Origin of the sequence: Pseudomonas caspiana, assembly GCF_040224095.2 — a bacterium.
Classification (GTDB): Bacteria; Pseudomonadota; Gammaproteobacteria; order Pseudomonadales; family Pseudomonadaceae; genus Aquipseudomonas; species Aquipseudomonas caspiana.
This window is the reverse complement of sequence record NZ_CP167995.1, coordinates 4,136,516-4,193,841: the sequence shown is the minus strand read 5'-3', so window position 1 is coordinate 4,193,841 and position 57,326 is coordinate 4,136,516. Positions and strand designations below refer to the sequence as shown.

Below are 57,326 nucleotides of genomic sequence, written 5' to 3'. Positions count from 1 at the left end.
TTTCGATCTGGATCTGGCGGAAGACGAGCCCGCGCTGACCACGGAAGATGATTTCCTGCTCAGCCTCGACGAGCAGCCACTGGATCTGGGTGAGCCGGCACCTGTAGTGGAGCCTGAGCCTGAACATGATCTGGACTTGCCGGATGACTTCGATTTGTCGCTGTCGGATGAAATCGAATCTGATCCCGCTGCCAAGGCGTTTGCTTCGGAGATTGATGACGTAAACGCCGAGCTGGAGCGTTTGTCGCAGAATCTTGAGCATCCACCAATGGCTGAGCCATTTGAAGCGCCAAGCTTCACCGCTGATGACATGGCGTTGATGGATGACGAGCCGGAATTTGATTTCCTGTCCGGTACCGACGAAGCCGCCACCAAGCTCGATCTGGCTCGTGCCTACATCGAAATGGGTGACAGCGATGGTGCTCGCGATATCCTCGATGAAGTGGTATCCGAAGGTGATGACGGTCAAAAGACCGAAGCGCGGGACATGCTCTCTCGTCTGGTCTGATTCGTTACCGCTGTATTGCAACGGCCGCTTATGCGGCCGTTTGCATTTATAGCGTCGGGCACATGGCGTCTTTTTTCGACGGCCCTATAATGGCCGCCATTTTGCAATCCGACAGGCTTTTACCTCTTGGCGAACATAGATAACCCGGCAGCCGAAATGGCTGCTGAAGGCTTTTCCCGAATTGCGCTCGGGGTCGAGTACAAAGGCTCGCGTTATTCCGGTTGGCAGCGTCAGGCATCCGGGGTGCTGACGGTTCAGGAGACTCTCGAAGATGCTTTGTCGAAAGTTGCTGATTCGCCGGTGTCGCTGATGTGCGCCGGACGAACCGATGCCGGTGTGCATGCCTGCGGGCAGGTTGTGCACTTTGATACTCAGGCCCAGCGTTCGATGAAAGCCTGGGTGATGGGCGCCAACATCAATCTGCCCCATGACATCAGCGTCAGTTGGGCCAAGGTCATGCCCGCTGATTTTCATGCGCGTTTCAAGGCCATTGCCCGACGTTATCGCTACGTCATCTATAACGACCAGATTCGTCCGGCGCATCTGAATCAGGAAATTACCTGGAACCATCGTCCCCTGGACGTCGAGCGCATGGCTCAGGCAGCGCAATATCTGGTGGGCACTCATGATTTCAGTGCCTTCCGCGCCGGGCAGTGCCAAGCCAAGTCACCCATCAAGCAATTGCATCATCTGCGGGTCACGCAGCACGGCAAGATGATCGTGATTGATGTGCGCGCCAACGCGTTTCTGCACCACATGGTGCGCAACATAGCTGGCGTGCTGATGACCATTGGCGCCGGTGAGCGTCCAGTCGAGTGGGCGCGGGATGTGCTGGAAAGCAAGGTTCGTCGCACGGGTGGGGTCACCGCGCACCCATTCGGGCTATATCTGGTGCAGGTCGAGTACCGCGACGAGTTCCCGTTGCCAGAGCGCTATATAGGGCCGCACTTTCTCACAGGCTTCTCGGAACTTGACGGCTGACGCCTGTAACAGCATTTGTTAACATCCGGGCCTTCCCCGAAAGGCTTGAGGTTTCTTTACATGTCAGCCGTTCGCAGCAAGATCTGCGGGATTACCCGCATAGAAGATGCATTGGCGGCCGTCGAGGCGGGTGCCGATGCTATCGGCTTTGTGTTCTACGCTAAAAGCCCGAGAGCGGTAAGCGTTCAGCAGGCGCGGGCGATTATTGCCGCATTGCCGCCGTTTATCAGCACGGTCGGTTTGTTCGTCAACGCCAGTCGTTGTGAACTCAACGAAACCCTGGATGCGGTACCGCTGGATATGTTGCAGTTTCACGGTGATGAGACGCCTGAGCAGTGTGACGGTTATCATCGCCCGTTCATCAAGGCATTGCGGGTGCAGGCCGGTGACGATATCGCTGCCAGTTGCCGTTTGTACTCCAGAGCCAGCGGTATCCTGCTCGACGCCTATGTCGCGGGCGTACCGGGTGGTACGGGTGAAACCTTTGACTGGGCGCTGATCCCGAGCGATCTGGAAAAACCGATTATTCTGGCTGGTGGCTTGACCTCTGCCAATGTAGCGCAGGCCATTTCCCAGGTTCGGCCCTACGCAGTGGACGTCAGCGGCGGGGTAGAGAAGAGCAAAGGCGTCAAGGATCATGACAAGATTCGCGCGTTCATGAGCGCGGTGCATGGTTGTTGATGGCGGTTCGATGTGACGGGTTTTCATCGGCAACCGTCCACAAACCTGTCTGTGCAACAGGCAGGCGTACCCGGATTTTTACGGGCAGATTTTTACGGGCGAGGTCCTTGTAACCTCGCTACGGTTATTTGAATCACGATTGAAACTGTATGTGAGGCTGGTCCCGCCATCTGGCGGCCACGCACAGGCAGTTTCAAGTCATTTACGAATTAGCTAAAGGGCATGCGCAGGGTGCTGAGTCGCCAGGCGTTCGAGCCACCGGTACTGGAGAAAAAAAGCATGAGCAACTGGTTGGTAGACAAACTGATCCCTTCGATCATGCGTTCCGAGGTCAAGAAGAGCTCGGTTCCTGAAGGCCTATGGCATAAATGCCCTTCCTGTGAAGCGGTGCTCTACCGTCCCGAGCTGGAAAAGACCCTGGATGTTTGCCCCAAGTGCAATCACCACATGCGCATTGGCGCTCGTGCTCGTCTGGATATCTTCCTGGATGAAGAAGGCCGTTCCGAGATCGGCGCCGATCTGGAGCCGGTAGACCGTCTCAAGTTCCGCGACAGCAAGAAGTACAAGGATCGCCTGACCGGTGCGCAGAAGCAGACCGGTGAAAAAGACGCGCTTATCTCCATGAGCGGCTCCCTGTTGGGGATGCCTGTTGTGGTCTCGGCTTTCGAATTCTCCTTCATGGGCGGTTCGATGGGCGCGATCGTAGGCGAGCGTTTCGTTCAGGCTGCCAACTATGCGCTGGAAAAACGCTGCCCGATGATTTGCTTCGCTGCTTCCGGCGGCGCACGCATGCAGGAAGCACTGATCTCGCTGATGCAGATGGCCAAGACTTCGGCTGTGCTGGCTCGTCTTCGTGAAGAAGGTCTGCCGTTCATTTCCGTATTGACTGACCCTGTTTACGGCGGCGTTTCGGCGAGTCTGGCGATGCTGGGTGACGTTATCGTCGCTGAGCCAAAAGCACTGATCGGCTTCGCTGGTCCTCGTGTTATCGAGCAGACTGTTCGCGAAAAACTGCCCGAAGGCTTCCAGCGCAGTGAGTTCCTGCTGGAGCACGGCGCTATCGACATGATCATTCACCGTCAGGAGCTGCGTCAGCGTCTGGGTAACCTGCTGGCCCAAATGATGAACCTGCCGACGCCTAAATTCGTCGCACCGGTCATCGAGCCAGTGGTCGTTCCTCCGGCGCCCGCCAACGTATGACGCCAGGATCCCTGGGCGACTGGCTCGCCTATCTTGAGCAGTTGCATCCATCTGCCATTGATATGGGGCTGGACAGGTCGCGGCAAGTTGCGCAGCAATTGGGTCTGACCCGGCCAGCTCCCAGGGTGATTACGGTAACCGGGACCAACGGCAAAGGCTCGACCTGCGCCTTTCTGGCCTCGTTACTCCGTGCCCAGGGTCTTAAAGTCGGGGTCTACAGTTCTCCGCATTTGCTGCGCTACAACGAGCGTGTGCAGGTGCAGGGTGTTGAAGCTACTGACCTGGAGCTCTGTGATGCTTTCGCGGCTGTGGAAGCTGCTCGCGGTGGCGTGTCGCTGACCTATTTTGAAATGGGGACGCTGGCGGCTTTCTGGCTGTTCGAGCAGGCGGCGCTTGATGTAGCGGTGCTTGAGGTCGGCCTGGGTGGTCGTCTCGATGCCGTGAACCTGGTTGATGCCGACCTGGCTGTAGTGACCAGCATCGGGATCGACCATGCGGACTGGCTGGGTGATACCCGCGAGTCCGTAGCGTTCGAGAAGGCCGGGATTTTCCGCGAAGGTTGCCCCGTGCTGTGTGGTGATCTCGATCCGCCTCTGCCGCTGCTTGATAAAGCCGAACAACTCAATTGCCCGCTGATGCTGCGCGGGCGTGAGTTCGACTTGTCGATCACTGATCGTAACTGGAGCTGGGTTGGTCAGGACGGGCAGGGGCAGCGGGTTGAATTGCTCGATTTGCCATTGCTCGATCTGCCGATGGAAAACGCTGCCCTGGCGTTGCAGGCTTATCTATTGCTGGATGTTGCCTGGCAGCCGGAGCGGATTCTCGCAGCGTTGCTCGATACGCGGATCATCGGTCGCCTGGATCGACGCTCCTTCAACTGGCACGGCAAGGACCTGAATTTGTTGATGGACGTGGGGCACAACCCCCACGCTGCGCAGTTTCTGGCGCAACGCATGGCTCAGCGCCCAGTGGCTGGCAGGCGTCTGGCGGTCTTTGGTCTGTTGGCTGACAAGGAGCTGGAAGGCGTCGTTGCCGAGCTGGCTTCCAGTATCGATGACTGGGCCGTTGCACCGCTGCCGACTTCCCGCAGCCGACCTGCGGCTGATTTGCAGGCGGCACTTCAGAACCTTGGCGCACACGTGACGTCCTATCAGAGTGTTGCGTCGGCACTGGAATTCCAGTGCTCGCACGCTACAGCCGATGACGAGATTTTGCTGTTCGGGTCTTTTTACTGTGTTGCCGAGGCCCTGGAATGGTTGACCCGGCACGCCATAGAGGAAGCTGCAAATGGCTCTGCTGGATAACGTATTCAAACAGCGAATGGTCGGTGCCCTGGTGCTTATCGCCGTGGCGGTGATCTTCCTGCCGATGCTGTTCACGCGTCAGGATGAGACGCGCCATGTTCAGGTCGATGCGCCTGCTGCTCCGCAAGCGCCTGTAGCTCCTCAAGTGCAGGTTCAGCCGGTGCCGGTGCCTGAACCTCAGGTGCCAATTCAGGAGCCTGTCCCTGGCGATGATGAAATAGCCGCGCAAAACCAGGCACCGTCCATGCCGATCGCCCCGGCTCCGCCCGAAGTGAAGCCTGCGACGCCGTCTGCAGCCAAACCGGCTACCAAGCCAGTGACCCCGCCAACTCCGACTCCAGCTCCGACGCCGGCGGCACCGCCAGCGCAAGCGGCTGCCAAACCTGCCGCGCCGTCAGGTGTTGACGCAAACGGTCTTTCTGTCAGTTGGTCGGTGCAGCTGGCGAGCATGTCCAATCGCGCCAACGCCGACAACCTGCAGAAAACCCTGCGCACCCAAGGCTACAACGCCTACATTCGCACTGCGAACGGGGTAAACCGGGTGTTCGTAGGGCCTTTGATCGAGCGCGCAGAGGCTGATCGCCTGCGTGACCAGCTCGATAAACAGCAGAAGCTCAAGGGCATTGTGGTGCGTTTTCAGCCTGAGCAGGGTTGATGCTTTTCAGATGATTGCGCGTCTGCCGGAAATGCTGCTTACCGGCGGGCGGGCGCTCTGCTAAAATGCGCCGCCTTATCTGTTTGCAGGCTCAAACGTGCCCTTTACCCCGGTCGACTGGGCGATCCTCGCGATCGTCGCTATCTCCGCTCTGATCAGTCTCAAGCGCGGCTTCGTCAAGGAAGCCCTGTCGCTGGTGACCTGGATCATTGCAGGTGTCGTCGCCTGGATGTTTGGTGCAGGATTATCGGGTTATCTGGTCAATTACATCGAAACGCCGTCGTTTCGTGTTATTGCGGCCTGTACTATTCTATTCGTCGCCACCTTGCTGGTCGGCGCAATGATCAACTTTCTTATTGGGGAACTGATACGTGTCACCGGGCTTTCCGGGACCGATCGCTTTCTCGGCATGGTCTTTGGCGCAGCGCGCGGAGGCTTGCTTGTAGTAGTGGCCGTCGGGCTGTTGAGCCTGGGGCCGGTACAACAGGATCAATGGTGGCAGCAATCGAGGTTGGTGCCGCAATTTCTCATGGTCGCTGACTGGTCGAAAAACCTGATTCTCGGGATGTCCAGCAAGTGGCTAGCCAGCGGAGTCAGCGTACCTGCTGAACTGCCGTTCAAGGAACACCTCCTGCCGCCTACAATGCCGCAGGAAGTGCTCGGTAAATCCAGTTCCACTAAGTAGGGGTTGTGTCGCATGTGTGGCATCGTCGGTATCGTCGGTAAGTCGAACGTCAATCAGGCGCTGTATGACGCGCTCACCGTCCTCCAGCACCGCGGCCAGGACGCTGCCGGTATCGTAACCAGCCACGACGGCCGGTTATTCCTGCGCAAGGACAATGGGTTAGTACGTGATGTGTTCCATCAGCGCCATATGCAGCGTCTGGTCGGGCACATGGGTATTGGCCATGTGCGCTATCCAACGGCAGGCAGCTCGACTTCGGCCGAGGCTCAGCCGTTTTATGTCAACTCGCCGTATGGCATCACGTTGGCCCACAACGGCAACCTGACCAACGTCGAGCAACTGGCCAAGGAGATTTACGAATCTGACCTGCGCCACGTCAACACCAATTCCGACTCGGAAGTGCTGCTCAACGTTTTCGCCCATGAACTGGCCGTGCGCGGCAAGTTGCAGCCGACCGAAGAAGATATCTTCGCCGCTGTGACCGACGTGCATAAGCGCTGCCGTGGCGGTTACGCCGTGGTCGCCATGATCACCGGTTACGGTATCGTCGGTTTCCGCGATCCGGACGCCATCCGCCCGATCGTCTTCGGTCAGCGTCATACCGACGAAGGCGTCGAGTATATGATCGCCTCCGAAAGCGTCTCGCTGGATGTGCTCGGCTTCACCCTGATTCGCGACCTGGCGCCGGGCGAAGCGGTTTACATCACTGAAGATGGCAAGCTGCACACTCGTCAGTGCGCAACCAATCCCAAGTACGCCCCGTGCATTTTCGAACACGTCTACCTGGCGCGTCCGGATTCGATCATTGACGGCATCTCGGTCTACAAGGCGCGTCTGCGCATGGGCGAGAAGCTGGCCGACAAGATCATGCGCGAGCGTCCGGATCACGACATCGATGTGGTTATTCCGATTCCGGATACCAGCCGTACGGCGGCACTGGAACTGGCTAACCACCTGGGCGTCAAGTTCCGCGAAGGTTTTGTCAAGAACCGCTACATCGGCCGTACGTTCATCATGCCCGGCCAGGCGGCGCGCAAGAAATCCGTACGTCAGAAGCTCAACGCTATCGAACTGGAATTCCGCGGCAAGAACGTCATGCTGGTGGATGATTCCATCGTGCGTGGCACCACTTGCAAGCAGATCATTCAGATGGCCCGTGAAGCCGGTGCCAAGAACGTTTATTTCTGCTCCGCTGCTCCTGCCGTGCGTTACCCGAACGTTTACGGCATCGACATGCCAAGTGCTCATGAGCTGATCGCTCATAACCGTAGCACTCAGGATGTTGCCGATCTGATCGGTGCCGATTGGTTGATCTATCAGGACCTGAATGACCTGATCGAAGCGGTCAGCGGCAGCAAGAAGATCAAAATCGATAACTTCGACTGCTCTGTCTTTGACGGCAAGTACGTGACCGGTGATATCGACGAGCATTACCTGAACAAGATCGAGCAGGCGCGCAACGACGCCTCCAAGGTCAAGACTCAGGCGGTGAGCGCGATCATCGATCTGTACAACAACTAACTATCAGGGAGAGGGCGCATGACTCAGGAATGGGATGCCGGTCGGCTGGACAGCGATCTTGAAGGCGTAGGTTTTGACACACTTGCGGTGCGTGCAGGTCAGCACCGCACGCCGGAAGGCGAGCATAGCGATCCGCTGTTTTTCACCTCAAGTTATGTGTTCCGTTCAGCCGCCGATGCGGCTGCGCGTTTCGCAGGCGAAGTGCCGGGCAACGTTTACTCGCGCTACACCAATCCGACGGTGCGCTCTTTTGAAGAACGTATCGCAGCGCTGGAAGGCGCCGAGCAGGCCGTTGCCGCGTCAAGTGGCATGGCCGCGATCATGGCGGTGGTCATGAGCTTTTGCAGCGCTGGCGATCACGTGCTGGTTTCCCGGAGCGTATTCGGCTCGACCATCAGTCTGTTCGAGAAGTACTTCAAGCGTTTTGGCGTTGAAGTGGATTACGTGCCGCTGGCCGAACTGGCGGGCTGGGATGCCGCGATCAAACCCAACACTAAAATGCTGTTTGTTGAATCGCCGTCCAATCCGCTGGCGGAACTGGTCGATATCGCCGCTCTGGCAGAAATCGCTCACGCCAAAGGCACTCTGCTGGTAGTCGATAACTGCTTCTGCACACCAGCACTTCAGCAGCCGCTGGCGCTGGGTGCTGACATGGTGGTGCATTCCGCCACCAAGTTCATTGACGGCCAAGGCCGTTCCATGGGCGGTGTGGTTGCCGGTCGCAGTGAGCAGATGAAAGAAGTCGTTGGCTTCCTGCGTACTGCCGGGCCGACCCTGAGCCCTTTTAATGCGTGGATCTTCCTCAAGGGCCTCGAAACCCTGAACCTGCGTATGCGCGCTCACTGTGCCAGTGCTCTTGAGCTGGCCGAATGGCTGGAGCAGCAGGACGGCATCGAGAAAGTGCACTACGCCGGTCTCAAGAGTCATCCGCAACACGCGTTGGCGCAGCGTCAGCAGAAGGCCTTCGGTGCGGTTGTCAGCTTCGAGGTCAAGGGTGGCAAAGATGGCGCCTGGCGTTTCATCGATGCGACACGCTTGATTTCGATCACCGCTAACCTGGGTGACAGCAAAACCACCATCACGCACCCGAGCACTACGTCCCATGGTCGTCTGGCGCCCCAGGAGCGTGAAGCTGCGGGTATCCGCGATAGCCTGATCCGGGTTGCTGTAGGCCTGGAAGACGTCGCTGACCTGAAAGCGGACCTGGCGCGTGGCCTGGCGGCATTGTGAGTGATTGGGTAATGGAGGCCGCCAGCGCCAGTAATGGGCGGGTGGCCTTGGTAACGGGCGCGGCACGAGGGATCGGTCTGGGCATTGCTGCCTGGCTGATCACCGAGGGCTGGCAGGTGGTGCTGGTTGATGTGGATCACACGCGAGGCGCTCTGGTTGCTCAGGCGCTGGGTGATAACGCAATCTTCATCGCCATGGACGTCTCCAGCGAAGAGCAGGTTGCGGCTGGCGTCGCTGAGGTCATCGGCCAGTTTGGTCGTCTCGACGCGCTGGTGTGCAACGCCGCGATTGCCGATCCGCATAACACTACGCTTGAAAGCCTGAGCCTGGCGCACTGGAATCGGGTGCTGGGGATCAACCTCAGTGGGCCGATGCTATTGGCCAAGCACTGCGCTCCCTACTTGCGCGCCCACGCGGGCAGCATCATCAACCTGACCTCAACCCGCGCTCGTCAGTCAGAACCCGATACCGAAGCTTATGCAGCGAGTAAAGGGGGCCTGTTGGCGCTGACCCACTCGTTGGCCATCAGTCTTGGGCCTGAGATTCGTGTCAATGCGGTCAGCCCTGGCTGGATCGACGCACGGGATCCTTCTCTACGCCGCGCTGAGCCGCTTTCAGAGGCCGATCATGCGCAACATCCGGCGGGCAGGGTAGGGACGGTGGATGATGTCGCGGCGATGGTCGCATGGCTGCTGTCGCGCAATGCCGGTTTCGTCACGGGGCAGGAGTTCGTGGTTGACGGTGGCATGAGCAAGAAGATGATTTATCTGTAGGAGCTGCCCGGTGTCTATGGCACCGTGCTGTGTTGCTTAAAACGGCAGATCTGTAGGAGCGCACGAGCACCGCGAGGCCGCGATGGCGTTCTGTCTGATACACCGCGATCGCAGCCTCGCTGTGCTCGTGCGCTCCAACAAAGTCAATGTTGATGTGAATTCAGGAAGGCGCAGCTTTTTGCGCCTTTTCTGTTTTTGGCGTTCCACTCGATGCCTGCCGCTTGAATCTGTTTTTCAGCTTATTTTAAAAAAACTTCAAGCAGGGTATTGACTTAGGTTCGTTAGGTGCGTAAATTTCGCGGCCTCAACGAAGCAAAGGGTGATTAGCTCAGCTGGGAGAGCAGCTGCCTTACAAGCAGCGGGTCGGCGGTTCGATCCCGTCATCACCCACCACTTCGTGAGTTTCAAAGTTGCAAACATAGCGATACCGGACGTAAGTCCACCGACAAGCAGCGGTAGTTCAGTCGGTTAGAATACCGGCCTGTCACGCCGGGGGTCGCGGGTTCGAGTCCCGTCCGCTGCGCCATATTTGACGGATCAGATTAGTCTGGTCTGCGATTGAAAAGCCTCAAGGCTTCTCGGTCAGGGTTACAACGAAGCAGGTTCTCGAAAGCTTGCTTCAACGATTCAAACGGACGCAAGTCCGAGCGATACGCAGCGGTAGTTCAGTCGGTTAGAATACCGGCCTGTCACGCCGGGGGTCGCGGGTTCGAGTCCCGTCCGCTGCGCCATACATAGCTTCGAGGCCCTTGAACTCCTTGAAGCGAAAAAAAGCGACCTTAACCGGTCGCTTTTTTTTTGCCTGATTTTTTATGTTCAGGTGTGGCGCCCTCGCGGTTAAAGTCTGCGGGGAATGCGGTCCGTTGAATTGAAATGCATTTCATGTGGGCGGTTGGGGTATCCATGGCATCACGATCTTTGGCCGCATCGGACGTGTAGGAGCTCACCGAGGTTACGAGGCCAGCGATAGCGGTTTGTCTGACACTCCGCCATCGCTGGCCTCGTAACCTCGGTGAGCTCCTACAGGAATGGGTTCAACCTGCAGAATGCATTGTGTTTGATAGGTCTTTGTTTACTGCGAGACAGTGCCGCTCCTACGGCCTATTGTTGGCACGCAAATCCTCAATCAACCCCTCCCAATTGCCAAACAGCGCATTCGAGCTGATCAGGCGTCTCGCCTTGCCAGCCCCGAGCACAAGCGCAGGAACACCACCTGTTCCGACTTGGGTCATGATCGCCTGAGCAAAGTTGACCCGCTCACGAGAGTGACTCAGTAACCCATCATCCTGCGCAAGCAAAAGCCTCGCGGCCTCATTCAGCCCTATACCTGTGAGAATTCGGGCAAGAACCTCAAGGTCGGTGATGTCCAGCCCTTCAACATAACGGCCGCGTTGTATGGCTGCCAACGCCGCCAGTTCCCGAGACGGCTCAGTCATCACAACCGCGCTGAGCGCCCTGGTTGCAGGCCCTGAGTCGAAGCGGCGGGTGTGATCCTCGAGCACCTGACGCCGGTATTGCTCGCTGAATGGCTGGCCGGTCAACGTGCCGATTCGCAGGTCATTGGACCAGGCAAAATCAGCAAAACCGGCGTCCATCGGGCGAGAGTTGTTATCCGCGAACAAGCCGGTAGGGAGAAGCGTGACGCTGAACTCGTCCAAAGCATCAAGGCGCTTTAGCACCGATGAAGCGCCGTAGCACCAGCCACACAGTGGATCGAATAGGTAGGTGATACTGATTGGCGCACTCACCATTTCATTTCACCTTTGGCCACTTTTGCGCTCAGCACCAGTGACGAGTCATCTGCCAGTTTCGGGTAATGCGCTTTCATCGCGGCAATCAGCGCCGCAGAGTCTTTGGCCTTGGCCGTTTCGGCATCAAAAGTCTTGATGTAGTCCGATGTGAAGCTCGGTGATTGCAGAGCGGTCAGCTCGCCCGGCAGAAAGTGGCCCGGAACAATGGTCACTGGCTTGAGTTTTTCGATGGTCGCCAGTGTTGCCAGCCAATCCTGATGGGATTTGGCGCTCTGGGTATCCGCCATCCATACGTGAATGTTGCTGGAAAGCACCACGCCACCGATTACGGCTTTGATCGACGGAATCCAGACGAAACTGCGATCGGGTTGCGGGCCGTCCAGGCCAATGACCTGCAGTTTCTGATCTTCCAGCTTCAGTTCATTGCCTTGCAGTACCTCAGGCACGACCACCTTGCCTGGTGCGGCCGCGCCCAGCTTGGGTCCCCAATAAGCCAGCTTGGCATCCTTGGTTTCGTTGATATGTGCAACGGTCTGGGCGCTGGCCACAACCTTGGCTTTTGGGTAGGCGGTGGTGATTGTTTGCAGGCCGAAGTAGTAGTCCGGGTCGCCGTGGCTGATGTAAATCGTGGTCAGGTTTTTCCCGCTCTTGCGGATCTTCTCGACGATTTGTTCGGCCTGCGTGTTGGAAAACTGCGCATCAACCAGAACCGCGTCTTTCTCGCCGGTCACCAAAACCGACGAGACCGGGAAGATGGCTTCCTCGCCTGGGTTAAAGACGTCCAGCTTTAGTGGCTGCGCAGCCTGGCTGGCACCTGCAAAACCGAGCAGGGCGAAAGCAGCTAATAAGCGTCGTGCGGACAGCGAAATCATGTCGAGCTCCATCGTGCAGTGATAAGAGCGGGCAGGTTAGTTGAGATTTATCGACCGAAAAACGCTAGATTGGACGCAAGTTTGTTTCTGAAATCGAGCGAATCATGGATAAGTTGGCGGCAATGCAGGCCTTTGTCACCGTCGTGGATGGCGGAAGCCAGACCGCTGCGGCGGACAAACTCGGGCTATCAAGGCCTGTGATCTCCAGATTGCTTGCCGAGCTGGAGGACTGGACGGGGGCGCGGTTGATGCACCGGACCACTCGACGTTTGAACGTTACTGCTGCTGGAGCTGAAGTCTTGCCTTTGTGTCGGCGAATGCTCGATCTGGCCGAAGACATGCGTGCCGTGGTTGCAGCGCCGGAGGATGAACCCAAAGGGCTGCTGCGCGTGACGGCCAGTACCTCGTTCGGTCAGGCGCAACTGATGCTTGCGGTGACTGAGTTTGTAGGGCGTTACTCGCAAGTCAGCGTGGACATGGTGCTGCTCGACCGCACCGTCAATCTGGTGGATGAGCGCATGGATCTGGCGATTCGCATCACCAATGAACTGGACCCCAATCTGATCGCACGACGCCTCACCACCTGCCGTTCAGTGGTGTGCGCTTCACCGGATTATCTGAAAAGGCATTCAGCGCCCAGAGTTGTCGAAGACCTGACACTGCACAACTGCCTGACGCATACCTATCACAGCAGCAGCCTCTGGCACTTCACCCATAAAGATCTGCCGAAAAGCGTTGCAGTGAAGGGCAATCTCACCAGCAATGATTCGATCACCACAATGCAGGCAGCGTTGTGTGGTGCCGGAGTGGCGTTATTGCCGACTTACCTGGCGGCGCCGCTGATTCAACAAGGTCAACTGGTCGCACTGCTGACGCCTTACCAGCCCATGGAGTTGGGCATCTTTGCGGTGTATGCCTCACGCAAGCACATGTCGTCGGCGTTGCGCGCCATGCTCGATTTTCTCGCGCAACGCTTCGGGCCTGAGCCTGTCTGGGATCGTGTCTAGTGGAGAAGGGAATGCTGTTTTCGACGGGCCGCGGGAGCAGTGCACAATCGGGTGTTACTCCCGCGGATACATCTCGTGAATCAAATGATTCGTTTGTCTGTGGGCGGCTTACAACTGAAATTTACCAACTTCACGTTGCAGGCTGCTGGCGAGAGTCTGCAAGCCGCCGCTGGTCTTGAGCAATTCCTGAACAGACATATTGTTCTGCTCGGCCATTTGCGCCGAACGCTCGACATTGCGTGCCACATCCTGGCTTGCGGCGGTTTGCTCGCGCAAGGCAAAGGAAATCTGGTCGACTACGTGCAACACTTTGGTCGAGCTGTCGCGGATCTCGACAATCGCCTGTCCGGCAGTGCCGGCCATTTCCACGCCGTCGTTAACCTCCTGTACGCCGCCGCGCATGCTTTCGACCGTTTCGCGCACACCCGCCTGGATCTTCTCGATCATGCCTGCGATTTCCTTGGTCGACTTGCCGGTGTTCTGGGCCAGCAGGCGAACCTCATCCGCTACCACGGCGAACCCGCGACCTTGTTCGCCTGCGCGCGCGGCTTCAATGGCTGCGTTAAGTGCCAGCAGGTTGGTCTGGTCGGCGATACCTTGAATGACGCTGATGATCGATGAAATATGTTCCGAGTGCTGACCCAGATCGGCCACTTGTGCCGATGAGTGCTGCACGGTCCTGGCGATACCGTTCATGCTCGAAAGGGTGTTCTCGATAACCTGAGCACCGTCTTTGGATTGCTGGCCCGAGCGGCTGGCAATCTGGTGAGCTTCGTCGGCGTTTTCGGAAACGTGATGAATGCTCACCGTCAGCTCTTCGATAGTGGCGGCCATCATCGAGGCAGACGTGGATTGTTCCTGGATCGCGCCGGACAACTGTTCGGATGCACCGGAGATCTGTTGGACTGCGACGACCAGTTGGTTCGCCGCCTGGCTGATCTGCTGAATCATTTCGCGCAGGCGGTTTTGCATGCGGTCAAAGGCTTTCGGCAGTTCATCGTGGCTGCTGGTATCGATCACGGTATCCAGTTTGCCGTTAGCAATGGCTGTAGCTGCATCAATGGCCAGTTGCAGGCGTTTAGTCGTGCTGCGCCCCAGTACGGACGCCAAAATCAAGGCAAGCACTGCCGTACCGATGCCACCGTAAATCAGAATCATGAGCGCGAAGTGTTTGGCATCAACCATATTCTGGCTTCTTATCACCAGCAGTTTGTTTTCTGCGGCGCTGATTTCAGCCAGCGTAGCGCGCATGCTGTCCATCTTGGCTTTGTCACCACCGGCGGTGATACGCTTGTCGAGTTCATCATCGGGCTGATTGCGGGCTGTCAGATCACGGCGCAACGCAACGATCGGCTTGATGTCTTCTTCGACCCAGCGCTTCTGGATATCCCCCAGAGAGGTCAAGCGCCGTTGTTGTTCAGGATTATCTGCGGTCAGTCGTTTAAGTGATTCAAGCTGTTCGGTGAATTTCTTTTCGCCCGCCAGCAACGGCTCGAGAAAGGCATCTTTGGACGCGATAACGAACCCGCGCATACCGGTTTCGATATTGATCAGTTGTTCAAGGGCGAGTTGCGCCTCGCTCAGCACCTGGTAAGTGTGAACGTTACTGTTGGTGGCGTCCTCAACCTCTTCAAATCCTCGATAGGCACTTGCTACCAGCACGGCAATCAGTACCACAATGACCAAGAAGCTGAAGTAGAGCTTTTGCGAAATACTGAGTTTGTCGAGCATGCTGGCATCCTTAATAGGGCCGCTCCGTGGCCTTGAGACGTTTATGGCTGGGATCAAATGCTCATCGTGATTGCGCAATGGGATGAGTGATGGCATATCGATATCTATTTATTCGTCTTCTCTTTAATCAACTTGAAGATAATTATTCGCCGTTCGTCGGCCGCTCAAGCGCGGGCCTTTTGGATCAAATGAGCAAAAAAATGGCGTCGAGAAACCGACTGTTTCGCGCCATGTAAATTGAATTATCTATGAGGGAATTTATGCGAAATAGAACTGCTATTGAGAACAGTGAATATGCTGAGTCTGACAGTTAGAGAGGGAGGCTTTTTATAGCGCGTTGTAGCTGAGTACTTGCTTATTGCGGTATTGATGGAAGATACACGCGCACTTCAAGTCAGGTAAGCGTTACCCGACATGTACGCTCCGTATTTCATGATCAAAGCCTTGCAAGCTCTACCGTGACTGACCGCCGCGACTGGAATGGCGTCAGCAGCGATGAATCATCCAGTTCATGAGTGATCAGCGTCCAGGGCCCGCGCAGCGGCGTCCAGTGCTGCTGGCGTGCGCGTCCGAGTTTGGTGGCGTCGGCCAGTACGTAGATGTGGGCGGCGCGGGCGATCATGGTTTCCTTGAGGTATGCCTGCTCGGCGCTGGCTTCGCACAAGCCCAGCTCTGCAACCACGCCATCGGCACTCAGGAATACTTTGTCGGCGCTCAGGTGCTCAAGGGCAGCCTGCGCAGTCACGCCATAGGTCGACATGCTCGCGCTGCGCAAATCTCCGCCGAGCACTGTGATGCGTCCTTCAGGGATCAGCGCCAGGTCAGCCAGGGCCATGAGGTTGTTGGTGATGACATGCAGGCCTCGTCGCTGCTTGAGTAGCTGAGCCAGCGCGCTGGTGGTGGTGCCGCCTTCAAGGAACAGCGTGTCGTGATCCTGAATATGCGCCAGTGCTGCGCGGGCGATGACGATCTTTTCCTGGCTGTGTTGCTGGCTGCGTTCTTCCACCGAGGTTTCCGGTTCGCGCATGCCTACATGAGCCGCACCGCCGTAGGTGCGAATCACCAGACCTTCTTCGGCCAGTGCGGTGAGATCCCTGCGTACTGTGGCTTCCGATACGCCCAGTTGGGCGCACAGTTCATCGACGTTCGACTTTCCTGAAAGGACCAGTTCCAGTATCGATTGACGGCGATTTGCGACTTTCATGAACTGCCTTGGTAATGAACGAGAAGAAAGGGGTTATCACATTAAACAGCGGTGCAATGCAACCGCAGAACCGGCGAGTCTACAGCGAGGCTCCACCGCAGATCACCAGACTCTGCCCGGTTATTGCACCTGCGTCCGGCCCGAGCAAGAACGCCGCCATGCCTGCCACCTCAGACGGCTGTACAAAGCGGCCAATGGGCGGTTTGTTGGGCGGAGTGCCGCTGCGGGCAGGGTCCAGCAACATAGGGGTTTCAGTCGCGCCGGGGGCGATCAGGTTGGCGGTGATGCTGTTGGGCGCCAGCTCCATGGCCCAGGAACGAACCATGCCTTGCAAGGCCGCTTTGGTTGCCGCGTATTGACTGCGTCCTTGAGCGCCTTGCATGGTGCGGCTGCCAATCATCACGATTCTCGCGCCGGAACGCAGCCTGCCATGCAAGGTGTTGACCAGATGGCTGGCCGCCGCGACGTGAACCTGCCACATCGCCTGTCCGTCGTCCGGATCCAACTGGCCCAACGGCGCGGTACGCATGAAGCCTGCCGCGTGAACAATGGCGTCCAGTGTGTCGATGGGTTGCAAGGCCTGTTCAAGTGCGTGCAAATCGCTCAGGTCGCATTCAGTCCAGTGAAAGAGCGGGTGATCGATATCCGCAGGACGGCGACTCAGGCCATGCACGCGCCAGCCTTCGGCCAGCAATCGCTGAGCGATGGCCATGCCGATACCGGAACTGACGCCGGTGAGTACGGCGGTTTTTGTCGGGGTCATAAAAGGTGCCGCTCCGTCATACACGCGGGTCCTGTAGGAGTGAGCTTGCTCGCGATTCGATTTTTCTATCGATAAATTATCGCCTGATCTGACGCTATCGCGAGCAAGCTCACTCCTACAGGAAATGCATTTAAAATCAGAATGTTGGCTTTGTTTTGTCGGCGATTAACACCATTCAACGCACTGCCGCCAGCGGCAAATGCACATGTTTGATCTTCTGCCGGAAGTACGTGAACGCCACATGCAGGCTGCCGTCCCGCGCCTGGATAATGCTTGGGTAGGAGAACTCGCGATTGAGCTTTTCCTGAGAGTTGTTGGTCAGGCAGAAACCATCCCCCAATTCCAGGTCCAGGCGTACCGGCCAGCTTTGTCCGTCATCATGGGACAGCGCCAGGCTCATGGGCGCGCGGGGGATGCCCCACACGGCGCTCTTGCCATCCGCGCTTTGACCCGGCGTAACGCGGTCGTCGCCTTCATCTTCGATTTCGTCGTACAGCGACGCGCGGCGCTGGCTATGGCCCTCAGCGCTCACCGGGTTGTAGACCAGCGCCAGTTCGCCAGTGTTGAGCCGCACAAACTGAATTGAGGAATTGTTGTTGGGCAGCTCGGTGGCGACCGGCGCGCTCCAGCTTCGGCCGTGATCAGTCGAGCGGCTGCTGTAGATCGAGTCGGCCCAGCGGCTACGAAACAGGCCGAGCAAGCTGCCGTCGGCCAACTGATGAACATTCATGTGCACAGCGCCAGTGCTGTTCGGGACGTCATGGCGCGACCAGCTTAGCCCTTGATCGCTGGAAATCATTACCGCGCTGACGTCGTGATTGCCGATCCATTTTTCGCCGGGCAGGGTGATGCAATACCAGACCGGTAACAGCCAGTCGCCATTATCCAGTACCACCGGGGGCTGACGCACAAAGGTGCCTGGCTCATCGAACAGGGTTTGCACCGGGCCCCAGGTCTTGCCCTGATCCTGCGATAGACGACGGCGAATGATCGCCGTCTCCTGATTGCCGGAAATCTGCGCAGTCCAGATCAGCCACAAAGGGCCTTGCGGAGCCTGGAACAGGATCGGATTCTGCTCGGAGCGAGTGTCATCCTGAGACAGTTTCTCCGGTTCGCTCCAGACGCCAGTCTGCGGATCGCGGCGCGAAAGCAGCACGAAAATGTCGGCCATGCCTTCCTGTGTCCCGGCGAACCAGGTGCACAGTACCGTGCCGTCGGCCAGCTCATGCAGGTTTGCGGCATGGTTCTGCGCATAAGGCGTTGGCAGGAAGGCATCCTGACGTTGTTCACTGATTGGCATGGGAGACCTCTTGTTTGTCGTTGCCGGATTTGCCTTGATTGCGGCTGACCGCCTTTGGAAACAGACGCTCCAGGGCAATCACGATGGCCGGGGTGACCAGGGCGATGTACATGTTATCGATGCCGTACGGGTTATCCAGCAGGTACCAGACGCTGGTAGTGATGGATGACGCGATCAGGCCCAGTGTTGCGCCACGACCCGAGCCGAAGAACGGCAGATAGATGGCGATCATGGCCACGACGGCGATGGACAGGCGCAGCGCACGGGTGAAGAACGACAGGTTGAGTATTTCAGGCACGAAGAACACAAAGAACAGCGGCACGAAGCCGATGATCAGCGCGATAAAGCGCGTGGCCTTGAGTTCGCGATCCACCGATGGCTTACGCATCGGCACGTAGAAGTCCCGCACCACCAGCGAAGCAATGGCCAAGGCGACGGTGCTGACACTGACGAAGATCGAGGCGACCAGAGAAATGGTCACTACACCCGCCAGAATCGGGTTCATGGACTGCAGGAAAACCGGCAGGGCATACAAGCTGCTCATGTCCGGATGCAGGTACTTGGAGGCGACACCGATAAAGCCCAGAGCCAGCGCAATCGGAATGCACAGCAGCGACGCGTAGAAGGTCGAGCGTTGTGCGGCCTTGGAGTCAGGCGTCGAAGAAATCGCCTGAATGATGAACTGGGTCGAAAAGATCGCACCGACCGTGCCAATGATCCACGCCATGATTTTTGAACCGCCGATAGCACCGTCCCAGGTGAAATAGTGTTCGGGCATGTTCTGGATCACCGGGGTGAAACCACCGGTCAAACTCAGGGCCACATACAGCACGATCATCACGCCGACGTATTTCACGGCGGTGTGCAGGATGCTCATATAGGCGACGCTTTTCAGGCCACCGAACACGTAATACAGGGTGCTGATGACCGCCGTGATAAACGCGGCAGTGGGCAGGTTGATCTTCATTACTGTGGCAATCGCTGCTGCGCCACTGACGTAGTTACCTACATTCACTAGCAATAGGGCGTAGATCATGATGATCGAGACAGCGAGCTTGGTGGAATTGCCGTACTTCTTGGCAATGAACCCGGAAATGGTGAACTCGCCCGAGTTGTAGAGCTTGCGGGCCATGAGCAGGCCGAACAGCGGAAAGCCAATGGCAGCGGCGATCACTGACCACGAGGCGGCGAAGCCACTTTCGAATGCGGCCTGAGCCGTACCTACGGTGGATTTGGCACCGATGAATTCCGACATCATCAGAATGCCAACGACGAAGGCGGGCATGGTTCGCGCGGCGACCATGTATTGCTCACTGGTTTTGCTGCGCAGTCGCAGACTCATCCAGGTGGTGACGACGATGTAAACGACGACCATACCGATAATGATCGCGGTGTCCTGCGAGTTGAAGGTTTCCATCATTTCGCTCCATTGTTGTTTTTGTGGCGCGTTGTTGCTGGGTTTTTACCGGGATTACTACTGATATGAATGGATTCTCGGCGGCTTAAACAGCGACCGACTGACGCGTCTCCCGCTTGCGGGTTGCCAGTTCAACGGCCTGACGCAGAGCTTCGATCAGGCTGCGTTCGTCCGCGATGCCCTTACCGGCGATGTCAAACGCCGTGCCGTGGTCAACCGAGGTGCGGATCACTGGCAGGCCAACGGTGACGTTGACGCCCGCTTCCAGGCCCATGACTTTCACCGGGCCGTGGCCCTGGTCGTGATACATGGCAACCACTGCATCGAAGTCGCCGCGTCCGGCGCGGAAGAACAGCGTGTCGGCAGGCAGCGGACCTTCCACACGCCAGCCTCTGGCGCGCAATTCGTCAATGGCCGGCTGGATTTTGGTTTCTTCTTCGCCATAGCCGAACAAGCCGTTTTCACCGGCGTGCGGGTTGATGCCGCAGATCGCGATCAGCGGATTTTCGATACCGGCGCGGGTCAGGGTTTCCCGGCAGCGCTCGATGGTGCGCTTGACCAGCCCCGGCTCGATTTTGGCGATGGCGTCGATGATGCCCATGTGGGTAGTGACGTGAATGACGCGCAGGGTCGGCGTCATCAGCATCATCGAGACTTCTTCAATGCCCAGCAGGTGCGCGAGCATTTCCGTATGACCGGGAAAAATATGCCCGCCTGCATGCAACGCTTCCTTGTTCAGCGGCGCGGTGCAGATCGCATCCAGCTCGCCGCTTTCAGTCAATTGCACAGTCCGCTCTATAAAGCGAAACGCGGCGTTGCCCGCCACGGCCGACAGCTTGCCGTAAGGCATGTCCACCGGGATCAGGCCCAGATCGATGCAATCCACAGTGCCGAGCTCAAAGCGGGCGTTGGCCGGGGAGGCGATACTGTTGACGCGCAAGCTGCCACCGACAATCCGGTTGGCGTCTTCAAGGCGTTTGGCATCCCCGATCACCAGCGGCCGACAGCTGTCGTACACCGACTGATGAGCCAGGGTTTTCATGATGATTTCCGGACCCACACCGGCGGCATCGCCCATGGTGATCCCGATCACGGGACGTTCAGACATGATGGATTTCCTTTTTGTTGTGGGGCGCGGCCGTACTGCAAGTGTCACGGCCATGAAGCTGTTGCCAGGCAATTGACAGGGTGTCCGATTGGCCGAAGGCGCCGGCTTTGGTGACCACGTTCAAGCCGGTTTCGGTTCGAGAAAGCACCACGCCGGGGGCCAGTTCGCCTTGAACCGCAAGGCGATTGATGCCCGCAGCCGTGAGAATGGCCCGGGCGGTTTCGCCGCCGGTGGCGATCAGCGAACCCGTTACGGCGATGGCAGGTTTCACCCATTCGGCCAGGGCGCTGCTGAGTTGCGCGGCGATTGATGGATCGCGCTCCTCCTGACTCACGGTCAGCAGGCTGTCTTCACCCTTGGCCAGCCGCAGATAGAGCAGGGTGATCAGTTGTTCACGCTGTTCATGGCGAGCCGGATCGAGCAGCGTGGCGGCGTCTATTTCCAGGCAGAAACAGTCACTGTGCTCGGCCAGGGTTCTGGCCTGCTGCTGTGAATGCTGAGACATGCTGCCGACTACAGTCAGTACGGGCGAGCGGCCTTGTACGTTCAGGTCCTCAGGCGTCGGTAACCCCAAAGCCTCTGGCAGATGATGGGCCAGACCTGCCGAGCCGACCCAGAACAACTGGCGATACAGCGGCGCGGTTGCGCGGGCCAGGCGTTGCAGGTCCGCGTCAGTCAAGGCGTCACAAATCAGCGCCTGCACCTTGCCGTGCAATGCTTGATCCAGCGCGTTGCTCAGTGCCGTTTCGTCGCGCAGGGTGGCGAGATTGATCGCCGCACAACGCAAGCCTTCGGCGCTGAGGCTTTCCAGCAGGTTGCCGGTGCCGAGCAGATTTTCATTGCGCCATACATCGCTCAAGGCCACCGAGATGCCGTTGACCAACTGCACCGAGTCTTGCGTAGTGCGGCCCATGGCAGGGAAGGCCGGGGCGACGATGGCCAGGCCCCGATGTGCCTGTAGCGCAGCGATTTCGCTGGCGACATTACCGCGCAACGTCGAGTCGATTTTCTTGTACAGCGCTCTGTTGGCGTACTGACGCTGTTGCAATACCGCGCTATTGGCTTTCGCCGCTGCGCCCGGATCGAGTCGTCGCGAATCCGCGTCCACAGCAACCACCGCAGCGTTGGATGGGAGGGTTTGGGCGTCGAACACGATTTCCGTCGACAGTCGCCGGGCGAAACCCGCTGCGCAATCAGCTGCGCCGGACAAGTCATCGGCAATGATCAACAAGCCCGACAGGTTAGCGGCGCTCATGGCAGCAGGCACCGATAAAGGCTTTCGATGTCCGTCAAGCTCAGGGCCTTGGGGTTGTTGGCCATCAATCGGGTGACTTTTGAGGCGGCTACCGCCATGTCAGCGAGGTGCTCTTCGCCGACGCCAAACTCGCGCAGGTCCTGAGGGATGTTGAGGGTGGCGGTCCATTCACGGATCTGCTGAATCAATTTTTGCGCGGCGACTTCATCGCTGTCCTGCGCTTCTGCAACCCCGCAAACGCAAGCCGCGCGTTTCAAACGATCTGCGCAACTGTCCAGATTGAAGGCCATCACGTGTGGCAACAACATGGCGTTGGCCACGCCGTGGGTGACATGAAACTTGCCGCCCAGCGGATAGGCCATGGCATGCACGGCCGCAGTGCCCGCTGCCGTCAGGGCCAGACCGCCATACATCGAACCGAGCAACATGTCGCCCCGTGCGCGGACCGAATCCGGTTGTTGGTAGGCCTCAACGATGCTGCCTGCAATCAACCGCATGGATTCAAGGGCGAAGGCATCGCTGACTGGATTGGCCTTGGTGGAGATGAACGACTCCAGCGAATGCACGAAGGCGTCCATACCCGTTGCAGCAGTGATGCTGCGCGGCAGGCTGATCGTCAGCAGGGGATCGAGAATCACCAGGGTGGGCAGCAAGTGACGGCTGACCACGCCGATTTTCAGTTCCTCGTCGGGCAGGGTGACGATGGCGTTGGGCGTCACTTCCGAGCCCGTGCCTGAAGTGGTCGGCACCAGCACCATGGGTTTGCCGGGATGGCTGACTTTATCGACACCGAGCAAATCGCGCAGCGGCGTGTCATTGATCAGCATCACCGAAAACAGTTTGGCGGCATCCAGCACGCTACCGCCGCCAATGGCGATCAATGCGTCGGGGGCGTGAGGTGCAACGTCTTCACGAAAGACCCGCTCGATGTTTTCCAGTGTGGGTTCGATTTCGACATTGTCGATCATGTGCACGGCGATACCGGCAGCTTTCAGTTGGGCGCTGACCTTTTCGGTCACGCCCAGGTTGTGCATGGCGTGTTGCGTGACCAGCATCACGTTGCGCAGTGGTGTATCGAGCAACGGCAGTTTTTCACTCAGTTGCTCAAGACTGCCAGGGCCGTGAATGACGTGTTTGACGGTTTGGAAGTGATAGGTCGACATCAGCGCATCTCCTGGCGAATCAACGGTAAACCGCGAGCAGGTTTTCCAGTTTTTGCACGGCGCCAGCGTCCAGCGGCTGCACCGGTGCGCGACATGGTCCGACCGGGAGGTTGAGCAGTTCGGTGGCTTTTTTCAGCACGACGGGCATGGTGCCCATGGCGAAAGCGTCGCGCAGTGGGCGCAAGGCTTCCTGAGCGACCCGCGCAGCGTCGTGGTTGCCGGCCTGAAAATGGTTCCAGATCGACATGACCAGATCAGGCACCGCGTTGGCGGTCGCGGCAATCGCGCCATCGCCACCGGCCAGCAGGTTCCAGTAGATCAGCGAGTCAGTACCGGCAAAGACCGCGAAGTCGTCGCTGCGGTATTTCATCATCTGCACCAGTGCATCGAAGTTACCGGCGCTGTCCTTGATGCCTTTGATCATCGGGTGTTGATGCAGGGCCGCGACGGCGCCAATGCCGATGGACATGCCGGTCTTGGCCGGAATGTTGTACATCATCAAAGGCAGGCTCGACGCATCGGCGATGGTTTCGTAATGCTTGATCAGCTCGGTCTGGCTGATCGCATTGAAGTAGGGCGTGATGACGGAAAGGGCGTTTGCGCCGATGTCCGTCACTTTTTTGTTCATTTCAATCACTTCACGGGTGGCAAAGGCTCCGGTGCCAATCACAACCGGCACTCGACCCGCAGTTGCCTCGACCGTTACACGAGCGATTTCCAGCTTTTCAGCTTCAGAAAGAGTGAAGAACTCGCCATTGGTGCCGAGCACGAAAAGGCCGTGCACGCCTGCTTGAATGAGGTTTTCGACGAGAGCGCGGAGGGCGTGATGGTCAACCTGCTGATCAGCGGTAAAAGGCGTAACCAGGGCTGGAATAATGCCGCGAAATTGCATGATGAGATTCTCGTTTTATTCTTAGTGAGAACCAAGATGATTAAATCGATCATAAAATGCAAGCGATTTTGATCGTTTCATTCATGTTTGATTGAAATGATCATTTTTCTGGCCCTGTGCCACTGGCAGGAAGATCCTGGCGTGGCTGTTTGTAACAAGATCCTTTCCATCTGCGCGTTGATCCTGCGCGTGCCTTGTTGCAGACTTACCGACGTTTTCCAGTCCGCAGTCTTGCGGACCGTTTCTACCCAGGATCCTTGATGCCTAACTTAGTTAACTTTCGTACCGCATGCTGCGCCGTTGCCTTGTTGGCAATTGCGGGCTGTTCCTCGAAAAAAACCGCAGTCTACGAGCACGAGAATTTTGACGACGCGGGGACGTTTTCGAGGACTTACCCGGTCAGTGATTCCGCCTCTTGCGAAGCGGCACGTCGCGCCTTGCTGAGCCAGGGCTACATCATCACCAGTAGTGACCCGAAGATGATCAGCGGCAACAAGAGCTTCCAGCAAACTGGCGAGACTCACATGCAGATCAGCTTCAACGTGGTCTGCGCTGCTGATGACACCACGGACAAAAGCTCGACCGTATTTGCCAACGCCTTGCAGGATCGCTACGCGCTGAAGAAAACCAATAACTCTGCCAGCCTGGGTGTTGGCGTATTGGGTTCGGTATCGATGCCGATCGGCTCCACCGATGATTCGATGGTCAAGGTCGCCAGCGAAACCGTGGCATCGGACAAGTTCTATGATCGCTTCTTCATGCTGGTGGACAACTTCATGCCGCCTGAAGCGAAAAAAGCCGCCAACATCAAGGAAACGCCAAAAGCAGCGCTGGGCGTGCCTGAGCAAACGGTGCCTGCGCCAAAACCGGCGGCATTGGTTGAACCGGCACCTGCGGCCGTTCCTGCACCGGTGGCGGAGCCGACACCTGCGCCTGCGGTTGAATCCAGCCAGCCAGTGCCTGCACCGGCCGCGCCAGCAGAGTCGATCCAGGCTGAACCCGCTCCTGTGGAAGAGGCTCCAGCTGAAGCTGCTCCGCAAGCCGAGCCGGAAGCTGCTCCAGCACAATAACCCAGAGGCCAACGGCCTTCACGGTAGGAGCGAACTTGTTCGCGAGGCATGTACCTGATAAACCGGGTCGTCTGTCTCGCGAACGAGTTCGCTCCTACCGGGATCGTTTTATTACCCCAAAAACAGCTTATAAGCCGGATTCTCGCTCTCATCCCAATACGGGTAGCCAATTTCGGCCAGCGCTGCCGGGATCAGGTGCCGTTCGTCCTCAGGCACTACTAATCCTGCAACCACCCGACCGTCCGCTGCGCCATGGTTGCGGTAATGGAACATCGAAATCGTCCACTGGCCGCCCAGTTTGTTGAGGAAGTTGAACAGCGCGCCCGGACGCTCCGGGAACTCAAAACGGAACACCACTTCATCACTGACACGCTCGGCATGCCCGCCGACCATGTGCCGGATGTGCAGCTTGGCCAGTTCGTTGTCGGTCAGGTCGATTACCGGAAAACCTTGCTCGGAGAGACTGGCGATCAATGCCTTTCGTGGATCGTTGTCGGGGTGGGTCTGCACACCGACGAAAATGTGCGCTTCGCGGTCGGTGTGGTAACGGTAGTTGAATTCGGTGATCTGCCGCTTGCCGATGGCTTCGCAGAAGGCCTTGAAGCTACCCGGTTGCTCGGGAATGGTCACGGCGATAATGGCTTCCCGACCTTCACCCAGCTCCGCACGCTCAGCGACATGGCGCAGGCGGTCGAAGTTGACGTTGGCGCCTGAGTCGATTGCCACCAGCGTCTGGCCGCTGATGCCGTGCTGCTCGACGTACTTCTTGATCCCGGCAACGCCCATCGCGCCCGCAGGTTCGGTGATTGAGCGGGTGTCATCGTAAATGTCTTTGATCGCGGCACAGATTTCGTCGGTGCTGACAGTGATCACTTCATCGACATAATCCTTACAGACTTCAAACGTGTGCTGACCAATCTGCGCCACGGCCACGCCGTCAGCAAAGAGACCGACCTGTTGCAGCACTACGCGTTCGCCATAGGCCATGGCCTGTTGCAGGCAGTTGGAATCGTCCGGCTCGACGCCGATCACTTTGATGTCCGGACGCAGGTATTTCACATAGGCCGCAATACCGGCAATCAAGCTGCCGCCGCCGACCGGGACGAAAATCGCGTCGAGCTGACCCGGCTGCTGACGAAGGATTTCCATCGCCACCGTACCTTGCCCGGCAATCGTGTCTGGATCGTCGTAGGGGTGGATGTAGACGTAACCCATCTCATCCACCAGTTTCAGCGAGTATGCCAGTGCTTCTGGAAAGGAATCACCGTGTAGCACCACGGTTGCGCCACGGGAGCGCACGCCTTCAATCTTGATTTCAGGTGTGGTTTTGGGCATCACGATGGTGGCGGCAACGCCTAGCGTTTTCGCTGCCAGGGCCAGACCTTGCGCATGGTTGCCTGCCGAGGCCGCGACCACGCCACGGGCCAGTTCTTCAGGGCTGAGCTGCGCCAGTTTGTTGTAAGCACCTCGAATCTTGAATGAGAACACCGGCTGCAAGTCTTCGCGCTTGAGCAGCACCTGGTTGCCCAGCCGTTCGGACAACTGACGAGCGCCCTGCAACGGGGTTTCCACCGCTACGTCATAAACACGGGAGGTGAGGATTTTGCGGGCGTAATGATTGAGCAAGTCGGTCATCGTGTCGGCCCCGTGTCATGGGTAACGATGCGCTGAGCCTGAGAAGCGAAGAGGGCGGCTTGAATGCTGATCATGTTTGACTCCTGGTTCGACTTGGTTAGCCCAGGAGACAAGAAAAACCCGCCTCTTGGGCGGGTTGGGTGCACGCGTCGGCTAACCCGCCATGACTGGAATGGCGGTAATAATAATCTGGCCGAAGAAATGCTTGGTTACGTTCATGGCCTGAAGACTATTTCGGATGCTCCGGGCAAGTCAAGACAGGCGAGCCTAAATCTCCGTCGAGGCGCCACGTATGTTTAATGATCGAGTCATTTTTCCTTCACCTTGGCACTTTATGGTGAGGGCAGTGGTCAGTGAATGACGTCATTTAAAGAACAGCCAAGAGGGCACGCGTTATGGACGACTATCAAGAAGAACTGCTGGAATTCAAAGCGTTTGAGCTGGACCCGCCCGAGCCTGCGGATGATGCGACTGAGTTGTGAATGTTTGAGCCGACTCCTGTTCTGTAGGAGCTGCCGAAGGCTGCGAAAGCAATCTTCCTGACATACTGCTATCGCAGCCTTCGGCAGCTCCTACCGGGTGAGCGTTGCAGAATTAAACACTTCAACCCTGCCCACGCTGGCTACGGCGAAACTCCCCAGGCGTCTGTCCGGTCCAGCGCTTGAACGCGCGTTGAAAGGCTTCGGCAGACGCGAAGCCCAGCAAGTAAGCAATCTCCCCGAATGCCAGGTCGGTGTCGCGTATATACGTCATCGCCAGATCACGCCGCGTATCGTTCAGGATATTGCGAAAGCCTGTACCTTCCTCGGCAAGTTTGCGGCGCAAAGTCCAGGCGGGCAGTTTCAGTCTGGCAGCAATTTCCTCCAGATCCGGTTCCCTTCCTCCATTGAGCAACGGTCCGAGCAGCCGGGTGATGCGCTCTCGCAAGCTGCGGGTGCGGGTCAATTGCTCTAGCTCTTTTTCACACAGCTGCTGCAGATGTGCCCAGGTGCTGGGGCAATGCTGCGGGTTGCGCAAACCCAATGTGTGCTGGTTCAGACGCAGTTGATTGGTTGCGGCAGAAAAGGCCACCGGTTGTGTGCTCAGGTGCTCGTAATCGGCTGCATAGTCGGGCGTATCAAACTCGATTTCGATTCGCTCTGCACGCACTTCAGTTTCGCTGAGGCTGGAAAGTTGCTGCAGCCAACTGGCGATAATCGAGTCCACCACGAAGCGGTTATAACCGTTGTACGGGCTGATCGAATAGAACCTTAGCCAGGCACCTTCGCTGTCTTCGTGAAAGCTCGATTGGCCTCGGTAGTTGGAGCCATACAGCGCTTCAAATCGGATCAGTGCGCGAGCGGCTTCGCGAATATCAGGGGCTTGCGCCGCTGTAACGCCCGCCAGACCGCACTGGCTGATATGACTCAAGCGGCCCATGCGCAAACCAAGGCCGGGCTGGCCGGTGAGTTGAATCGCGGCATGACCCAGGCGCATGTAACGCGGAATGGACAAGCGCGCCCCGGCCTCGGCCAGCCGCGCTGGATCCAGACCGTATTGCTCCAGCAGCGGTTGTGGGTCGTGCCCGAAACTGCGCACCGCATTGGCCAGACTGTGAACGAACCCCACCGACAGATCACCAAGACGGGTGGGCGCCGGGGTCATGTTCATAACCAGATATTGATCAGGCGTGCGCCACGGTGAGCCTTGTCATCCGGCGATGGCTCGACGATGTGCTGGCCGTCGCGGCTGGCGAAGCTGTGTCCCGAACTGCCCTGGTCCCACAACTGGCCACGCATGAATACACTGACTCCGGCCTTGGCGGTGCTCAGCGGTGCGTGGCTGGTCAGGGTCAAACGTTGCCAGGCTTCACCCTCGCTGATATCGCCAGCGTTCAACCCGGTGGCGTCGGTCAGGTCCGGCGTGCGATAGCCGCGCCAAGGGCTGGTCCAGTGGCCTGTACCGATGACGAAGGCGGGCACCGCAATCAACTCGGCGCCCAGCTTGTTCAGGCTGGCGTAATTGCCGGGGTGCCAGCTGTCGCTGCCGATCAATATGCCCAGTTTTCCGGCAGGGGTGTCGAAGACATTCAGGTCGGTGGCTGAGTGGACATAACGGCGTTGATAAGCCATGGGAAACAACTGCCGTTGCGGTTGGCCGAGGGGTTGGCCATCGCTGCCGAAAGCGACGCTGCTGTTATACAGCGGGCCGCTGCCGAGCTTTAATTTACCGTTTTCGATGGCCGGTTCGGGCAACACGATAGAACCCGCGACCAGCGTGACGCCAAACTCCTTGGCCAGACCGCCGAACAGCGCCTGATACTGCTCGGCCATAGAGGTCGCTTTCATACGCAAATGTGCATCGTCGAGCCAGTTGTCACCTTTGGCCCCGAGCAATGCGCCAAGAAATTTGAGCGGGTTGCTGAAGGATATCCAGGTCAGCGCCTCATCCTTGCTGACGGCCTGATAGACCTCATTTTTCTCACCGCTGGCCACCAGCCAGGTGCCCACATGTTCGGGGAGCACGACGATGGTTCTGCTGTTGATCAAACCTTGCTCGCGAGCCTGTTGCAGGTAAGCGGCCAGTTTGCGATGCAGACGCTGGGTACTTTGATAATCGGCGGGGAACAGTTCTGGCTGAATGCCGAGCAAGTTGCCTCGCTCACTCGGTTGGCCCTCGTCGACTACCAGTTTGATGCGCAGGTCTGACAGGTAGTGGCCCACAGGACGCTGCTCGGTCCAGAAGCCGTAGCCGACAAGAGCAGCGGTGAGTACGAAGCCAATGGCAATAGTGAAAAATGTACGCATAAGTAAGTTGGAGTGCTGACAATCCCTGGTTGTGGCTGTGTGAGGTTATGTGTGCCGAGACTACGGGAAAACAACGGCTTAACGAACTTTTTTCCATTCAATGACGGGTTTTTTGTCGGCTTGTTTCAGTTCGCGAACCGTCGTCGGCAGCTCATGGCGTTGTCAATCGGGCAATGCCCCATCGCAAATGTCTTTTCTATTCGCTAGAGTCAGCGCACATCACGTATTGGGTGAGTGTTCAGGGAAGCGTATGTCATCAGAGTTCGAGTTTACCGACGAGAAAGTAAAGCAGGCTTTGCAAGGCATTATCGTGCCGCCGCAACCACAGATTCTGGTGGACCTGCAGATCGAGCAATACATGCCGGACCCTGATCTGGCCGAGATTGCCCGCCTGATCTCGCAGGATCCGGGTATCGCGGGTGCGCTGCTCAAGATCGTCAATTCCAGTTACTACGGCTTGAGCAATCGGATCTCTTCGATTCAGCGTGCAGTAAACCTGTTGGGCAGTCGCTCGGTGATCAACCTCGTCAACGGCCTGTCAATCCGTGGCGGAATGAACGATGAGTCGATCGTCACCCTCAACCGTTTCTGGGACACCGCGCAGGACATCGCGATGACGTGTCTGGCGTTGGCCAAGCGACTGGGTTCTCAGGCGGTCGATGAAGCCTACGCGCTGGGTTTGTTCCACGATTGTGGCGTGCCGTTGATGTACAAGAAATTCCCCAACTACATGACCGTTCTGGAGCAGGGCTACGCCAGTGCGGGCCAGCAGCAACGCGTCGTTGATGTAGAAAACAAAGCGTTCAACACCAACCATGCCGTGGTGGGCTACTACACTGCCAAAGCCTGGCGCTTACCTGAACACATGGCAACGACCATTGCCCGGCACCACAATGCTTACGCTGTGTTCAGCGACGACACAGGGCAACACAGTCAGGTCAAGAACCTGCTCTCGATCCTGAAAATGGCCGAGCACATCTGCGAGTCCTACCGTGTACTGGGCAAGGAAAGTGCCGATCACGAGTGGAACACCATCAGCCACCTGGTGCTCGATTATGTCGGCTTGTCCGAATACGACTTTCAGGAGCTGAAAGCGAATATTCGGGAGTTGGGGGCGCGTTGAGACGACATTTTCGTGCTGCCTCTTTAGCATGTCACGTCAACTGACTCGTCTTGTAACGATTGGAATAAGCAGGTGCCGGGGCGAAAGCGTGCCCCGGCAAAAGAAGCTTAAGTTCTGAAGGCGTTCAGCGTTATCTAAAGTGCTGCCTGGGGACTACGTCCCAACACTCGCGAGTATTCCGCTTTCGCCGTCTGTTCAGCGAACTCCCCCGACCACTTCGACACCACAACCGTGGCGACGCTGTTACCGATGGTGTTGCAAGTGGCGATGGCCATGGACATGAAACGATAGACCCCGAACAGTAGCGCCAGACCTTCAGCAGGCAACACGCCAATGGCCGTGACTGTGGCGGCAAACACCACGAAACTTCCACCCGATACCGCTGCTGCGCCCTTGGACGTTACCAGCATTATCGCGATCATTCCCAGCTGTTGCTCCCAGGTTAGTGGCACGCCATAAGCATTGGCGATGAACAGTACGCATAACGACATGTAGATGGACGTGCCGTCCAGGTTGAACGCATAACCGGTAGGCAGTACCAGGCCGACGCTTTGCTTGGAGCAACCGAATTTCTCCAGTTTTTGCAGCAGGCGTGGCAGCGCGCTTTCCGAGGAAGCCGTACCCAGCACGATGAAGACCTCGTCCTTTATGTACTTGAGGAAGCGCCACAGGCTGAAGCCGGCAATCCGGCACACAATGCCCAGTACCACAAAGATGAAGAAGGCGATGGCGACGTAGAACATCAAAACGAGGTTAGCCAACGACATGAGTACCGCGGTGCCGTTGCTGCCTACCGCATAGGCCACCGAACCAAACGCACCCAGTGGCGCGAACTTCATGATCAGGTTGATGAATTCGAAGAAGCATTCAGAGATACGGCTCAGGCCGTCTTCGATCACTTCACGACGTTCAGGCTTGAGGGCCAGCAAAGCAAAGCCGAACAGTACCGAAATCACCAGCACTTGCAGTAGTTGTCCGCCCGCGAATGCGCCGACGAAGTTGTCCGGGAAAATACCGTAGATGAAATCCATGGTCGAAGTCGGACCATGGCCCTTGGCGACAGCGGCGCTGGCGGCGGCTGCGGTGGCGCTGCTTGGGTGGGCGTCATGCATGCCGGAGCCAATCTGCAGCAGGTTGCCCCAGATCAGGCCAATGGCCAACGCGAGGGTGGACACCACTTCAAAATAGATCAGTGCCCGCAAACCCACCTTGCCAACCCGTTTGATATCACCGGCCGAAGCGATGCCGTGGACCACGGTGAAAAACACCAGCGGCGCAACAGCGGTCTTGATCAGTTTGAGGAATATATCGCCCAGAATCTTGAACTTCGCTGCCAGCTCCGGTGCCAGAAAGCCGAACGCGATGCCCAGCACCATGGCAGCAATAACCTGAAACGTCAGGTCCCGGTAGAACGGTTTTTTTGTAGTCGTGGACATGTCTGCAATCTCGTTGTTTTTATTAGCGAGTAAAGGGCAGCGGGGCTTCCCACAAGGTGAGCCCCGTCCTGATTGGATTCAGCGTTTGACGGCTCCTTCACGGGCCACGGCGATATCGACCATTTGCGGTGCCAGACCCAGATAGTTGGCGGGGTCGGTGAGGCGCTTCAATTCTTTAATATCCAGTTGCGCAGTCGCTTCACCTTGCGCCAGTAGGGCGTCGAGCAGGCTGGTGCCCTGATCGTTGGCCATACGGCAGGCGGCATATACCACGTCGTGCGCGACCTGACGGCCCAACGCCGGGGCGAGGCCCATCATCACGGCTTCGGCGACGATCAGGCCCTGAGTCATGTCGAGGTTCTGGCGCATGCGTTCGGTGCGGACTTCCAGACCGGCCAGCATGAATTTGGCCTGGCCCAGAGACGCAGCGCTCAGGGCGAAGGCTTCCGGAATTGCGATCCACTCAGCCTGCCACGGGCCGGTGGAACGCTCGAAATCCTGAATCATTGCATCGAGCATCAACCCGGCGTGCTGGCGAACGCCTTTGGCCGCGGCATACATCAACTCGCAGGAGATCGGGTTGCGCTTTTGCGGCATGGTGCTGCTGGCGCCACGACCTTTGACGAATGGTTCGTACACTTCGCCCAGCTCGCTGGTCATCATCATCATGACGTCCAGCGCCACCTTGCCCAGTGAGCCTGTGACCAGACCGAGGAAGTTCAGGGTTTCCGCCAGACCATCACGGGCTACATGCCAAGTGGCCTGAGGCACGCCAAGACCCAGTTCGTCCATCAACGCTTCCTGCACATCCAGGCCCTTGTCGCCCAGTGAGGCGAGGGTGCCTGCTGCGCCAGCGAACTGGCCTATTTCCACTCGCGGACGCAGCTCGACCAGACGCTCTGCGTGGCGATCAAACATGCTCAGCCACACCGCGCACTTGTAGCCGAAGGTGATCGGCAGTGCGTGTTGCAAGTGAGTCCGGCCAGCCATCGGTGTATCGCGGTAGCGTTTCGCGAGGTCAGCGAGCAGACCCCGTACGGCCTGAATGTCGCGCTCGACAATGGCCAGGGCCGCACGCACTTGCAGGACCACGGCGGTGTCCATGATGTCCTGAGTCGTCGCCCCCCAATGTACATAGCGACCGGCTTCGCCGCAGGTTTTCGACAGTTGTTCAACCAGCGGGAGAATCGGATAACCGACGATTTCGGTTTCGTGTTGCATCAACGCGAGGTCGAGGGATTCGTAGGTGGCGAGTTCGGCGATCTGCTCGGCGGCCTGCCCAGGAATCACGCCGCAGCGAGCTTCGGCGCGCGCCAATGCTACTTCCACTTCGATGTAGCGTTCGATCAAAGCCTTGTCGGAAAACACGCCGCGCATTTCAGCGGTGCCGAACATGTCGCGGAAAAGAGCGGAATCGAAGACGGTGCTAGACATGAAAGCATTCCTATTATGTTGTTATTGGTCGTACATATTTAATATGTTCGTACATAATTCTTACGCTTGCGCTGATACACTGTCAACACTGTGAAAAGCCGGGACTGATCGAAGGTATGAGCCAGACACGCTATGCCGTTGTTGCAAAAGACTTGATCGAAGGAATTGCCAGCGGTCGTTATCCCGTCGGCACGCTACTGCCGACTGAATTCGAGCTTTGCGAGTTGTATGAAGTCAGCCGCCACACCGTGCGTGCAGCCATCACTCAGTTGCAAAATCAGGGGCTCGTTTCACGCCGTAAACGAGTGGGCACTCGCGTCGAAGCGGCGACGCCAAGAGGTGGGTATTCACAGTCCCTCGCATCGGTTGCCGACCTGGCGCACCTGGCTGAAACCCAGGTCCGCAGCATTCAGGACGTAAGTCATTTTGTGGCCGACATCGCACAGGCCCGACGTCTCGGCCTGGAACCCGGCGAGCATTACTTTTGCGTGTCCAGTATCCGGGTTGATCAGGAGAACTTGCGTGCGCCACTTTGCTGGACTGATGTTTATGCCCTGGACGTCTATGCAGAGGTCATCGAACTGGCGAAACAGCATCCGGATGAGCTGATCGCAGCGTTGATCGAGCAGCATTTTGGTCGACACATCGATGTGGTTGACCAGCAAGTGCGAGCGGTACTGTTGACGCCTGAAATCGCCAAAAGCCTGAATGCTGAACCGGGTGCGCCCGGTCTGAAAATCCTGCGCCAATACCGTGATGAGGAAGGCCAGGTGATGGTGGTTTCCGAGACTGTTCACCCCGATGACCGCTTCACGCTAGTGACCCAGATGAAGCGTGAGAAGGCAGGGTTCTAGGGCGAGGTGAGCTGTCCACTGGACCTTTAGGAGCTGCCGAAGGCTGCGATCACAGCAGGTCAGCATGAATGCTTCGCAGCCTTCGGCAGCTCCTACAGGTAATGCAGTTCAATTCAGATTGGTAGGGCGCTCTCCGATCAACGCCGCCCCGTCCGGGTACTGACATCCACCCAAACCGCCAATACCAGAATGCTGCCTTTGACGATCATCTGCCAGTAGCTGTCCACATCGAGCATCGACATGCCGTTGTCGAGGCTGGTGATGACCAGCGCGCCGAGGAGGGCGCCGTAGACGGTGCCGGAGCCGCCGCGCATTGAGGTGCCACCGATAAAGCAGGCGGCGATGGCGTCGAGTTCGCCCATGTTCCCGGCAGAGGGCGAACCAGCCGCCAGGCGTGCGGTGTTGACCATGCCGGCCAGCGCGCACATCACGCCCATGATGCCGAAGATCCACAGTTTCACGGCCTGTACGTTGATGCCGGAAAGTCGCGTCGCTTCCATGTTGCTGCCCACTGAATAGACCCGGCGGCCAAATACGGTTTGGGTAGTGACGTAGCTGAATACACCGAGCAGAACCAGCAACAGCAGCACCGGCACGGGGATGCCGTCGTAGCTGTTGAGGGTCTGGACGAATCCGGCCAGCACCGCACCGATCAACACCACGCGCAAGATGTCTCGCACCAGTGAATGCGCAGCGAGGCCGTGGGCGGTGCGATTGCGGCGTTGTTTCCAGGTCAGATACAGCGTCAGTGAGAACAGTACGATGCCCAGCCCGGTGCCAACTGAATGCGGCAGATAGCCTTGCCCGACGTACACCAGTTCTGGCGATACCGGTGCGATGGTTGTGCCGCCGGTGATCCCCAGCAGAATGCCGCGGAAGGCCAGCATGCCACCCAGGCCGACGATGAAAGACGGGATGCGCAGGTAAGCGGTCATGTAGCCATTGGCGAGGCCGATCATCAGCCCACACAAGGCAACAAGGCTCAGGTTTGCCAGCAGCGGGATGTGATAGACCACGTCGAGAATGGCCGCCAGTCCACCCAGCAGCCCGAGCAACGAGCCCACCGACAAATCAATCTCGCCACTGATGATCACCAGCACCATGCCGCAGGCAAGAATGCCGGTGATCGACATCTGCCGCAGCAAATTGGAGAGGTTGCGCGGGGTCAGAAATCCACCGTCGGTCTGCCAGCTGAAGAACAGCCAGATGACCGCCACGGCGATGACCAGTGCGAGCATTTTGTAGCGTGTGAAGAGCTGTTTGACCTGATTCATCTACGCGGACTTCCGATCATTATTGTTGTTAGGGTCGGCGGTTTGGCTGAGCGCGGCGGCGAGTAGCTGTTCCTGAGTGAGGTCGTGGTTGATGAAGTCTCCGCGCAGTTGGCCTTCGCCGATGACCAGTACCCGGTCGGAGACACCCAGCACTTCAGCCAGCTCCGAAGACACCATGATGATCGACACGCCCGCGGCCGCCAGCGCACCCATCAACTTGTAGATCTCGTATTTAGCGCCGACGTCGACGCCTCGGGTGGGTTCATCGAGAATCAGCACGCGGGGTTGGGTCAGCAGCATTTTTGCCAGAACGGCTTTTTGCTGATTGCCGCCAGACAGACTGGTGATCGGCAGGAAGGGGCTCGCGGTCTTGAGGTGCATGCGCGAGATTTCCTTGTCGATGCTGTCCAGCTCGGCTTCGGCGTCAATACGCGTCAGTCTTGAGTAAGAGTCCAGCACGGCCAGGGTAATGTTCTGGCCGACGCCCAGATCGGGAATGATGCCTTGGCGCTTGCGGTCTTCGGGCACCATGCACAGTCCGGCGCGTATGGCTTTGAGGGGTGTGCGAGTGTCGATCAGTTTGCCGTCCAGCCAAACTTCGCCTTCATGGCGGCCGGGATAGGCGCCAAATAAAGCCGAGACCAGTTCCGTACGACCGGCACCGACCAACCCGGCAATACCGAGTATCTCGCCACGCTTGAGGGCGAACGAAATGTCGTCGACCCGCTTGCGTTTCGGGTTGTCGACGTCGTAGCAGGTAACATGGCGCGCTTCGAAAATCACTTCGCCAATGTCATGGGGTTCGGTGGGGTACAGGTTGCTCATTTCCCGCCCGACCATCTGGGTGATGATCCGCGCGATGTTCATGTCTGCCATGGCGGTGGTGGCGATATGTTTGCCGTCACGGATCACTGAAATGGTGTCGCACACAGCGGCGACTTCATCGAGCTTGTGGGAGATATAGACGCATGCAACGTCCTTGGACTTTAGGTCGCGGATGATATCCAGCAGGACCTCGATTTCCGAACGGGTCAAGGCTGAAGAGGGTTCATCGAGAATCAACAGCCTGGCTTGCTTGTTCAGTGCCTTGGCGATTTCCACCAGTTGCTGATAGCCGCCGCCGTACTGGGAAACCGGCAATGAGACGTTCATGTCCGGGACTTTCAGTTCGCGCATCAGGGCTTCGGCGCGGTGAGTCATCGCGGGGTAATTCATGCGCCCGCCGAACAGCGTCAGCTCATGGCCCATGAAGATGTTCTCGGTCACTGACAGGTCCGGCACCAGGGTCAGTTCCTGATGAATAATGACGATCCCGGCAGCTTCGGTTTCGCTGATTGACTGTGCCTTGAGCAGCTGGCCGTCCCAGAGGATTTCGCCTTCCCAGGTACCATACGGGTAGACCGCCGACAGCACTTTCATCAGCGTGGATTTCCCCGCGCCATTCTCGCCACACAGCCCGACACATTCCCCGGGCCTGACCTTGATATCAATGCCATTAAGGGCTTTAACACCGTCGAACGTTTTGACGATGCCATTCATTTGCAGCAGATAGTCGGACATGGCGAGTGCTCAAGGATAAGCGGGTACGGACTGCAGCCATTGACCTGTAGGAGCTCACGAGCATCGCGAGGCCGCGATGGCGTTCTGCCTGATACACCGCCATCGCGGCCTCGCGGTGCTCGTGCGCTCCTACAGGTCTAACGTTTAGCGTCCAAAGGAATTGGTTCCACGCGCCCGGATCACTTCCCGTCAATCTGCGCCTTGGTGTAAAACCCGTCCTTTTCCAGCAGATCGATGTTGTCCTTGGTCAACGGGGTCGGCGTGAGCAAAATCGTGTCGACTTTTTTGCTGCCATTGTCGTACTGCGAGCTGTAGGTGGGTTTTTCGTTGCGCGCCAGTTGCACCGAGAGCTTGGCCGCTTCGGTGGCGATGAGTTTCAGCGGCTTGTAGACGGTCATGGTCTGTGTGCCATCGATCACGCGTTTGACCGCTGCGAGGTCGGCGTCCTGACCCGAGATTGGCACCTTGCCTGCCAGCTTCTGCGCGGCCAGTGCCTGGATTGCACCGCCTGCGGTGGCGTCGTTGGAGGCAACGATGCCGTCGATTTTGTTGTCGTTACGGGTCAGGGCGTTTTCGACAATGCTCAGGGCCTCAGTCGGGTTCCACTCTTTTACCCACTGCTGGCCGACGATTTTGATATCACCCTTGTCGATCGCCGGCTGTAGCACCTTCATCTGGCCTTCGCGCAGCACTTTTGCGTTGTTATCGGTCGGCGCGCCGCCTAGCAAAAAATAATTACCCTTGGGCGCTGCTTTCAACACGCCACTGGCCTGCATCTCACCGACCTTTTCGTTATCGAAAGAGATGTATGCATCAATGTCAGCGTTAAGAATCAACCGGTCATAAGACACGACCTTGATCCCGGCTTTCTTCGCTTCGGCAACCGCGTTGGTCAGCACAGTGGCATTAAACGGCACTATGACGATGACATCGACGCCTCGGGAGATAAGGTTCTCGATCTGCGAAATCTGCTTTTGCTCGTTGGCGTCGGCCGATTGTACAAAGACCTTGGCGTCCATTTTTTCCGCCGCCGCGACGAAGTAATCGCGGTCACGGGACCATCGCTCAAGGCGCAGGTCATCAATGGAGAAACCGATTTTGGGATGGGCAGGGTCGGCCATGGCCGGAATTGATAGCAGCGCCAGAGCGCCAACCAACAGCGTGCGTTTAAATCTCTTCATGGTGGTGCGTCCTTTTATTGTTGTTCGAAGACACTTTTTAGAAGCCACTGCCTGACGATGAATATCGTGCTGGTAGAACTGTAGAGAGTCGCAAGGCGCCGCGAGCACAGATTTGTCGCGCGAATGTAACCGGATTACGGCGCCCGTGGCCCTTGATCGCAGTCAGCGATAGATGAACTGGTTAACGACGTTTTCGAGCAGTTCCTGCCTGCCGCTCACGGCTTGCGGATTCAGTTCCTGGGTAAACGCATGTTCGGCCAGCGACTGGAGGGTGAACTCACCCGCCAGCACCCTCTGGCCCAATGGCTGCTGCCAGCCCGCGTAGCGTTGGTCCTTGAGTTGCTGGAGCCGGTCGTTCTGCAGCATGGCCGCAGCGCGTTCGAGGGACAGAGCGAGCACATCCATCGCCCCGACATGACCGTGGAACAGATCGATTTCGTCCAGGCTTTGCCGACGGACCTTGGAATCGAAGTTGAAGCCGCCGTTCTTGAACCCGCCTGCTTTGAGGATTTCGTAAGTGGCGAGGGTCATTTCTTCGACGCTGTTGGGGAACTGGTCAGTGTCCCAGCCGTTTTGCGGGTCACCACGGTTTGCGTCGATGCTGCCAAAAATCCCAAGGGACGCAGCCGTCGCTATTTCGTGATGGAAGCTATGACCGGCCAGGGTCGCGTGGTTGGCCTCGATGTTGACCTTGATTTCGTTTTCCAGGCCGAACTGCTGCAGAAAGCCAAACACGGTGGCGCTGTCGTAATCGTATTGATGTTTGGTGGGTTCCTGCGGCTTAGGCTCGATCAACAGATCGCCTTTGAAATTGATCTTGTGCTTGTGCTCAACCACCATGCGCATGAAGCGCCCCAGCTGTTCGCGTTCGCGTTTCAAGTCGGTGTTGAGCAAGGTTTCATAGCCCTCGCGGCCACCCCACAACACGTAGTTGGCGCCGCCGAGCCGCTGAGTGGCGTTCATGGCGCTGAACACCTGCGCAGCGGCACAGGCGAAGATTTCCGGATCAGGGTTGCTCGCAGCGCCAGCAGCAAAGCGCGGGTTGCTGAAACAGTTGGCGGTGCCCCACAGCAGCTTGACGCCGCTTTGCTGCTGATGACGCTCCAGATGATCGACCATCTGCGCAAAATTATTACGGTACTCCTTGAGCGAGCTGCCTTCCGGAGCGACATCGGTGTCGTGGAAACAGTAATAGTCGATGCCCAGTTTGGTAAAGAATTCGAACGCTGCTTCGGCTTTGCCGATCGCCACTTCCAGTGGGTCGCCCGAATGCTGCCATGGGCGTTTGAAGGTGCCTGCGCCGAACACATCGGAGCCCGGCCAGACGAAGGTGTGCCAGTAACAGGCCGCCATGCGCAGGTGCTCGCGCATCGGTTTGCCCAGGATGATTTTGCCTGCATCGTAGTGGCGAAAGGCGAGGGGGGAATCGCTGGCAGGGCCTTCGTAGTGGACTCGGTCTATATCGGGGAAATATGGCATTCGCAATGTCCTTGTTGTTTTTATCGGTTGCTCTGATCGACTGTTCTTTTCGGTGCATCGATACTAGCAACGGCCCTGTTGCTCCTGATTATGAAAATCATCAACCCGCAGTGCGATTTTGCGTATTGAGATTCTGCGTCTGCGCGCCTAGTCTGTTTCGATAATCGCTGGCTGGCCCAGGACAATAACAATGAAAACCGTACCGCCTGCTCACCGCGTTGCACTGTTGTTCAACGGCGGGAAGATCTACGACCGCGGCATCATCAGCGGTATTGGCAACTACCTGAGCAGTACTCGAGCTTCCTGGGATTTGTTTCTGGAGGAGGATTTTCTCTGCCGTTTGAAAGGAATCGAGCGCTGGCAGGGTGACGGGATCATTGCCGACTTCGATGACCCGATGATTGGCGAAGCGCTGGCCGGGATCAGGTTGCCGGTGGTGGCGGTCGGCGGCTCTTATCAAAACGAGGACGACTATCCGCAAGGTATACCTTACGTCGCCACCGATAATCAGGCGTTGATGGCACTGGCGTACGAGCACCTTATTGAAGCGGGGCTGACTCGTTTTGCCTGCTTCAGCCTGCCCCAAGCACAAGCCAATCGCTGGGCTCAGGAGCGGGAGAAAGCCTTTCGCACACTGATGCAGCGCGATGGGCTCCAGGGGGAGATTTATCGCGGCATGGGCACCAGCGCGCCGCTTTGGAACAGCGCTGTCGAACAGCAGATTGCCTGGCTACAAAGCTTGCCCAAACCCATCGGAATCATTGCCGTCAGTGACGCTCGCGCTCGGCAGTTATTACAGGCTTGCCTGACCGCCGGGATTCCCGTTCCGGAGCAGGTGGCGCTGATCGGTATCGATAACGATCCTCTTACTCGCAGCCTCACCCGCGTGCCACTGAGCTCCGTCAGCCAGGGCACTGAAACCATGGGGCGCACCGCAGCGCAGTTGTTGCATCAGATGCTGCACGGCATGCCCGCCAAGGGCACGCACATTCTGATTCCGCCGGATTCGATCAACGTACAGGTATCGAGCCTGCATCAACCTTTGGGTGATCCTTACGTGATGCAGGCGCTGTTGTTCATCCGGCAATACGCTTGCCAAGGCATCAAGACCGCGCAAGTCGCGGCCTATGTCGGCGTGTCGCGTTCCGCGCTGGAGTCGCACTTTCGCCAGGCACGGGGCTGCAGCGTGCATGACGAAATCCTGCGCTTCAAACTCGACGCAGCGGCCAATGGGTTGAAAAACACCGATTCGACCATTGCCGACACGGCACGCAGTTGCGGCTTCAAATCCGCGCAGTACCTGCACACCGTGTTCCGTCGCGAGTTTGGCTGTACGCCGCTTGAGTATCGGCAAGAGGTATTGGTTTAGAGGAGGCAAAGCGCAACTGTCGGAGTTGAACTCAACCCTTTAGCAGCTCACCGAGGTTACGAGGCTAGCGATGGCTGGTCTGCCTGACACATCGTGATCGGCGCCGTCGTAACCTCCGACAACTCCTACAGGGATCGGGGTGTGCACTCCATCTGTAGGCGCTGCCGAAGGCTGCGACAACTTCTGCAGGCCCGATGTCTCCAACCGGTTATAGAACACCCGAAACCTCAACAAGGCCGCGATACATCGCCAGCCCCCGTTGTTTTGTGTTCATGTATCGCGAACAGAGGGGTATTTGTCAGCTTCCAAGGCACATGGTATGTTCCGCCGCCGACTCGATCCACGTGCAATCGCTGACGCTTTTAACCATACAGACCGGGTTGCAGAGTTGCATTCATCGATCTATCGCTGATGGATTCAAGAAACTTCCCCATGGGTACTGCCTGGCCTGTAAGTGAACGCGTCAGCGCAAAATCATCACGCCGACAGTCACATCTGCGCAACGGACAGTGCTATCCAAATGCCAAAAGACATTCCCGCTTCTGACCCCGTCGCTACCCCCAAGCGTCGCCACATCCCCAAAGGAGATGTGCGCAAGCTCGAAATCATTCAAGCCGCCATGGTTATTTTCGCAAGGGATGGATTCGCGGGCGCGACGCTGACCAACGTCGCCAAGGTCGCGGGTATCTCGCAAGTCGGATTGCTACATCACTTTCCCAACAAGCTCGCCCTGCTGCACGCCGTGCTGCAGCATCGGGATCAATACGTCGCCACCCGCTTGCAGGAAGCTGACGAGGTTGCGTCGCTGGAAGGGTTTTTAGCGTTTCTGAAGTTCATCATGAAGTTCAGCACGGAAGACGCCGCCGTCAGTCAGGCGTTGATGATCATCAACACAGAAAGTCTGTCCGTGACCCACCCGGCCAACCGCTGGTTCAGTGAGCGCTTTGAGATTGTGCACGGCCACATTCAGGCCCATCTCAATCTGCTGATCGAGGCGGGCGAAATTCGTCCGGACACGGATGTGAAGCAGGTCAGTCTCGAGATTGCTTCGATGATGGACGGGATGCAGATCCAATGGCTACGCGCACCGGATTACGTACCGATTGAGCGTGCCTTCGCCAGGTACCTCGAACGTCTGGCTTCGGAACTCAAGCCGGCCGGACTCGTCTGAGAGCGGCCGCTTGATAGTCGGTGACCGGTGGCTGCAGAAGCCACCGATCACGCCTCCTCAGTAAGCCTGTTCCGGCTTGACTTGAACTGCCTTGCGCAGCGGAGTCGGGAGAGGGTTGGAGTCACGCGTAGACAATTTCTCGCCATACAGAGCGACAACGGTGCGGTTGAGCGCCAGGTCTTCCGAGTCTTTGCCCACCAGAACCTTGAACTTGCCCGGGTCTACTATCCAGCTGACGGCGTCAGGCGAATAGTAGGCGAACGAGCGGGAGTCCAGCGGGATCGTCACGGTTTTGCTTTCGCCCGGCTTCAGGTAAACCTTGGAGAAGCCCTTCAGCTCTTTTTCCGGACGATCGACTTGCGGCTTCGAAGGCTGCACGTACAACTGAGCCACTTCGAAACCAGGCTTGTCGCCCGTGTTGGTTACGGTGAAAGTAGCCTTGATGGTTGCGCCGGGAGCAAGAACGTTGCTCGACAGCTTCAGATCGCTGTACTGATAGGTCGTGTAAGACAAGCCGAAACCGAACGGGTAGAGCGGCTTCGCGTGGTTCTTGTCATAACCGCGATAGCCGAGGTACAGGCCTTCGCTGTAGGTCATTTCAGTCGGCGGGTTAGGGCTGCTGAAGTAGTACGGTGCGGGGTCGGAGTACGAGGCGAAGCTCGGGTTATCCTGCACTTTCTTGTCCAGCGTGATGGGCAGCTTGCCCGACGGGTTGACCTTGCCGTACAGGATTTCTGCCAGCGCCTGACCGCCTTGTTGGCCCGGGAACCAGGCATGCAGGGAAGCTGCGACCTTGGTTGCCCACGGCTGCATGTCCATACCGCCACCGCCGTGCATCACGACGATAGTTTTCGGGTTGGCTCTCTGCACGAAGCTGATCAGCTCGGACTGAAATTGCGGCAGTTCAAAGGGGTGATCAAGGGACTCACCTTCGTATTCGAAGTTGCTGCCCGCCGCCACCACGACTGCGTCATAGTCAGCCAGATTGGTCGGCGGACGCAGCGATGCCCAGCTCAGTTGCACGCCGTTCATGCCACCCAGTACCGGGGTGTAATTGCCTTTGAGGCGACGATATTCCAGGCGCACGTTGTACTCGGTGCCGGCTTTCAGTGCGACAGTCTTGACGGTACGTGGCACCACAGGAATCAGGTCGAATGAAACCTGCTTGTCTTCATCCTCAACCACCAGTTCGTCGTTGATCCAAAGCTTGTAGGCGCCATCGGCACGGACTTTGAAGACGTGCGGGCCGGTGATGGTGGGTTTGATCTTGCTGGTGAAGCGAGCCGAGAATGCACCCGCTGCCGGGTTGTAGCCGGTTACCGCGCTGGTGCCGCTGTCTGTGACATTGGTGTTGGTGATCCAGCTCAGGTTGAGACCCGGTTCGATGCGGGTCGCAACAGGGTCGCCGGACAATGTGGTGTTGGCGTAGTACTCGGCTTTCACGCCTGTGTTGCTGATGGCTTCCTTACCTTTGCCTTTGCCTTTACCGGTGCCAGGCTGATACCAGACCGACGACTTCGGATCGAGGCTCATCTGCGGCAGGTAATCGACATTGCTGGCGCTCGACGCCAACTGCTTGAGTCCGCTCAGTTCGGTGACGTAGCTGGCAGGCGCTGAGTAAGCAGTGCCGAATGGCGCAGTCGGTGCCTGCATCGCCAGGTCGCCGATGACGGCGATCTTTGCCGTTTTTGGCAGAGGCAGCAGGGGCTTCTGTCCGTCTACAGGTTCGTTGCGCAGGAGCACAATCGACTCCCTCGCCACGTTCAGCGCAGCCAGTTGACCGTATTCGCGGTGCTCAAGAGGCTGGGCCTTGTTGATGCCTTTATCAAAGCCGTAGCTGACCAGTGCCCGGAGATTCCGGCGGACTTTGTCGTCGATGACGCTCTGATGCAGTTGCCCGTTCCAGACATAGGGCAGCAACTTGGCTTCAGTAAATTGCAGGCCGCTCGGCATGTCGATATCGGTGCCTGCCCAGGCGCCTTTGAACGCGTCCTGCACCGAGTTGAAGTCACTCATCACGTTACCCTGGAAGCCCCATTGGCCTTTCAGGATGTCAGTGATCAGGTGATGGTTCTCACAGGCATATTCGCCGTTGATCTTGTTGTAGCCGCACATGATCGAGGCAATGTTCGAATTCTTGACCAGCGATTCGAAGCCCGGCAGATACAGCTCCTGCATGGCTCGCTCGTCAATTTTGACGTCCAGGTAATGCCGGTTCGCTTCTTGCTCGTTCATCAGGTAGTGCTTGGCGGCGGCCTGAATCCCCTGGACCTGAATACCGTTGGTGACGGCTGGCGCCAACACTGCGCCAAGGAAGGGATCTTCGCCACTCATGTACTCAGCCGAGCGCCCGTTGAACGGAGTACGGTAGAGGTTGATGGCCGGAGACAGCATTTGCTGACCTCCAGCGATCCGGGTTTCGTAGCCAATCGCGAGACCGAATTCCTTGGCGCGGTTGATGCTCCAGGTCGCGGCCAATGCGGACGGTGACGGGTACTGCGCACCAAAGGTCTTGCCGCCTACCAGCACGCCCATTGCCGAGTCATAGGCGACGGTGCCTTGCAGGTTGAATTTGTCCAGCTTGGGGATCATGCGTCCGTCGTCGACGCGCGAGAAGTTGATCTTTTCCGACTGAGTCATGTTGTCGAGCATCGCACCAACCCGTGCTTCGACCTCATTGCCTGTCATCGGGGTGACAGCCATTACGGTGCCTGCCTGAGCAATGCTCAACGCAAGCAGGCTCAGGCTTAAGCCTTGTTTGATCATGGACATGAAACTACTCCTGAATTCGTTCGATAAGTGATGTGCCGCGTATCAAACGAAGACTTATTTTTCGTCATCGGTCGCTGGGGCATCGTCGGTGACGACCGGGGCATCCAGCACGCTTTGCGCACCGGTGGACTGGCTTTTTGTGGCGCTTTCGGCGCCGGTGATCTGCTCGCGTTTGGCCTCGACTGCCACGCGCACTTCGCTCGACGTCGAGGGCAGGGGATTTTTGTTTTCGGCGGCTGATACAGAAAGTGTGGTGAAGCCCATCAGAAAAATGGCAGCAAGAGGCAGCAAGCTTCTAGCCATCGGGAGAATCTCCAAATAGAAGTGGGTAACGAAGAAGTGTCAGCGCGTGGAGGTTTACTACAGGCTGCGACAGTAAGTCCGCAGTGTGAGCTTAAAGTTCTATGGCGGCAAAATATTGTATTTATATATTGGGTTTTACAAATCTTGTATATTTTGATTTTTTTGTATTTTTGATTTTATTTGATTTTTTTGGAAGTTATTTTGGTTTTAAATTCTGAAATTTACGATTTTTAAGCTATAAAAAATCTTTTATAAAAACCGAGCGTTAGCTCGGTTTTGGTGATGTTAAAGTAGCCTGGCCGTAGGCGTATCCCCATTCATATCGCGTTCGTTAGAGAGTGTGCATACCACGCTTCCCATTCCAGCAGGCGAGAAAACTCACGGGGTGACAAGTGCGGTCGTTCAGGCTCATGTACCCAGAGGTTTATCGGTGACATCCCAAGCGAGTTCCTTTCTGCCGCATGAGTCCGGATTGATCCCGGAGCTCAGAGACCCTCTCGCGCTAGACCTGGCGATTTTAAAAGCGGTCTGGCTCCTCAGTGAGGGAAAGCCTGGCGGGAGCAAGCCACGAAAGCTGACGTGTGGGCAGATCTACATGCAGTTGGTGCGCCGTCAACCAAGCGTTCCATCCATCGTGCGCTGTGTGTTGGCAATCGATGTGCTCGTGAACGAAGGGCTATTGGTGTCGGAGCGGGTGCTGGATGCAGATCCTGCTTTTCCCTATACCCAGCACATCATCAGCGGGCTGACCGAGATCGGTGCAGCGTCCCTGATGGCCAAGGACGCGATGAACACCACCCGACATCCGGTACGACGTTACTGATTGAAGGGCAGCGAAAGATAGTGCTGACCCAGCTCCGTCAGCTTTCCTTCTTCGTTCAACAAGCTCGAAAAGTGCGGGTCGTCATTCATCCGACCCGTAAACCAGGCATACCGAAACACATCCGCGCGGTTCTCGCAGACCGCCACCATCTCAGCCATTTGCTGTTTTTGCTTTTCAAGCGTGTCGATCTGGACCCCGTCAATTGGAGAGTGCCAGTTGGCGAATTCGGTGACCCAAAATGGTTTGCCGTATTTGGACAGCCTGTCGAGCATGCCTGACAGCCCATAGTCGTACCAATGAAACGCCAGGTAGTCGATCTGCGGATCTCGATTCTGATTTTGCGCACGGTACGCAGCATAGAAGGCATCAAGCCACACGACCGGGTCGCCATAACCGGACATTGTTCCCCAGTTCATTGCCGGGCCTACCAGCTTTACCCCGGTCTGAGCGGATATCTGTTCCAGCCTTGGCCAGAATTGCGCGGCGGCCTCGGGTGTCATGTTGGCCTGATCAACGAGATTGGGCTCATTGATCACCAGTAAGTAACGGATATTCGGGTGGGCCTGCAGGTAGAGTTTCAGTTGACCGTCATCGACGTTGGCGTTCCAGACCATGGGGATGAAGTCGACCCCGTAGGTGGACGAGTAATTATAGGCGGCGAGACGGTCGTGGGGCCTCGGACTCCAGTTGTACCACCAGCTGATTCCCGGGGACAAAGCACTCAAGTCCGCAGGTGATGCTATGTCATAGGCGGTGCCGCGTTTTGCGCTTTTGGTGGCTGACCAGGCCGGCGTGGAGACTGTCGCGAGGGCAAGGCTGAACGCTGTGAGCAGGGTTAACATTCGCAGGTAGTGACGAAACTGCATGATTCGATCCTCCGTGAAATTGTCTTGCTGGAATGGCTGTGGCGTTCATTTGCTTGCAGTTCAGATGCCATCGCTTATCAACCCACTGAAAAGCGATGCTGCCAGGAGAGCTCAAGGGGCGATCCCGACGATAGTCTGGGCCATGGCTGCACGTTTAAATCATCAACTTGTCACTTACGGTCATTGAGCGGGTCTCAAAGCTCGTCTTTACTGTTGCGCAACGAACAGGCCGAGAAGGCCTGAATAATTGACGGCTGCCTCAGGCGGTCGCATTCCGTGACAGTCGATGGAGTTTTTATGGCCGCCGCTCATTACCCGCACCTGCTGGCCCCGCTGGATCTGGGCTTTACCACCTTGCGCAACCGCACTCTGATGGGCTCGATGCACACCGGGCTGGAAGAAAAACCAGGCGGTTTTGAACGCATGGCGGCGTATTTTGCCGAGCGGGCAACGGGTGGTGTCGGGTTGATGGTTACGGGCGGTATTGCGCCCAATGAAGAAGGCGGTGTTTATACCGGCGCGGCGAAACTGACCACGGTTGAAGAAGCTGAGCAGCATCGTGTAGTAACTCAGGCGGTGCACGCCGCGGGCGGCAAAATCTGCCTGCAAATCCTGCATGCCGGGCGCTATGCCTACAGCAAGAATCAGGTTGCCCCCAGTGCCATTCAGGCGCCGATCAATCCTTTCAAACCTCGCGAGCTGGACGAAGCGGGGATCGAAAAGCAGATAGCCGATTTCGTCACCTGCTCGACGCTGGCCCAAAGCGCCGGGTATGACGGTGTGGAGGTCATGGGTTCCGAGGGCTACTTCATCAATCAGTTTCTGGCGGCCCATACCAACCACCGCACAGATCGCTGGGGCGGCAGCTACGAAAACCGCATGCGCTTGCCGGTGGAAATCGTTCGCCGGGTTCGCGAGGCCGTTGGCCCTGAGTTCATCATCATCTTCCGTTTGTCCATGCTGGACCTGGTTGAAGGCGGCAGCACCTGGGAAGAGATCGTGCAATTGGCTCAAGCCATTGAGCGGGCCGGTGCGACCATCATCAATACCGGTATCGGCTGGCACGAAGCACGAATCCCGACCATTGCGACCAAGGTGCCTCGCGCGGCTTTCAGTAAAGTCACTGCCAAGCTGCGTGGTTCGGTGGGCATTCCACTGATCACCACCAACCGCATCAACACGCCGGAAATCGCCGAGCAGATTCTCAGCGAGGGCGATGCCGACATGGTCTCCATGGCCCGGCCTTTTCTCGCGGATCCGGAGTTTGTGAACAAGGCAGCGGCGGGGCGTGCCGATGAAATCAACACCTGCATCGGTTGTAATCAGGCCTGCCTGGACCACACGTTTGGCGGCAAGCTGACCAGTTGTCTGGTCAATCCGCGTGCCTGTCATGAGACCGAACTGAATTACATTCCGACGCGCCAGAGCAAGAAAATCGCTGTGATTGGCGCCGGTCCTGCGGGCCTTGCGGCATCGACGGTGGCCGCCGAGCGTGGGCATCACGTCACCTTGTTCGATTCTGCCGCTGAGATCGGCGGCCAGTTCAATATCGCCAAGCGGGTGCCGGGCAAGGAAGAGTTTTACGAAACCTTGCGTTACTTCGCTCGCAAGCTGCAAACCACGGGCGTTGATGTGCGGCTCAATACGCGTGTCGCCGTTGAGGATTTGCTCGGCGCCGGGTACGACGAGGTGATTCTGGCCACCGGTATTGCGCCACGCATCCCGGCGATTCCGGGCATCGATCATCCCAAGGTGTTGAGTTATCTTGACGTGATCCTGCAACGCAAACCGGTAGGACAGAGCGTTGCGGTGATCGGCGCTGGCGGTATCGGTTTCGACGTTTCGGAGTTTCTGGTGCATCAGGGCATTTCCACCAGTCTGGATCGCACTGCGTTCTGGAAAGAATGGGGCATCGATACCCATCTTGAAGCGCGGGGTGGCGTGGCGGGGATCAAACCGGAGTTGCATGCCCCGGCGCGTCAGGTATTCCTGTTGCAGCGCAAGGCGTCCAAGGTCGGCGACGGACTGGGCAAGACCACTGGCTGGATTCACCGTACCGGTTTGAAGAACAAACAGGTACAGATGCTCAACAGCGTCGAATACCTGCGCATCGACGACGCTGGCTTGCACATCCGTATCGGTGAAGGTGAAGAGAAAGTGTTGCCGGTGGACAACATCGTGATCTGCGCCGGACAAGATCCGTTGCGCGAACTGTATGACGGGCTGGTTGCGGCCGGGCAGGCCGTACACCTGATCGGCGGCGCAGACGTCGCGGCAGAGCTGGATGCCAAGCGGGCGATCGATCAGGGTTCAAGGTTGGCGGCGGGGTTGTAGGGCTTCACTCGGTTTCACTTTAAAAATGCAATCAAGAGTCTCTGACACCGCGCTGTCTCGCGCCAAACGATGAACCTGTAGGAGCGCACGAGCACCGCGAGGCCGCGATGGCGTTCTGTCTGATACATCGCTATCGCGGCCTCGCGGTGCTCGTGCGCTCCTACAGTTTGAGCAAGGCTGATTTTATCAATGCAATGCTAAACTCCCGCACTCCGTTCAGCGGCCCCATCCTCGTGTCTATCAGTCCCATCCACTGGCAACCCAATGCGCCGCTCCAGCGGCTCAATGTGCCTTGGCTGACCCATGCCGGTGTCGAGGTCGCAGTCCTGCGCCTGGACCTCATCGATCCGCTGATCAGCGGTAACAAGTGGTTCAAGCTTGCCCATCACCTGGAGGCCGCCAGTGAGGCCAATGCCCAAGGCGTTATCAGTCTGGGCGGCGCGCATTCCAATCATCTGCATGCGTTGGCGGCTGCGGGCAAGCGGTTTGGCTTTGCCACGGTCGGGTTGTTGCGTGGCCATGCTGTGGAGACGCCAACCACGGTCGATCTGCAGGCGTTCGGCATGCAGCTGCACTGGCTTGGCTACGCCGGTTATCGCGCACGGCATGAACCTGGCTTCTGGTCGTCGTGGCTGACGCAATACCCTGATTTCTACCCGATCCCGGAAGGCGGCGGAGGTTTGCCCGGCGCGCTGGGTTGTGCCGGTTTGCTGGACATGGTGCGCGAAAAGGCAGGCGAGCTGGGCTGGAGTGATTACCACGGCTGTTGGCTGGCTGCCGGGACGGGCACAACGCTGGCGGGTCTGGTCCTGGCAGAAAAGGGCGCGCACCCGGTGTATGGCGCCATGGCGGTGCCGGATGATCATGGGGTTGAGCAGAATGTCGCGGCAATTCTGGAGCATCGCAAAACCGGTAGGAGCGAACTTGTTCGCGAGGCAGTGTGGTGTCAGGCAGATCTCGCGAACAAGTTCGCTCCTATCCAGGCAAGGGATGACTACATCCTCGTCAGCGCCAGCCGTGGTGGCTTCGCCAAAACCGATCCTTACCTGCTGGATTTCATCACGACCAGCGAATCCCAAAGCGGCATCCCCCTCGAACCGCTGTACACCGGCAAGGCGCTGTTGGCCCTGCACGATGAGGTAGTTGCCGGGCGTTTTCAGGCGGGCACCCGGCTGATTTTCATCCACACCGGCGGCCTGCAAGGTCGACGGGCTATGGGCTTGTAATCATTGATCCAAAGCCTCTGGCATGAATCATGCGCTATTGAATTGCGGTGGGGTCGGTCCTGAATACGCGGATGACACTTTCAGAGTGAGCCGTTGCAGTGACTGTCCCGATAATCGATAGCTTCCTGATGAAATGTCGAGGTCCAGCATGACAAGCGCCGCTACGGAACAAGTCAGCCCCAAAACGCTGAGAAAAGTGATTGTCGCCGCCGCCATCGGCAACTTCGTCGAATGGTTCGACTTCGCCGTCTATGGCTTTCTGGCCACGGCCATTGCTCAGCAATTCTTTCCCAGTGGTGACGCCAGCGCGGCGCTGCTGAAAACTTTCGCGGTCTTCGCGGTGGCCTTTGCCTTCCGGCCTTTGGGCGGGATTTTCTTCGGCATGCTTGGCGACCGGATCGGCCGCAAACGCACGCTGGCAATGACCATCCTGTTGATGGCCGCTGCCACGACATTGATTGGCCTGTTGCCCACTTACGCGGCAATTGGCGTGATGGCGCCGATTCTGTTGACGGTCATTCGTTGTGCGCAGGGTTTTTCTGCAGGCGGTGAATACGCCGGTGCCTGCGCCTACCTCATGGAACATGCGCCCAGCGACAAGCGAGCCTGGTACGGCAGCTTTGTCCCGGTCTCGACCTTTTCCGCGTTCGCCGCAGCGGCAGTAGTTGCCTACGCCCTTGAAGCATCACTGACGCCGGAAGCCATGGGCAGTTGGGGCTGGCGCTTGCCGTTCCTGATTGCTGCTCCGTTGGGGCTGGTCGGTCTGTATCTGCGCTGGAAGCTGGACGAAACTCCGGCATTCCAGGCGGTGACGCAGGAGCATGACGTCGCTCATTCGCCTCTCAAGGAAACCCTGCGCCACCACGGCGCGGCAATCTGCTGCCTGGGCGCATTCGTATCGCTGACGGCGTTGTCGTTCTATATGTTCACCACGTACTTCGCCACTTACCTGCAAGTGGCGGGCGGGCTGAGCCGGGCAACGGCGTTACTGGTGTCGTTGATCGCCTTGCTCTTCGCCGCAGCGATTTGCCCGCTGGCCGGTTTGTATTCGGACAAGGTCGGGCGCCGCGTGACGGTCATGACGGCTTGCGCGCTGTTGATCGTGGTGGTCTTTCCGTCATTCCTGATGGCCAGTTCGGGCTCGTTCGCGGCGTCTATCGTGGGTGTGATGCTGCTGGCAGTCGGCGCGGTACTGTGTGGCGTGGTCACGGCCGCGCTGCTCTCGGAAACCTTCCCGACCCGCACGCGCTATACCGCTTCGGCGATCACCTACAACATGGCTTATACGATCTTTGGCGGCACCGCGCCGTTGATGGCGACGTGGCTGATCACCACCACTGGCAGCAACTTGTCTCCTGCGTTCTACCTGATCGCGGTTGCGTTGCTGGCACTGGCGGGCGGCCTGGCCTTGCCGGAGACTTCGCGAATATCGCTGCACGATGTGCCGACGGGGGAGAAGGGCGAGCCGGGTGTGGCAGCGACTCAAGTCTAGATTTGCAATGCAACCCTGTGGGAGCCGGGCTTGGTCTGGACGGCATACCGGCGATAAACGATAACGCGGTGTGGCTTCTATCCTTGTCTTATGCATCGTCGGAATGCCGCCCAGACCAAGCCCGGCTCCCACAAAACTTGTTTATCCAGTGATAACCCTTTCCCCCGCAACAAAATGTAGCGGCCATGCCCCAAAAAATGGCACATTGGCGGACCTTGTGCCGCTGACATATCTTGCAATAACCGGGTCGTGGCACATCCAATAGCTTCGCGGATGAAATCCATGGCCGTCAGCAACTCCCCTCCCAGCGCAATTCCTGCTGCAACTCCCACGACTACCAGCACCAGCAGTCCATTGGTCATGCGCATCATCGGTGCTGTGGCACTGGCGCATCTGGTCAACGACTTGATTCAGGCGGTGCTGCCGTCGATCTATCCGCTGCTCAAGGACAGCTACGGCCTGACCTTCACGCAGATCGGCCTGATTACCCTGACGTTTCAGATTACCGCATCGCTGTTGCAGCCGTGGGTGGGTTATTACACCGACCGTCACCCCAATCCGCTGGTGTTGCCGGTTGGCTCGCTGTGTACCTTGATCGGCATTCTGATGCTGGCTGTGGTGGGCAGCTTCCCAATGATTCTGCTGGCGTCGGCCCTTATTGGTATCGGCTCTTCGACTTTTCACCCCGAAGCCTCACGCATTGCACGGTTGGCGTCGGGCGGGCGGTTTGGGCTTGCGCAGTCAACCTTTCAGGTAGGTGGTAACACCGGTTCAGCGCTTGGCCCGTTGCTGGCCGCAGCAATCATCATTCCGTTCGGTCAGGGGCATGTGGCCTGGTTCGGGCTGATCGCATTGTTTTCCGTAGGCCTGCTGTACGCCATCAGCCGCTGGTATCGCACGCACTTGAATCTGTTCAAGCTCAAGCAAGGTCAGGCTGCGAGTCATGGCCTGTCGAAAGGTCGTGTCACTGGCGCGCTGGTCGTGCTGGCGTTTCTGATTTTCTCCAAGTTCTTCTACATGTCGAGCATCACCAGTTACTTCACCTTCTACCTGATCGAGAAGTTCGACCTGTCGGTGGCTAACTCCCAGCTGTACCTGTTCCTGTTTCTTGGCGCGGTGGCTGCGGGCACGTTCTTCGGTGGTCCGATTGGTGACCGGATTGGCCGTAAGGCAGTGATCTGGTTCTCGATTCTCGGCGCTGCGCCGTTCACCCTCGCGCTGCCGTATGCCGATCTGTTCTGGACCAGCGTGCTGAGCGTGATCATCGGCTTCATTCTGGCTTCTGCGTTTTCCGCCATCGTGGTCTACGCCCAGGAACTGGTGCCGGGTAATGTCGGCATGATCGCCGGGATTTTCTTCGGCCTGATGTTCGGCTTTGGCGGGATCGGTGCGGCCTTGCTGGGCTATCTGGCGGATAGCCACGGCATCCTGTTCGTCTACAACCTGTGTTCGTACCTGCCGCTGCTGGGCATCATGGCGATTCTGCTGCCGCGTACTAAAAAGGCCGCCTGACGATCAGACGGGCGAAACAGGTAGCGCGGTTGGCTGATCTTCAAGCTGAGCCGTGTTGCTCGTATCGCCCAGCCGAGGCCAGATGTCCGAAACCAGAAACACCCGTTCGGCTTCCTCCCATTCGCCTTCGCGATTTTCTGTCAGCCGTACCAGCAGTTGCGCCGGAGCCAGGGGATCAAGCTGTTCCAGCCATTCCTGCAGTTGTGGTTCGGTCCAGGCTTCGGCGTAATGGGCCGGGGCCAGCCAGGCGTGTCGGGGCAGCAACTGCCAGCGACCTTCGGGGCGTTGCGCGGTAAATGCCTGCCAATCCTTTTGATGCAGCCAGCGGCCGCGCAAGTGCTGATAATGTGCACCCTGCGGGGAGTCGGTCTGTCCGGGCCACGGATAAAGCAGATAGCCGCCCAGCCATAATCGGGCATCGAACGCTTCGATACCCAGCGCGGCTAGCAACTCACGGCTTTCCGGGCGCGCGGAAATCGGCAGTTGATGTTGGCTCAGATGGGCAAGTTTGAGGTCAAGCCGATCACGGCAACCCGGCCCCAGCCACTGCGCAGGATCGCTGCCGTCACCTTGCTGCGGCCCCAGATAGAGTTTTATCGCCAACTCCACGTGGTGCACGCCGTCGGCGTCGCGCAGCAACATGTCCAGTTCCCCCAGGGTTTGTCCACCCAGGCGAATCGGCAGGTTGGCGGCGATCATTTCGACACCAGGGGCGTGCGCCACTGCAAATTGCCACAAGCGCTCGTAGTACAAACCCAGCCGCCTTGTAGCGGCTTGTGCCAACCAGTGGAGCAGGGCGCTGCTGTCCTGATCCAGCCTGAACAGAAAATCTGCCAATAGCTGCGGTTGTTGCACCCAGTCGCTCGCCGTCAATGGATGACGCTGCGGCCACGGTGTTTCGCCCAGCATTGGCGGCGCGAGGATTACCCAAGCCAGGTCCCGCACTTGCGGCGTGCGTAACTGGCGGGGCAGGTGGGTGAGGCTGGGGAAGAGAGTCATGAGCGCAGGATAGCCTTAACTGGCAACCATCGGTCAAAGTAGGAGCTGCCGAAGGCTGCGATCGGCCGGGAACCGGACGTTTAATCAGACCTGTGGAAGGTCGTTCCGACCTTTTCGCAGCCTTCGGCAGCTCCTACAGGGCGAAGATCCGGGAACGATCAATTGCCGCTACCCCGGCCTTTCGCCCATAATCGCTGTCTTTAAGCCGCATCGAACCCCGCAGGAGCCCCATGGAGCAGTTTCGTAATATCGGCATCATCGGCCGCCTGGGCAGTGTTCAGGTGCTCGATACCGTGCGCCGACTCAAGAGATTCCTGCTGGAACGGCACCTGCACGTCATTCTGGAAGACACCATTGCCGAAGTGTTGCCCGGCCACAGCCTGCAAACCTCATCGCGCAAGATGCTGGGTGAAGTCTGCGATCTGGTGATAGTTGTCGGTGGCGACGGCAGTCTGCTGGGCGCGGCCCGTGCGCTGGCCAAGCACAATACGCCGGTGCTGGGCATCAACCGTGGCAGCCTGGGCTTCCTCACCGATATCCGCCCTGACGAACTGGAAGTCAAAGTCGCCGAGGTGCTCGACGGCCACTATCTGGTGGAAAACCGCTTCCTGCTGCAGGCCGAAGTCCGCCGCCACGGCGAAGCCATCGGTCAGGGCGACGCGCTCAATGATGTGGTGCTGCACCCCGGCAAGTCGACACGGATGATCGAATTCGAGATCTACATCGACGGCCAGTTCGTGTGCAGCCAGAAGGCCGACGGCCTGATCGTCGCTACGCCTACCGGTTCGACCGCTTACGCGCTATCCGCTGGCGGGCCGATCATGCATCCCAAGCTGGATGCCATCGTCATTGTGCCGATGTACCCGCACACATTGTCCGGGCGGCCGATTGTGGTGGACGGCAACAGTGAGCTGAAAATCGTGGTCTCAAAGGACATGACGATTTATCCGCAAGTCTCCTGCGACGGCCAGAACCATTTTACCTGCGCGCCGGGTGACACCATCACGGTCAGCAAGAAACCACAGAAGCTGCGCCTGATTCATCCACTTGATCACAACTATTACGAAGTCTGTCGCACCAAGCTTGGCTGGGGTAGCCGACTTGGTGGTGGAGGCGACTGATGCTCGATCCCGCGCGTAGCTACGATTTGATCGGTGACGTGCATGGATGTGCCCATACGCTGCAAAAACTGCTCAGCGTGTTGGGTTATCGCTTTCAGGCGGGCGTGTGGCGCCATCCTGAACGCATCGCGTTATTCCTCGGCGACATCATCGACCGCGGTCCACTGATTCGCGAGTCGCTGCATATCGTGCGTGACATGGTGTTGGCCGGTCATGCGCTGTGCATCATGGGCAACCACGAATTCAACGCGCTGGGCTGGCACACACCGGCCCCGCCGGAGAGCGGCAAGCAGTTTGTCCGAGAGCACTCATTACGTCACAGCCGGCTCATGGGCGAGACGCTGACTCAGTTCGAGGCCTATCCGGATGAGTGGAAGGAATTCGTCGACTGGTTCTACGAGTTGCCACTGTTCATGGATGCAGGACGTTTCCGCGTGGTGCACGCTTGCTGGGATGCCAGCCTGATCACGCCGTTGATCACGATGCATGGCGGCGGATGCATTAATGAGCAGTTCGTTCAGGCCTCGGCGGTGCAGGGCAGTTTTGCCTGCGCAGTGTTTGATCGCTTGTTGCGCGGCACTGACATGCGCTTGCCCCACGGCATCACTCTGACCGGCGGCGATGGTCTGACCCGGGAGTTTTTCCGCACCAAGTTCTGGGAAGACGACCCGCAAACCTACGGCGACGTGGTGTTTCAGCCGGATGCGTTGCCGGAAGGCGTCGCCAAAACGCCGCTCTCTACGACTGAAAAGAACGCTTTGCTGCGCTATGGCGCTGACGAGCCGATGCTGTTCGTCGGCCATTACTGGCGCAGCGGTATTCCCGCCCCCATCCGGCCGAACCTGGCGTGTCTGGATTACAGCGCCGTGCTCTACGGCAAACTGGTCGCCTATCGGCTGGACCAGGAAACCTGCATCGATCCGGACAAGTTCGTCTGGGTCGATGTTGAACGTCCCGAGGCTGTTTGATGAGTCCTGTTGCTGTATTGCGTCTGCCGTTGACCACCGATCTGAGCGGTTTCATCAGCCTGCTGAACCGTCTGCGTGTGCCGCACCGGGTGAGCGAGGAGGCGGGCGAGCAAGTGCTGTGGGTGCCTGATACGCCGCAACTGGCGGACGATATTCGTGCTTTGTATCAGCAATACCCGGAAGGCGATGAGCATTATCAACTGCCGCCAGGGGAACAAAGCACCCAGGCTCCACGGCGTAGTTTCGTTCAGCAACTGCGCGACAGTCCGGTCACCACGCTGGTGCTGCTGGCCTGTTTGATCGTAGGCGCCATTACCCTGCTGGGGGAAAATCTCGACGCAGTGCGCTGGCTGACCTTTCTCGATTTCCGCGTTCAGGGTGAATACGCGACGTTCCTGCCGCCGGGTGACAGTCTCGCGGCCGGTCAGTGGTGGCGGATCGTCACGCCGATGCTGATTCACTTCGGCATCCTGCATCTGGCGATGAACGCCATGTGGTACTGGGAGCTGGGCCGCCGTATCGAGTGGCGTCAAGGCA

48 protein-coding genes and 3 tRNA genes (2 of these 51 running past the window's edge) are annotated in these 57,326 nt (G+C 58.0%); 27 read left to right on the top strand and 24 right to left on the bottom strand.

Annotated elements, in window-relative coordinates; translation table 11 throughout:
• From ABRP31_RS19045 to ABRP31_RS18985, 13 genes are all read left to right on the top strand, one after another.
• Positions 1 to 508, top strand: the 3' end of a protein-coding gene (locus ABRP31_RS19045) for a FimV/HubP family polar landmark protein (RefSeq protein ID WP_349972964.1). The gene continues 2,348 nt to the left of window position 1, outside the view; the window shows 508 of its 2,856 coding nt (coding positions 2,349-2,856); its start codon lies beyond the left edge, outside the window; it ends in the stop codon at positions 506 to 508.
• 156 nt (positions 509 to 664) lie between these two features.
• Positions 665 to 1,489 (top strand): tRNA pseudouridine(38-40) synthase TruA, encoded by an 825-nt coding sequence (gene truA / locus ABRP31_RS19040; protein WP_087265513.1) that lies wholly within the window; start codon positions 665 to 667, stop codon positions 1,487 to 1,489.
• A 60-nt stretch (positions 1,490 to 1,549) separates the two neighbouring features.
• Entirely contained in the window at positions 1,550 to 2,170 is a 621-nt protein-coding gene (locus ABRP31_RS19035; protein WP_087265514.1) for a phosphoribosylanthranilate isomerase, read from the top strand.
• A gap of 279 nt (positions 2,171 to 2,449) precedes the next feature.
• Positions 2,450 to 3,370, top strand: coding sequence for an acetyl-CoA carboxylase, carboxyltransferase subunit beta (gene accD, locus ABRP31_RS19030; RefSeq protein WP_087265627.1), 921 nt, complete (start codon positions 2,450 to 2,452; stop codon positions 3,368 to 3,370).
• On the top strand, positions 3,367 to 4,674 hold the full coding sequence (gene folC / locus ABRP31_RS19025) for a bifunctional tetrahydrofolate synthase/dihydrofolate synthase (protein ID WP_349972966.1): 1,308 nt from the start codon (positions 3,367 to 3,369) through the stop codon (positions 4,672 to 4,674). Before accD ends, folC begins: the two co-directional genes overlap by 4 nt.
• Positions 4,658 to 5,329 carry an SPOR domain-containing protein gene (locus ABRP31_RS19020; protein ID WP_349972968.1) on the top strand — a complete coding sequence of 224 codons (672 nt, stop codon included), beginning with the start codon at positions 4,658 to 4,660 and terminating at the stop codon, positions 5,327 to 5,329. Before folC ends, ABRP31_RS19020 begins: the two co-directional genes overlap by 17 nt.
• 97 nt (positions 5,330 to 5,426) lie before the next feature.
• A complete protein-coding gene (locus ABRP31_RS19015; RefSeq protein WP_243247698.1) occupies positions 5,427 to 6,014 on the top strand; it encodes a CvpA family protein in 588 nt (195 codons plus the stop codon).
• Positions 6,015 to 6,026: 12 nt separating this feature from the next.
• On the top strand, positions 6,027 to 7,535 hold the full coding sequence (gene purF / locus ABRP31_RS19010; protein WP_087265518.1) for an amidophosphoribosyltransferase: 1,509 nt from the start codon (positions 6,027 to 6,029) through the stop codon (positions 7,533 to 7,535).
• Between the two features lie 18 nt (positions 7,536 to 7,553).
• Positions 7,554 to 8,765 (top strand): O-succinylhomoserine sulfhydrylase, encoded by a 1,212-nt coding sequence (locus tag ABRP31_RS19005; RefSeq protein WP_087265519.1) that lies wholly within the window; start codon positions 7,554 to 7,556, stop codon positions 8,763 to 8,765.
• Positions 8,766 to 8,776: 11 nt separating this feature from the next.
• Positions 8,777 to 9,538 (top strand): SDR family oxidoreductase, encoded by a 762-nt coding sequence (locus tag ABRP31_RS19000; RefSeq protein ID WP_349972975.1) that lies wholly within the window; start codon positions 8,777 to 8,779, stop codon positions 9,536 to 9,538.
• 317 nt (positions 9,539 to 9,855) lie between these two features.
• A tRNA-Val gene (locus ABRP31_RS18995) sits at positions 9,856 to 9,931 on the top strand.
• A gap of 56 nt (positions 9,932 to 9,987) precedes the next feature.
• Positions 9,988 to 10,064 (top strand) — tRNA-Asp (locus tag ABRP31_RS18990).
• Positions 10,065 to 10,192: 128 nt separating this feature from the next.
• A tRNA-Asp gene (locus tag ABRP31_RS18985) sits at positions 10,193 to 10,269 on the top strand.
• A 363-nt stretch (positions 10,270 to 10,632) separates the two neighbouring features.
• On the opposite strand, the gene ABRP31_RS18980 is transcribed toward ABRP31_RS18985, so the two are convergent.
• Both ABRP31_RS18980 and ABRP31_RS18975 read right to left on the bottom strand, forming a co-directional pair.
• Positions 10,633 to 11,289 (bottom strand): DsbA family protein, encoded by a 657-nt coding sequence (locus tag ABRP31_RS18980; protein WP_349972695.1) that lies wholly within the window; start codon positions 11,287 to 11,289, stop codon positions 10,633 to 10,635.
• Positions 11,283 to 12,161, bottom strand: a complete 879-nt coding sequence (locus ABRP31_RS18975) for an MBL fold metallo-hydrolase (protein WP_349972696.1) — start codon at positions 12,159 to 12,161, stop codon at positions 11,283 to 11,285. Before ABRP31_RS18975 ends, ABRP31_RS18980 begins: the two co-directional genes overlap by 7 nt.
• A 104-nt stretch (positions 12,162 to 12,265) precedes the next feature.
• Here ABRP31_RS18975 and ABRP31_RS18970 point away from each other — a divergent pair, with 104 nt between their 5' ends.
• A complete protein-coding gene (locus tag ABRP31_RS18970; protein ID WP_349972697.1) occupies positions 12,266 to 13,168 on the top strand; it encodes a LysR family transcriptional regulator in 903 nt (300 codons plus the stop codon).
• A 108-nt stretch (positions 13,169 to 13,276) separates the two neighbouring features.
• Here the strand turns inward: ABRP31_RS18970 and ABRP31_RS18965 are convergent, their stop codons facing one another.
• The 9 genes from ABRP31_RS18965 to dapA form a co-directional block, all read right to left on the bottom strand.
• Positions 13,277 to 14,899: a methyl-accepting chemotaxis protein gene (locus tag ABRP31_RS18965; protein ID WP_349972698.1), complete on the bottom strand. Its 1,623-nt coding sequence runs from the start codon at positions 14,897 to 14,899 to the stop codon at positions 13,277 to 13,279.
• 436 nt (positions 14,900 to 15,335) lie between these two features.
• Positions 15,336 to 16,103: a DeoR/GlpR family DNA-binding transcription regulator gene (locus ABRP31_RS18960; protein ID WP_349972699.1), complete on the bottom strand. Its 768-nt coding sequence runs from the start codon at positions 16,101 to 16,103 to the stop codon at positions 15,336 to 15,338.
• Positions 16,104 to 16,182: 79 nt separating this feature from the next.
• Positions 16,183 to 16,866 (bottom strand): SDR family oxidoreductase, encoded by a 684-nt coding sequence (locus ABRP31_RS18955; RefSeq protein WP_349972700.1) that lies wholly within the window; start codon positions 16,864 to 16,866, stop codon positions 16,183 to 16,185.
• A gap of 175 nt (positions 16,867 to 17,041) precedes the next feature.
• Complete coding sequence (locus ABRP31_RS18950; protein WP_087265527.1) at positions 17,042 to 18,166, bottom strand: exo-alpha-sialidase; 1,125 nt, start codon at positions 18,164 to 18,166, stop codon at positions 17,042 to 17,044.
• On the bottom strand, positions 18,153 to 19,583 hold the full coding sequence (locus ABRP31_RS18945; protein ID WP_349972701.1) for a sodium:solute symporter family protein: 1,431 nt from the start codon (positions 19,581 to 19,583) through the stop codon (positions 18,153 to 18,155). The genes ABRP31_RS18950 and ABRP31_RS18945 overlap by 14 nt, the downstream gene beginning before the upstream one ends.
• 85 nt (positions 19,584 to 19,668) lie before the next feature.
• The gene (gene pdxA, locus ABRP31_RS18940; protein WP_349972702.1) at positions 19,669 to 20,691 is read right to left on the bottom strand and encodes a 4-hydroxythreonine-4-phosphate dehydrogenase PdxA; all 1,023 of its coding nucleotides are present in this window, start codon (positions 20,689 to 20,691) and stop codon (positions 19,669 to 19,671) included.
• Complete coding sequence (locus tag ABRP31_RS18935) at positions 20,684 to 21,946, bottom strand: four-carbon acid sugar kinase family protein (protein WP_349972703.1); 1,263 nt, start codon at positions 21,944 to 21,946, stop codon at positions 20,684 to 20,686. The genes pdxA and ABRP31_RS18935 overlap by 8 nt, the downstream gene beginning before the upstream one ends.
• A complete protein-coding gene (locus tag ABRP31_RS18930) occupies positions 21,943 to 23,112 on the bottom strand; it encodes an iron-containing alcohol dehydrogenase (protein ID WP_349972734.1) in 1,170 nt (389 codons plus the stop codon). Before ABRP31_RS18930 ends, ABRP31_RS18935 begins: the two co-directional genes overlap by 4 nt.
• Before the next feature lie 16 nt (positions 23,113 to 23,128).
• A complete protein-coding gene (gene dapA, locus ABRP31_RS18925; RefSeq protein ID WP_349972704.1) occupies positions 23,129 to 24,001 on the bottom strand; it encodes a 4-hydroxy-tetrahydrodipicolinate synthase in 873 nt (290 codons plus the stop codon).
• Positions 24,002 to 24,261: 260 nt separating this feature from the next.
• Between dapA and ABRP31_RS18920 the strand changes: the two genes are divergently transcribed.
• Entirely contained in the window at positions 24,262 to 25,071 is an 810-nt protein-coding gene (locus ABRP31_RS18920) for a DUF2242 domain-containing protein (RefSeq protein WP_349972705.1), read from the top strand.
• A 111-nt stretch (positions 25,072 to 25,182) separates the two neighbouring features.
• Here ABRP31_RS18920 and ilvA read toward each other — a convergent pair whose 3' ends face one another.
• The 3 genes from ilvA to ABRP31_RS18905 form a co-directional block, all read right to left on the bottom strand.
• Complete coding sequence (gene ilvA, locus ABRP31_RS18915; RefSeq protein WP_372488903.1) at positions 25,183 to 26,706, bottom strand: threonine ammonia-lyase, biosynthetic; 1,524 nt, start codon at positions 26,704 to 26,706, stop codon at positions 25,183 to 25,185.
• A 603-nt stretch (positions 26,707 to 27,309) separates the two neighbouring features.
• Entirely contained in the window at positions 27,310 to 28,350 is a 1,041-nt protein-coding gene (locus ABRP31_RS18910; protein WP_349972706.1) for an AraC family transcriptional regulator, read from the bottom strand.
• 2 nt (positions 28,351 to 28,352) lie between these two features.
• Entirely contained in the window at positions 28,353 to 29,492 is a 1,140-nt protein-coding gene (locus tag ABRP31_RS18905; RefSeq protein WP_349972707.1) for a carbon-nitrogen hydrolase family protein, read from the bottom strand.
• A gap of 250 nt (positions 29,493 to 29,742) precedes the next feature.
• Between ABRP31_RS18905 and ABRP31_RS18900 the strand changes: the two genes are divergently transcribed.
• A complete protein-coding gene (locus tag ABRP31_RS18900) occupies positions 29,743 to 30,615 on the top strand; it encodes an HDOD domain-containing protein (protein WP_087265545.1) in 873 nt (290 codons plus the stop codon).
• A gap of 134 nt (positions 30,616 to 30,749) precedes the next feature.
• On the opposite strand, the gene dctA is transcribed toward ABRP31_RS18900, so the two are convergent.
• Entirely contained in the window at positions 30,750 to 32,051 is a 1,302-nt protein-coding gene (gene dctA, locus ABRP31_RS18895) for a C4-dicarboxylate transporter DctA (RefSeq protein WP_349972708.1), read from the bottom strand.
• Positions 32,052 to 32,129: 78 nt separating this feature from the next.
• Positions 32,130 to 33,485 carry an adenylosuccinate lyase family protein gene (locus ABRP31_RS18890; RefSeq protein WP_349972709.1) on the bottom strand — a complete coding sequence of 452 codons (1,356 nt, stop codon included), beginning with the start codon at positions 33,483 to 33,485 and terminating at the stop codon, positions 32,130 to 32,132.
• A gap of 116 nt (positions 33,486 to 33,601) precedes the next feature.
• Here ABRP31_RS18890 and ABRP31_RS18885 point away from each other — a divergent pair, with 116 nt between their 5' ends.
• Entirely contained in the window at positions 33,602 to 34,339 is a 738-nt protein-coding gene (locus ABRP31_RS18885) for a GntR family transcriptional regulator (RefSeq protein WP_349972710.1), read from the top strand.
• A 137-nt stretch (positions 34,340 to 34,476) separates the two neighbouring features.
• On the opposite strand, the gene ABRP31_RS18880 is transcribed toward ABRP31_RS18885, so the two are convergent.
• The 4 genes from ABRP31_RS18880 to xylA all read right to left on the bottom strand — a co-directional run bounded on the left by ABRP31_RS18880 (position 34,477) and on the right by xylA (position 39,833).
• Positions 34,477 to 35,613, bottom strand: a complete 1,137-nt coding sequence (locus tag ABRP31_RS18880) for a sugar ABC transporter permease (protein ID WP_349972711.1) — start codon at positions 35,611 to 35,613, stop codon at positions 34,477 to 34,479.
• Positions 35,614 to 37,173, bottom strand: a complete 1,560-nt coding sequence (gene xylG / locus ABRP31_RS18875) for a D-xylose ABC transporter ATP-binding protein (protein ID WP_349972712.1) — start codon at positions 37,171 to 37,173, stop codon at positions 35,614 to 35,616.
• A gap of 179 nt (positions 37,174 to 37,352) precedes the next feature.
• Positions 37,353 to 38,354, bottom strand: a complete 1,002-nt coding sequence (gene xylF / locus ABRP31_RS18870; RefSeq protein ID WP_087265550.1) for a D-xylose ABC transporter substrate-binding protein — start codon at positions 38,352 to 38,354, stop codon at positions 37,353 to 37,355.
• Positions 38,355 to 38,516: 162 nt separating this feature from the next.
• Positions 38,517 to 39,833 carry a xylose isomerase gene (xylA, locus tag ABRP31_RS18865; protein ID WP_349972713.1) on the bottom strand — a complete coding sequence of 439 codons (1,317 nt, stop codon included), beginning with the start codon at positions 39,831 to 39,833 and terminating at the stop codon, positions 38,517 to 38,519.
• Between the two features lie 190 nt (positions 39,834 to 40,023).
• On the opposite strand from xylA, the gene ABRP31_RS18860 reads away from it, so the two are divergent.
• Together ABRP31_RS18860 and ABRP31_RS18855 are read left to right on the top strand one after the other, a co-directional pair.
• Positions 40,024 to 41,202, top strand: coding sequence for a XylR family transcriptional regulator (locus tag ABRP31_RS18860; protein WP_349972714.1), 1,179 nt, complete (start codon positions 40,024 to 40,026; stop codon positions 41,200 to 41,202).
• A 520-nt stretch (positions 41,203 to 41,722) separates the two neighbouring features.
• On the top strand, positions 41,723 to 42,373 hold the full coding sequence (locus ABRP31_RS18855; RefSeq protein WP_349972715.1) for a TetR/AcrR family transcriptional regulator: 651 nt from the start codon (positions 41,723 to 41,725) through the stop codon (positions 42,371 to 42,373).
• A 57-nt stretch (positions 42,374 to 42,430) separates the two neighbouring features.
• Here ABRP31_RS18855 and ABRP31_RS18850 read toward each other — a convergent pair whose 3' ends face one another.
• Positions 42,431 to 45,139 carry a glycoside hydrolase family 3 C-terminal domain-containing protein gene (locus ABRP31_RS18850; RefSeq protein ID WP_349972736.1) on the bottom strand — a complete coding sequence of 903 codons (2,709 nt, stop codon included), beginning with the start codon at positions 45,137 to 45,139 and terminating at the stop codon, positions 42,431 to 42,433.
• A 60-nt stretch (positions 45,140 to 45,199) separates the two neighbouring features.
• Positions 45,200 to 45,448 (bottom strand): hypothetical protein, encoded by a 249-nt coding sequence (locus tag ABRP31_RS18845; RefSeq protein WP_087265558.1) that lies wholly within the window; start codon positions 45,446 to 45,448, stop codon positions 45,200 to 45,202.
• A 595-nt stretch (positions 45,449 to 46,043) separates the two neighbouring features.
• Here ABRP31_RS18845 and ABRP31_RS18840 point away from each other — a divergent pair.
• Positions 46,044 to 46,271, top strand: coding sequence for a hypothetical protein (locus ABRP31_RS18840; RefSeq protein ID WP_349972716.1), 228 nt, complete (start codon positions 46,044 to 46,046; stop codon positions 46,269 to 46,271).
• Here ABRP31_RS18840 and ABRP31_RS18835 read toward each other — a convergent pair.
• Positions 46,265 to 47,113 (bottom strand): glycoside hydrolase family protein, encoded by an 849-nt coding sequence (locus ABRP31_RS18835; RefSeq protein WP_349972737.1) that lies wholly within the window; start codon positions 47,111 to 47,113, stop codon positions 46,265 to 46,267. The genes ABRP31_RS18840 and ABRP31_RS18835 overlap by 7 nt on opposite strands.
• 321 nt (positions 47,114 to 47,434) lie before the next feature.
• Between ABRP31_RS18835 and ABRP31_RS18830 the strand changes: the two genes are divergently transcribed.
• The 4 genes from ABRP31_RS18830 to ABRP31_RS18815 all read left to right on the top strand — a co-directional run bounded on the left by ABRP31_RS18830 (position 47,435) and on the right by ABRP31_RS18815 (position 53,701).
• Complete coding sequence (locus ABRP31_RS18830; protein ID WP_349972717.1) at positions 47,435 to 49,471, top strand: NADPH-dependent 2,4-dienoyl-CoA reductase; 2,037 nt, start codon at positions 47,435 to 47,437, stop codon at positions 49,469 to 49,471.
• A gap of 194 nt (positions 49,472 to 49,665) precedes the next feature.
• The gene (locus ABRP31_RS18825) at positions 49,666 to 50,697 is read left to right on the top strand and encodes a 1-aminocyclopropane-1-carboxylate deaminase (protein WP_349972738.1); all 1,032 of its coding nucleotides are present in this window, start codon (positions 49,666 to 49,668) and stop codon (positions 50,695 to 50,697) included.
• A gap of 148 nt (positions 50,698 to 50,845) precedes the next feature.
• Positions 50,846 to 52,189 carry an MFS transporter gene (locus ABRP31_RS18820; protein ID WP_349972718.1) on the top strand — a complete coding sequence of 448 codons (1,344 nt, stop codon included), beginning with the start codon at positions 50,846 to 50,848 and terminating at the stop codon, positions 52,187 to 52,189.
• A gap of 282 nt (positions 52,190 to 52,471) precedes the next feature.
• Positions 52,472 to 53,701: an MFS transporter gene (locus ABRP31_RS18815; protein WP_349972719.1), complete on the top strand. Its 1,230-nt coding sequence runs from the start codon at positions 52,472 to 52,474 to the stop codon at positions 53,699 to 53,701.
• 3 nt (positions 53,702 to 53,704) lie between these two features.
• Here the strand turns inward: ABRP31_RS18815 and ABRP31_RS18810 are convergent, their stop codons facing one another.
• A complete protein-coding gene (locus ABRP31_RS18810) occupies positions 53,705 to 54,700 on the bottom strand; it encodes a DUF1853 family protein (protein ID WP_349972720.1) in 996 nt (331 codons plus the stop codon).
• Positions 54,701 to 54,930: 230 nt separating this feature from the next.
• On the opposite strand from ABRP31_RS18810, the gene ABRP31_RS18805 reads away from it, so the two are divergent.
• The 3 genes in view from ABRP31_RS18805 to ABRP31_RS18795 are tightly spaced (each overlapping or abutting the next) and all read left to right on the top strand, a layout consistent with a single transcriptional unit that may run on beyond the window.
• Positions 54,931 to 55,821 (top strand): NAD(+) kinase, encoded by an 891-nt coding sequence (locus ABRP31_RS18805; protein ID WP_087265571.1) that lies wholly within the window; start codon positions 54,931 to 54,933, stop codon positions 55,819 to 55,821.
• Positions 55,821 to 56,789 (top strand): metallophosphoesterase, encoded by a 969-nt coding sequence (locus tag ABRP31_RS18800; protein ID WP_349972721.1) that lies wholly within the window; start codon positions 55,821 to 55,823, stop codon positions 56,787 to 56,789. Before ABRP31_RS18805 ends, ABRP31_RS18800 begins: the two co-directional genes overlap by 1 nt.
• Positions 56,789 to 57,326 carry the 5' portion of a rhomboid family intramembrane serine protease gene (locus ABRP31_RS18795; protein ID WP_349972722.1) on the top strand. 335 nt of this gene lie beyond the right edge of the window, so the window shows 538 of its 873 coding nt (coding positions 1-538); it begins with the start codon at positions 56,789 to 56,791; its stop codon lies off the right edge, out of view. Before ABRP31_RS18800 ends, ABRP31_RS18795 begins: the two co-directional genes overlap by 1 nt.

Excerpts from the sequence above, each read along its gene's own strand:
- truA (WP_087265513.1), top strand. The coding sequence starts at position 665 with ATGGCTGCTGAAGGCTTTTCCCGAATTGCGCTCGGGGTCGAGTACAAA.
- ABRP31_RS19035 (WP_087265514.1), top strand. The coding sequence starts at position 1,550 with ATGTCAGCCGTTCGCAGCAAGATCTGCGGGATTACCCGCATAGAAGAT.
- accD (WP_087265627.1), top strand. The coding sequence starts at position 2,450 with ATGAGCAACTGGTTGGTAGACAAACTGATCCCTTCGATCATGCGTTCC.
- folC (WP_349972966.1), top strand. The coding sequence starts at position 3,367 with ATGACGCCAGGATCCCTGGGCGACTGGCTCGCCTATCTTGAGCAGTTG.
- ABRP31_RS19020 (WP_349972968.1), top strand. The coding sequence starts at position 4,658 with ATGGCTCTGCTGGATAACGTATTCAAACAGCGAATGGTCGGTGCCCTG.
- purF (WP_087265518.1), top strand. The coding sequence starts at position 6,027 with ATGTGTGGCATCGTCGGTATCGTCGGTAAGTCGAACGTCAATCAGGCG.
- ABRP31_RS19005 (WP_087265519.1), top strand. The coding sequence starts at position 7,554 with ATGACTCAGGAATGGGATGCCGGTCGGCTGGACAGCGATCTTGAAGGC.
- ABRP31_RS19000 (WP_349972975.1), top strand. The coding sequence starts at position 8,777 with ATGGAGGCCGCCAGCGCCAGTAATGGGCGGGTGGCCTTGGTAACGGGC.
- ABRP31_RS18980 (WP_349972695.1), bottom strand. The coding sequence starts at position 11,289 with ATGGTGAGTGCGCCAATCAGTATCACCTACCTATTCGATCCACTGTGT.
- ABRP31_RS18975 (WP_349972696.1), bottom strand. The coding sequence starts at position 12,161 with ATGATTTCGCTGTCCGCACGACGCTTATTAGCTGCTTTCGCCCTGCTC.
- ABRP31_RS18970 (WP_349972697.1), top strand. The coding sequence starts at position 12,266 with ATGGATAAGTTGGCGGCAATGCAGGCCTTTGTCACCGTCGTGGATGGC.
- ABRP31_RS18965 (WP_349972698.1), bottom strand. The coding sequence starts at position 14,899 with ATGCTCGACAAACTCAGTATTTCGCAAAAGCTCTACTTCAGCTTCTTG.
- ABRP31_RS18960 (WP_349972699.1), bottom strand. The coding sequence starts at position 16,103 with ATGAAAGTCGCAAATCGCCGTCAATCGATACTGGAACTGGTCCTTTCA.
- ABRP31_RS18955 (WP_349972700.1), bottom strand. The coding sequence starts at position 16,866 with ATGACCCCGACAAAAACCGCCGTACTCACCGGCGTCAGTTCCGGTATC.
- ABRP31_RS18950 (WP_087265527.1), bottom strand. The coding sequence starts at position 18,166 with ATGCCAATCAGTGAACAACGTCAGGATGCCTTCCTGCCAACGCCTTAT.
- ABRP31_RS18945 (WP_349972701.1), bottom strand. The coding sequence starts at position 19,583 with ATGGAAACCTTCAACTCGCAGGACACCGCGATCATTATCGGTATGGTC.
- pdxA (WP_349972702.1), bottom strand. The coding sequence starts at position 20,691 with ATGTCTGAACGTCCCGTGATCGGGATCACCATGGGCGATGCCGCCGGT.
- ABRP31_RS18935 (WP_349972703.1), bottom strand. The coding sequence starts at position 21,946 with ATGAGCGCCGCTAACCTGTCGGGCTTGTTGATCATTGCCGATGACTTG.
- dapA (WP_349972704.1), bottom strand. The coding sequence starts at position 24,001 with ATGCAATTTCGCGGCATTATTCCAGCCCTGGTTACGCCTTTTACCGCT.
- ABRP31_RS18920 (WP_349972705.1), top strand. The coding sequence starts at position 24,262 with ATGCCTAACTTAGTTAACTTTCGTACCGCATGCTGCGCCGTTGCCTTG.
- ilvA (WP_372488903.1), bottom strand. The coding sequence starts at position 26,706 with ATGACCGACTTGCTCAATCATTACGCCCGCAAAATCCTCACCTCCCGT.
- ABRP31_RS18910 (WP_349972706.1), bottom strand. The coding sequence starts at position 28,350 with ATGACCCCGGCGCCCACCCGTCTTGGTGATCTGTCGGTGGGGTTCGTT.
- ABRP31_RS18905 (WP_349972707.1), bottom strand. The coding sequence starts at position 29,492 with ATGCGTACATTTTTCACTATTGCCATTGGCTTCGTACTCACCGCTGCT.
- ABRP31_RS18900 (WP_087265545.1), top strand. The coding sequence starts at position 29,743 with ATGTCATCAGAGTTCGAGTTTACCGACGAGAAAGTAAAGCAGGCTTTG.
- dctA (WP_349972708.1), bottom strand. The coding sequence starts at position 32,051 with ATGTCCACGACTACAAAAAAACCGTTCTACCGGGACCTGACGTTTCAG.
- ABRP31_RS18890 (WP_349972709.1), bottom strand. The coding sequence starts at position 33,485 with ATGTCTAGCACCGTCTTCGATTCCGCTCTTTTCCGCGACATGTTCGGC.
- ABRP31_RS18885 (WP_349972710.1), top strand. The coding sequence starts at position 33,602 with ATGAGCCAGACACGCTATGCCGTTGTTGCAAAAGACTTGATCGAAGGA.
- ABRP31_RS18880 (WP_349972711.1), bottom strand. The coding sequence starts at position 35,613 with ATGAATCAGGTCAAACAGCTCTTCACACGCTACAAAATGCTCGCACTG.
- xylG (WP_349972712.1), bottom strand. The coding sequence starts at position 37,173 with ATGTCCGACTATCTGCTGCAAATGAATGGCATCGTCAAAACGTTCGAC.
- xylF (WP_087265550.1), bottom strand. The coding sequence starts at position 38,354 with ATGAAGAGATTTAAACGCACGCTGTTGGTTGGCGCTCTGGCGCTGCTA.
- xylA (WP_349972713.1), bottom strand. The coding sequence starts at position 39,833 with ATGCCATATTTCCCCGATATAGACCGAGTCCACTACGAAGGCCCTGCC.
- ABRP31_RS18860 (WP_349972714.1), top strand. The coding sequence starts at position 40,024 with ATGAAAACCGTACCGCCTGCTCACCGCGTTGCACTGTTGTTCAACGGC.
- ABRP31_RS18855 (WP_349972715.1), top strand. The coding sequence starts at position 41,723 with ATGCCAAAAGACATTCCCGCTTCTGACCCCGTCGCTACCCCCAAGCGT.
- ABRP31_RS18850 (WP_349972736.1), bottom strand. The coding sequence starts at position 45,139 with ATGATCAAACAAGGCTTAAGCCTGAGCCTGCTTGCGTTGAGCATTGCT.
- ABRP31_RS18845 (WP_087265558.1), bottom strand. The coding sequence starts at position 45,448 with ATGGCTAGAAGCTTGCTGCCTCTTGCTGCCATTTTTCTGATGGGCTTC.
- ABRP31_RS18840 (WP_349972716.1), top strand. The coding sequence starts at position 46,044 with ATGCAGTTGGTGCGCCGTCAACCAAGCGTTCCATCCATCGTGCGCTGT.
- ABRP31_RS18835 (WP_349972737.1), bottom strand. The coding sequence starts at position 47,113 with ATGTTAACCCTGCTCACAGCGTTCAGCCTTGCCCTCGCGACAGTCTCC.
- ABRP31_RS18830 (WP_349972717.1), top strand. The coding sequence starts at position 47,435 with ATGGCCGCCGCTCATTACCCGCACCTGCTGGCCCCGCTGGATCTGGGC.
- ABRP31_RS18825 (WP_349972738.1), top strand. The coding sequence starts at position 49,666 with ATGCTAAACTCCCGCACTCCGTTCAGCGGCCCCATCCTCGTGTCTATC.
- ABRP31_RS18820 (WP_349972718.1), top strand. The coding sequence starts at position 50,846 with ATGACAAGCGCCGCTACGGAACAAGTCAGCCCCAAAACGCTGAGAAAA.
- ABRP31_RS18815 (WP_349972719.1), top strand. The coding sequence starts at position 52,472 with ATGGCCGTCAGCAACTCCCCTCCCAGCGCAATTCCTGCTGCAACTCCC.
- ABRP31_RS18810 (WP_349972720.1), bottom strand. The coding sequence starts at position 54,700 with ATGACTCTCTTCCCCAGCCTCACCCACCTGCCCCGCCAGTTACGCACG.
- ABRP31_RS18805 (WP_087265571.1), top strand. The coding sequence starts at position 54,931 with ATGGAGCAGTTTCGTAATATCGGCATCATCGGCCGCCTGGGCAGTGTT.
- ABRP31_RS18800 (WP_349972721.1), top strand. The coding sequence starts at position 55,821 with ATGCTCGATCCCGCGCGTAGCTACGATTTGATCGGTGACGTGCATGGA.